The sequence below is a fragment of the Chryseobacterium scophthalmum genome, assembly GCF_900143185.1.
GTDB lineage: Bacteria > Bacteroidota > Bacteroidia > Flavobacteriales > Weeksellaceae > Chryseobacterium > Chryseobacterium scophthalmum.
The window spans coordinates 633,588-691,258 of record NZ_FSRQ01000001.1 but is presented as its reverse complement, the minus strand read 5'-3'; the positions used below and the strand labels follow the sequence as shown (position 1 = coordinate 691,258).

The following is a 57,671-nucleotide window of genomic DNA, read 5'->3' as shown; positions in this document are numbered from 1 at the left end:
TGCTGAAGCCAATGAACTGTCCGCACCACTGTGAGATTTACAAAACTTCACAATGGAGCTACAGAGATTTACCAAAAAGATATGCAGAATTCGGAACAGTTTACAGATACGAGCAAAGTGGTGAGCTTCACGGCTTAACGAGAGTTCGTGGGTTTACTCAGGATGATGCGCACCTTTTCTGTACTCCGGATCAGTTGATGGACGAGTTTAAGAAAACGATTGATTTGGTTCTTTATGTTTTCGGTTCTTTAGGTTTTGCAGACTTTACTGCTCAGATTTCTTTGAGAGATCCAGAGAATAAAGAAAAGTATATCGGAACTGATGAAAACTGGGAGAAAGCAGAAAATGCAATCGTAACTGCGGCCAAAGAAAAAGGCTTGAATACCGTTACAGAATACGGCGAAGCTGCATTCTACGGTCCTAAGTTAGATTTCATGGTGAAAGATGCTTTAGGAAGAAAATGGCAGTTAGGAACTATTCAGGTAGATTATAATTTACCGGAAAGATTTGACCTTACTTACATCGGAAGCGATAACGAGAAGCACAGACCAGTGATGATTCACAGAGCGCCATTTGGTTCTATGGAGCGTTTCATTGCAATCTTATTAGAAAATACTGCCGGAGATTTCCCATTATGGTTGGCTCCGGATCAGTTTACAATATTACCGATCAGTGAAAAATATGTAGATTATGCTAAAAAAGTTTCACAACTTTTAGAAAATCACGATATTAGCGGTCTGATTGACGACAGAAATGAGAAAACGGGTAAAAAGATCCGTGACGCCGAATTGAAAAAGATCCCATTCATGATTGTAGTGGGAGAAAATGAAGAAAAGGATGGCACAATTTCTGTAAGAAGACGTGGAGAAGGAGATTTAGGAGCAATGAGCCTTGAAGATTTTGTAGCTTATTTTAAAGAAGCTTCAAAAACTGCGGTTGAGTACCAAGCTTAAGATCCAAACAGTTATTCTGAACAAAATAGTTTTGTTTAGAATAATTTTAATAGAAAGTTAACCAATAAAATTTAATACAATAGCACAGCGATTTAACAACAGAGGCCCACAAAGACGTCCTGTACAAGAGGACTTACACATGATAAACGACAAGATTCGCGTAAGAGAACTTCGTTTAGTGGGCGATAACGTAGAGCCAGGAATTTTCCCTATCGATAAAGCAAGACAGATTGCTAAAGAACAGGAACTTGATTTGGTTGTAATTTCAGATAAAGCTGAGCCTTTTATTGCGAGAATATTAGACTATAAAAAGTTTTTATACGAGCAAAAGAAAAAGCAGAAAGAGCTTAAAGCAAAACAGATCAAAGTTGTCGTGAAGGAAATCCGTTTCGGACCTCAGACTGATGAACATGATTATGAGTTTAAGAAAAAACATGCTGAAAAGTTCTTGGAAGAAGGTTCTAAACTGAAAACATACGTATTTTTCAAAGGACGTTCTATTATCTTTAAAGATCAGGGTGAAATTTTACTTTTAAAACTGGCTCAGGAATTGGAGCACGTTGGTAAAGTAGATCAGTTGCCTAAACTTGAAGGTAAGAGAATGATTATGATGATGAGTCCTAAGAAACCAGCTAAATAATTCAGTAAATTCCTTTTTTGGAATGAAGATTATATAACCTCAAAGTAATTTGAGGTTTTTGTTGTTTTCAATAGTGAAAAATTAATGCATGGCGAAGACGATCAGATTGTTCCTTTTGAAACTACGGGTAAAATTGCCGCTACTCTATTGAAAAACGGAAAACTTATTTCTTATCCCGGTTTCCCACACGGAATGCCGACGACAGAAGCAGAAACGATTAATAAAGATCTACTGGAGTTTATTAAATCTTAATTTAAAACATTATATATTTGAGCCACGATTATTCAACGAATCGTGGTTTTAATTTTTTATAAATTAATTAAAATGTGGATTTTAAATAGAAACCTTCCCTATTCTCTATAAAATCTTTTTTCATCTCGAAAATTTTTCGTAATTTTGCACACCAATTATCTGCGTGAGGGATAGTAATGAAAAGCCCACAGCAAGCGACAGAATATGCGGATGAGCGAGGACTTGCAATGTATAGCCCGACCCGAATGAGTGAATGAAGCGAAGCGGAATGAACGAGTGAGGGACACGCCATAATCAATGTAACAATCTAATAATCTACCAATGTAACAATTATTGGTAAATTGATAAACTGCTACATTGGTACATTTGAAATAATATTGATAACAAAAACATAAAAAAGCAAACAATGCCAAAATTAAAAACGAAATCAGGTGCTAAGAAACGTTTTGCTCTTACCGGAACTGGTAAAATCAAAAGAAAAAACGCTTACAAAAGCCACATCTTAACTAAAAAAGAAACTAAGCAGAAGAGAAATCTTACTACTACTTCTTATGTAGCTAAAGTGGATACTAAAAGCGTTCAACGTCAATTAGCAATTAAGTAGTTTTTATAAATCATTATTCGGTTTATAAGAATTCAAACAAATTCAACATTTTAACCCTGAAACGGTGCACCAAAGAGCAACATGTGTTGCCGCCCTTTTCAAAAAAACAATTTAAATTATGCCAAGATCAGTAAATGCAGTAGCTTCTAGAGCTCGCAGAAAAAAATTAATGAAACAAGCTAAAGGTTTTTTCGGTAGAAGAAAGAACGTTTGGACTGTTGCTAAAAACGCGGTACAAAAAGCAATGCAATATGCTTACCGTGGAAGAAAAGAGAAAAAGAGAAACTTCAGATCACTTTGGATCATGCGTATCAACGCAGGAGCTAGAGAGCACGGAATGTCTTACTCTCAGTTTATGGGAGCTCTTAAAAAGAACAACATTGAGCTTAACAGAAAAGTTTTAGCTGATTTAGCAATGAATCACCCTGAAGCTTTCAAAGCAGTTGTAGATCAAGTAAAATAATGTAAAATTTTTTGTTATCAATATAAATCCTGAGTTTTTTGCTCGGGATTTTTTTATTATCTACATTTGCGTATTAATAAAAAAGTCTACCATTTAAAGTGAAAAAACTAACAGGTCTTCTGCTTCTTTCTTTAGCGTCATATAATTTGCATGCGCAGAGTTTTATACAGGCTTATCAAAACAGAGTCAATCAGGTAACACAAGCTAACATCACATCATTACTACAAGATTTCGAATCATTTGGTGTAAAAACCTCAGGCTCAACTGCAAATAACAATACTTTGAACTGGCTTAAAGCTAAATATCAAACTTACGGTTATGCACCAAGCCAAATTACAGAAGACAGTTTTACTGTAAATGGAAATACGACCAAAAATTTAATTATTACAAAAACAGGAACTGTTTATCCAAATACCTACGTCATTATTTGCGGCCACTACGACACAATAGTGGGACCAGGAGTTAGTGATAACGGAAGCGGAACATCTATTTTACTGGAAGCTGCCAGAATTTTAAAAGATATTCCGACTGAGTATTCTATAAAGTTTATTCATTTTTCGGGAGAAGAGCAAGGTCTTGTGGGGAGTTATCATTATGTAAATAATGTGGTTTTTCAAAATGGTGTACGTCAAATGGATATTAGATTAGTTTTCAATATTGATCAGGTTGGGGGCAAATTTTCTGCGCCGAGTAATTCGGTGAAATGCGAAAGCGATCAGTCGGGATTACCTGGAAATAATGCCACTTCTTTATCTTTTACACAACAATTGGCAGCGTGTACAACCCTCTATTCTCCTCTACAGACTGTAATGTCTAATGCATATTCGTCAGATTATGTACCTTTTGAAGGTAAGGGAGATATTATTACCGGCTTCTATGAGACCCCGCAGAGCCAGAATGAGCATACTGCTAATGATACTTTTGCCAATGTAGACCCAACCTATGTTTTCAAAGTAGGAAAGGCTGCAGTAGGAGCTTTACAACATTTTGCTATTGCGTCTTCTGTTTTAGCAACGCATGAAACGAGTTCAAATTTCTTAGAAGATATAAAGATCTATCCTAATCCGGCAAAAGATCTTTTGAATCTTGAACTTCCGAAAGGAATTAAAAATTTCAGCTTTGAAATAAAAGATATGAGTGGCAGACTAATTTCGGCTCACGAAAATGAAACGAACATTAATGTTTCAAAATTATCAAGCGGAGTTTATCTATGTACTGTAAAGTCTGATGGTGAAACGGTTACGAAAAAAGTGATTATTGAAAAATAATGATTGAATTTATAAGCCACGAATACACAAATATTTATATTTTCTTTGATAATATTCGTGTATTCGTGGCAAAAAAATTAGGTTACAATCCAAACATTAAATTTGTAGCTTGTAATAGTTATTTGTTTCGATCCAAAAGTATTTCTTCAACATCTTCTAACTTTACATTTTTAGTTTTCAGTAAAATTAAAAAGTGATATAATAAATCTGCAGCTTCATTTTTAAATAGTTTATCATTATCATCTTTAGCTTCTATCACCAATTCTACTGCTTCCTCTCCTACTTTTTGAGCAACTTTGTTGATTCCTCTTTGGTATAAAGAATAGGTATAAGAATCTTCAACTTTGTCATCAATTCGCTGGCTGATCTTTTCTTCCAATTCATACAAAAAACCTTTAGGATCTTTCTCTCCAAAACAGCTGAAACTTCCGGTGTGGCAAACGGTATTTGTGGGAATCACCTTAATTAAAATGGTGTCGTTATCGCAATCAATATCCATATTTTTTACGGTTAAAAAATTTCCTGATTCCTCACCTTTTGTCCAAAGTCTTTTTTTTGAACGGCTGAAAAAAGTAACAATTTTTTCTTCTGTTGTCTTATTAAAAGCTTCTTCATTCATATAACCCAACATTAAAACCTGTAAAGTTCTTTCGTCCTGAATAATGACAGGAACAAGACCATCCGTTTTATTAAAATCTATTTTCATCTTACCGTAATATTTTTAGTTTTTAATTCACTTTTTAAATTATTAATTTTAATTTCTCCAAAGTGAAAAATGCTTGCTGCTAAAGCTCCTGTTGCTTTGGTTTGATTAAAAACGTTTTCAAAATCTTCAGTTTTTCCTGCGCCACCCGAAGCAATTACGGGAATATTTACGTTTTCAGAAATTAATTTTGTGATCCTTAAATCGAAACCATTTTTAGTTCCGTCTCCATCCATTGAAGTTAAAAGAATTTCTCCAGCGCCTAATTCTTCTACTTTTTTTGCCCAATCAAATGTTTTTAGATCTGTCATTTCTCTTCCTCCTTTTACAAAAACCCAATCTGAATCATCAACCAATTTTGTGTCTATTGCAACAACGATGCACTGACAGCCAAACTCTTTAGCCAAATCAGAAATCAACTGTGGATCTTTTACCGCTGAAGAATTAATGCTGATCTTATCTGCTCCGGCTTCCAAGAGTTTTCTTACATCTTCCACAGAAGAAATTCCACCTCCGACAGTGAAAGGAATACTCAGTTCTTTAGCGATGTTTTTCACCAATTCTACAAATGTTTTTCGCTCTTCGATGGTTGCGGTAATATCAAGGAAAACCAATTCATCTGCGCCTTCATTCTCGTATTTTTTTGCGAATTCTATTGGATCTCCGGCATTTCTCAAACCTTCAAAGTTGATCCCTTTTACCGTAGTTCCGTCTTTTATATCCAGACATGGAATGATTCTTTTTTTAAGCATTTTATTTAGTGGTTACGCAGCAACGCAAATTTTTTAATTATTTTTTTGATAGGATTTTATCCTACCCTTTATTAAATCGTCCCTTTGGGACTTTACTAATTTTTTATTTTTCCTAAAATCTTTGATTTGCTAAAACTTATGTGTTCTTATGTAGTAATTAGCAGCAACTTAAAATTTCTAATGTTTTTAAACTTTTGTGCCTTTTGTGGTTAAACAAAACTCTCCAGTTGTTTCAATGAAATTCTCCCTTCATAAATCGCTTTTCCGATAATCGTTCCGTCGCATCCGATCTCTTTCATTTTGTAAACATCTTCAATACCCGAAATTCCGCCGCTTGCCACCAGTTTCACTGAAGTTTTACTTATAATTTCTTTGTAAAGATCTTCTGAAGCTCCCTCCAACATTCCGTCTTTGGAAATATCGGTGCAGATTACATTTTTAATTCCTTTTTTCTGATAGTAAAGAATAAGATCGATCACATCTTGATCGCTTTCTTCCAGCCACCCTGAAGTTTTTATTTTTCTGTTCTCACAATCGGCTCCTAAAATAATTTTCTCAGAAGCATATTTTTCAATTAAACTAAAACAGAATTCAGGATTTTGAACGGCAATACTTCCAATTGTAATTTGCTTTGCGCCTGAATTAAAAGCAATTTCTATATCTTCAATAGTTTTCAAACCACCTCCAAAGTCGATTTGTAAAGACGTTTCTCGGGCTATATTTTCAAGAACTTTTTGGTTGACAATATGTTTAGATCTTGCGCCATCCAGATCCACCAAATGAAGAAATTTTATTCCGAAACTTTCAAATTCTTTGGCAACTTCTACAGGATTTTCGTTGTATATTTTTTTTGTTCCATAATCACCTTTCGAAAGGCGGACGCATTTTCCGTCGATAATATCAATAGCAGGAATAATTCGCATATCTAAAGTTTTAAAAAGTTTTGTAATAACTGACTTCCAATTTTCCCAGATTTTTCAGGGTGAAACTGCATCGCATAAAAGTTATCTTTCTGTAAAGACGCACTGAATGGCAAAATATAATCACAAACTGAAGTGGTATTTTCTGACAATTCACAATAAAAACTGTGCACAAAATAGACATCACTTTCTTCTTTAATTCCGGAATAAATGGTTGATTTAAAATCTGAAATCGTATTCCATCCCATATGCGGAATAATATTTTCTGCAGGAAACTTTTTTACATTAATATCGAAAATTCCCATTCCAACCGTGTTTCCCTCTTCATTATTTTTACACATCAACTGCATTCCAAGACATATTCCCAAAACGGGTTGTTTCAAAGTCGGAATTAACAGATCTAATCCTTTTTCCTTTAAAATTTTCATCGTTGAAGACGCTTCTCCAACTCCAGGAAAAATTACTTTATCGGCATTTTTTATTAAATCAAAATCATCCGTAATAATCGATTCAGCTCCTAATCTGTTTAATGCATTTTGTACAGAGCTTACGTTTCCGCCATTATATTTTATAATCGCAATCATCTTATAAACTTCCTTTTGTTGATGGCACATTAAAATTTTGATCCGATTGATTGACTGCCATTTTTATTGCTTTTGCAAATGCTTTAAAAATAGATTCAATCTTGTGATGCTCATTTTCTCCTTCCACTTTAATATTGAGATTACATTTTGCCGAATCGGTGAAAGATTTGAAAAAATGCTCAAACATTTCAGTTGAAACATCTCCTATTTTTTCACGCTTAAAATTAGCTTCCCAAACCAACCACGAACGACCTCCAAAATCAAGAGCGACTTGTGCTAAACAATCGTCCATCGGAAGCAAAAAACCATATCTTTCAATTCCTTTTTTCTTTCCTAAAGCTTTTAAAATTGCTTCTCCCAAAACAATTCCTGTGTCTTCAATGGTGTGATGTTCATCAACTTGTAAGTCTCCATTAACTTTGATTTTTAAATCTAAATTGCCGTGCTTCGATATTTGTTCAAGCATATGATCGAAAAAATGTAACCCTGTTGAGATCTCAGAATTTCCGCTTCCATCGAGATTGATTTCTATTTGAATATCTGTTTCATTGGTTTTTCTTGAAACTTTGGCTTTTCGTGGAATCTGCTTTAAATATTGGTAAATTTCACTCCAGTTTTCTGTCGTTAGATTCGCATTTTCATTTTGAATTTTATTAATGAAGATTGATTTTGAACCTAAGTTTTTTGCTAATTGAATATCCGTCAATCGATCACCAATAACGAAAGAATTTTCAAGATCGTAATTACCGTAAATATATTTTCCCAACATTCCAATTCCTGGTTTTCGATTTGGTGAATTTTCACTTTCAAAACTTTTATCAATCAAAATATCATTAAAAATAATTCCTTCATTTTCAAAAGCTTTCAACATTTTTTCATGAGATTTTATAAAATCTTCCATTGGAAAACTTTCTGTTCCCAATCCATCCTGGTTTGTCACCATGACCAATTCAAAATCAAGTTCTTTTGCAATTCTTGATAGGTTTTGAAAAACTCCGGGATAGAATTCAAGTTTTTCCAAAGAATCAACCTGAAAATCTGTTGGAGGTTCTAAGATCAAAGTCCCGTCACGGTCTATAAATAATACTTTTTTCATGATTAAATACTTTTTAAAACCTCAATTAACTGAATGTTTTCTTTTCTTGATCCTACATTGATCCTGATACAATTTGGAATCTGAGGACTTCTTTTGCTGGTCAAAATTTCTTTTTCCAACAATTTTTCGTAAACTTTTTCTATATCTTCAAACTCAATCAAAAAGAAATTAGCATCTGTCGGATACACTTTTTTAATATAGTTAACTGATTGAAATTCATTTTTCAACCAAGAAATTTCATTTAAAATACTTTCTATGTTTTGTTTTACATTTTCTTGCTTATCGATGAGTTCAATTACTTTGTCCGAACTTAAAGAATTCACGTTGTAAGGCGCTTTTACAGTATTAATTAACTTAATAATTTCTTTGGAAGAATATGCAATACCTACTCTCGCTCCGGCCATTCCCCAAGCTTTTGAAAAAGTCTGAAGAACAATTAGATTTGGATATTTTTCTAATAATTCAATACAAGATTTTTTACCTGAAAACTCAATATAAGCTTCATCAACCACTACAATTCCATTGAAATTTTTAATGTAATACTCAATATCTTTTACAGAATTTCCGGTTGGATTATTGGGTGAACACAGGAAAAAAACTTTGGATTTAAAGTCTTTTGAAATTTTAAAAAAATCATCTTTTACAATTTCAAAATCTGTATTTAAATCTAGTTTTATTACTTTGTTTTCGTTGATAGAGGCGTAAAAACCATACATTGCAAACGATGGATTCATCATTAAAACTGAATCTTTTTTAGGCTCACAAAATACTTTTATAATCAAATCGATGAGCTCATCGCTTCCATTTCCGACTGCGACTTGATTGACTGAAATATTTTTTATTTCTGAAATTTTTTGTTTCAATTTTTTCTGAGTAGAATCAGGATAACGATTCAATTCTCCAAACGGATTTTCATTAGCATCCAATAAAACAGGGTTTTCAAATTCATTATTGTCTCTAAAACTGATGTAAGGTTGTAATTCTAAGATATTTTTTCTTACTAAACTATTGATGTTAAATTCTTTCATTTTCTTATTTTAATCGGATTGATACGGCATTTTTGTGAGCAAATAATCCTTCTGCTTCGGCCATGAGTTCTATTGTTTTTCCTAAATTTTGAAGTCCTTCTTTTGATAGATTTTGAAACGTAATTTTCTTCACAAAACTGTCTAAAGAAACTCCACTGTAATTTTTTGCAAATCCGTTGGTTGGAAGTGTGTGATTGGTTCCGCTTGCATAATCTCCCGCACTTTCACAAGAATAGTTTCCAAGAAAAACCGAACCTGCATTTTGAATTTTTGGAATATACTTTTCATAATCTTCCAAAGCTAAAATCAAATGTTCCGGAGCATATAGATTGCTGAATTCGAGGGCTTCATCTAAAGAATTCAACAAGATGAAATGACTGTTTTTCAAAGCTTCTTTTGCAAATTTATTTCTTGGAAGTTCTTTAAGCTGCTTTTCTGTTTCTTCGATGGTTTGGTTAAAAATTTTCTCATTAATTGAAAGAAAAATAACCTGACTGTCGCTTCCGTGTTCTGCCTGAGAAAGTAAATCTGCCGCGCAATATTCTGGAATTGCCTGTTCATCAGCAATGACCAAAACTTCACTTGGTCCTGCAGGCATATCTATTGCGACATTATAATTTTGGCTAAACTCTTTTGCTGCAACAACATACTGATTTCCAGGTCCGAAAATTTTGTAAACATTCGGAATACTTTCTGTTCCTAAAGTCATGGCTGCAATGGCTTGAGCTCCGCCGGTTTTAAAGATTTTTGTAACACCGCAAAGTTTTGCCGTATATAAAATGGCAGCATTAATATTCCCATTTTTATCAGGTGGAGTGCATAAAATAATTTCCTTACAACCAGCCAACTGAGCAGGAATTGCCAACATTAAAACCGTAGAAAATAACGGAGCAGTTCCTCCTGGAATATAGATTCCAACTTTTTCGATGGCCCTGTTTTCTCTCCAGCAAACAACTCCTTTTGTGGTTTCAATCTTTTGAATTTCAGTAATTTGTGAAGCATGAAATTTCGTAATATTTTCTTTTGCCTGTTGAATCGCGATTTTCAATTCTTCGTTTATTAAATTTTCTGAATTTTCTATTTCTTCTTCTGAAACTTGAATGTTTTCAACTTCAGCCTGATCAAATTTTTTATTGAAATTTATTAAAGTCTGATCACCTTTTTTTTCGACTTTATCAAAAATATCGGTTATCAATTCTGTCAGTTGTTCTCTTTTTAAAACTGGTCTTTTTACTAACTCCGACCAAATTTCTTTTTGAGGATATTTATTAATTTTCATCTTACATCACCATTTTATCGATTGGAATAATTAAAATATCTTGTGCCCCTTTTTCTTTTAGTTCATCAATGACTTCCCAAAAACGTTCTTCATCAATTACAGAATGAATACTGCTCCAACCCTTTTCAGCTAAAGGAATTACGGTTGGACTTTTTAAAACCGGAAGAACATTTGAGACTTCTGAGATCTTTTCATTCGGAACATTCATCAAAATGTATTTTGAGTTTTTTGCCCTTAAAACAGATTGAATTCTAAATAGAAATTTTTCTAGGATTTTTTGCTTGCCATTATTTAACTGGAACGTTTTTGCAAGAACAGCCTCGGATTTAAAAATGGTAATAGTTTCTCTCAAACCATTTTTAAAAAGAGTACTTCCGGAGCTTACAATATCACAGATTCCATCGGCAAGACCAATATTTGGAGCGATTTCTACCGAGCCGGAAATAACGTGTATGTCTGCTGAAATATTATTTTTCTGAAGAAAATTCTTCAATGTATTCGGGTAAGAAGTAGCAACTTTTTTACCCTGAAAGTAATTAATATCATCTGTTTCAACTTCTTTAGGAACTGCTATTGAAACTCTGCATTTTGAAAACCCTAAACTTTGGATAATTTCAATATTTTTTTGCTTTTCTGCTAAAAGATTTTCGCCGACGATGGCAATATCAACCACTCCGTCTTCCAAATATTGAGGAATATCAGAGTTTCGTAAATACATGATTTCCATCGGGAAATTGTCTACAGAAACTTTGAGCTGGTCTTTTCCGTTGTTGACGAAAATTCCGCAGTCTTTGAGGAGTTGGAGCGATTCTTCGTAAAGGCGACCGCTTTTTTGTATGGCAATTTTTAATTTACTCATTTTATTATTTTATATCTGAGTAAACGAAAATGATTAATTGAAATAAATTGCCCGGGAAGAATTTAGAAACAAAAAAACCGTCTGTTTACTCAGACGGTTTTTAATTATTTTGATTTTTAACATAGTCATAGATCAACAATTCCGTCTAGCAGAGATGATGATAATAATGATGTACTGTTAAAAAATTCGGTTTCATTGTTGAAATTTTGTGGTACAAATGTAGGACTAATTTTTAATCCTGCAAGAATTTTACGAAATAATTTTTTGATAGAGATTCATCAGTTGATGAGCAATAGGTTCGTCATTGAACTTCTGAACGAACTCAAAACCTTTATCAGAACGGCGTTTTCTTTCAGATTCGCTATCCCATAAAAATTTTATTTTTGATTGAATATCCAGATAATTTTCGGGATCGATATAAACAGAATCTGAACCTCCTGCTTCAGGAAGACAACTTGTGTTGCTTGTAATCGTAACTGTTTTTGAAAAAAGAGCTTCAATCACAGGAATTCCAAACCCTTCAAAAAAACTTGGATAAACAAAAATATCTGCTGATTTGTAAATGACAGCCAATTCATCCATTGAAACATTTTCTAAAAAATGAATCTGATTCTCCATTTTATTTTTCTCAATAAAATGCTTTATTTTTTGAAAATACTTTGTTTTTTTTCCAACAACTACCAAAGGAATTGTTGTGTCTTTTATTGCTTTAACAATATTGAAAAGATTTTTACGCTCTTCGATCGTTCCAACATTTAAAATAAACCGTTCTGGAAAACTGAATTTTTCTTTAGTTTTCTGAATAAATTCTTCAGATTGTTGCTCTTTAAAAGATTTGTGACAACCTTGATAAATGACTTCAATTTTGTTTTCCGGAACTTTCAGATATTGAATAATATCTCTTTTGGTCTGTTCTGAAATAGCAATGATCTTATCGGCTGCATTTGCTGCTTTTTTGAATTTCCAAAGATGAATTTTTCTGTCAAAAAAAGAATAATATTGAGGATATCTTACGAATATCAAATCGTGAATAGTGACGATTTTTTTGATGGGTTTCTTATCCCATTTCAAAGGTAATTCACCCGATAATCCATGGAAAATATCCGCATTTTCTTTTTGCGCATCTTTTCCCATTTTAAACTGTCGAGACATTGTTCCTTTAGAGGTTTCTACAAAGGTAACATCAGAGTTTTCTAAAATATCGGAACCTCTTTCCGATTTATTTTTATTGAGTAGTAAGTATTGATTTTCAGGATAATATTTAGACAAAATTCTGACTAAATCTCTCGAGTAATTCCCTAATCCTGAAGTATTATGAAAAAAACGTTTGGCATCAAATGCTATCTTCATTCTCAGGTTTTATAATGTTTTGGGTAAGCTGTTTTCTCTTCCAGTGTTCAGATTTATCACTGTAAAGGAAGAATTTACCCAGCTTATATTTAAACTGCATATTATTGTCATAATGCGGTCCCATAAATCGATGTGGAATAGTTGGATCTTCTTTTAAACAGGCTTTAACTGCGTCTGTATAAACGGTTGGTCCGGTTGTTTTATGTACATTATGAGGATAAGGATTGTTTTTGATATTATCTAAAATCATCTCCAGAGTTCTCTGTAAAAATGGGTGTCCTGCAGCATATGCAAGACCCCATTGTACATAATATGTGTGTGGAATTTCATCCGTTACCAAAGCTACATCGTCTTCACGAATAAACTTTTTAATCGGCTTGTTGATTCCGCTGTCTACATCTAGATAAACGCCACCTTTTTTATAAAGAATGGCATATCTGAAAAAATCTGCTTTGGCAGCTCCTATCGTCAGTCTGTTGTAAGCTTTCAAATATTCAGGTGGAAACTCATCTTTAAAAAAAGTCTGAATTCTGTTATCATCATAAAAATGATACTCGTATTCAGGATTTTTTTTGAGCATTCTTTTGATATGAAACTTCGTAAGCCAAGGAAGCTTATCGGTTTTAAACGTCTGAAAAATTTGTTTAGGAATTGCCATTTTGCAAAGATTTAAACAGCTACGTTATTTTCTCTTAAAGCATCATTAAGAGATGTTTTTTTGTCTGTAGATTCTTTTCTCTGACCGATAATCAAAGCACAAGGAACCTGATATTCTCCTGCAGGATACTGCTTCGTATAACTTCCAGGTATTACAACTGAACGAGCAGGAACTCTACCTTTTATTTCGATTGGAGTATCTCCTGTAACATCGATAATTTTTGTAGAAGCCGTCAATACAACATTTGCACCCAAAACAGCTTCTTTTTCAACGTGAACTCCTTCTACAACGATACATCTAGAACCGATAAAACAGTCATCTTCAATAATTACCGGAGCAGCCTGAAGCGGTTCTAAAACACCACCGATACCAACACCACCGCTTAAGTGAACGTTTTTACCAATCTGTGCACAGCTTCCCACTGTTGCCCAAGTATCAACCATTGTACCTGAATCTACGTAAGCACCAATATTTACATAAGAAGGCATCAAAATAACACCTGGAGCAATATAAGCTCCTTCTCTTGCAATTGCATGAGGTACAACTCTTACACCTTTTTCAGCATAGTTTCTCTTCAAAGGCATTTTATCATGAAATTCAAACGGACCTACTTCAATAGTTTCCATTTTTTGGATCGGGAAATACATTACGACAGCTTTCTTTACCCATTCATTTACCTGCCATCCGTTTTCTGTAGGCTCAGCTGTACGAAGTTCTCCTTTGTCAACCAAAGAAATAACCTCTCTAATCGCCTTTTGGCTGTCTTCATTCTGCAATAAATCTCTGTTGTCCCAAATATTTTCAATAGTTTGTTGTAATGACATAATAATGTATAAAATTTGTTTAAAAAAATCACTGCCAAATATACAAAAAAGTTGGGCAAAAGTGATGATTTAGAATAGATCTAAGTGATTAAAATTTTATTAAATCTTTCTATAAAAATCTTCTTACTTTGGCTTTGTACCGGAGATAAGTTTTATCGTGTTGGTTTAATAAAAATTCTTCTTCCAATCTGATTTGGGTTTGAATAAGAATATGACTAATCAGGAAAAAAATTAGCGAAACTAAAGTAGGTAATGTAAAAAAAAGACCTATTAAACTTACTAAAATTCCAAGAAAAATAGGGTTTCTCGAATAATTGAAAAGTCCGGTTGTGATTAATTCTGTTTTCTGATCTTCATCAATTCCTATTCGCCAAGAATTTTTCATTTGAAACTGAGCGATAAGAATCCATATTAAACTTAAAATTAACAAGGCAATTCCTATATATTTAAAAATACTTTCTTTGGGTAAATTGATTTTAAAACTGCTGGAAATATCTTCAGGAAAAATGAAAAGTAAAACGGTGTAAATAAAAATAAGGAACAAGGTATATTTAAAATATCTTCCAATCAATCCGTAAGCGGAATCATCTTTTGGTAAAACATTCGGATTTTTCCCAATTCTTTTTGAAACGATAAAACTTGTTCCAAAAAAGGCTGTCATAAAGAAAATGATAAAAAATAGAGGAATGAAAACTCTGATAAAATCTGTCATAATTATTAATTTTTGACAAATGTAGAGCTCTGTAAAATGCAATTCTATTGCAAAGTTTTAATTTAATTATAAAACTCTTTGAGCGTGAAGATAGGCTTTGTTCCAGTATTTTTCATTTAAAGAAGAGATAATCACTCCTTTAGAAGTTGATGCATGAATAAATTTTATTTCGCCATCATTTTCAATAGTGTGAACTATTCCTACGTGCGAAACGCGACTTCCGCCAGAAGTGGCAAAAAACAACAAATCTCCTGGTTTTACTGTTTTAATATCAATCGATTTTCCTGCATCTGCCTGATCTGAAGATCTTCTTGGTAAACTGAAATTGTTATCCTGAAAAACTTTTACGGTAAATCCGGAACAGTCAAAACCTGAAGAAGTATTTCCGCCAAATTTATATGGAGTTCCTAAATAAGTTTCAGCATCTTTTAAAAGACTTTTTATAGAACCTGAAACCTTCCCATCAAAAGAAGAATCTAATTTTCTCAGATTTTCAGATTTTGCAATATTTTTTGAAGGGCTTTTCTTAGAAGAAGAAACGTTTTTAGAGCTTCCGCAAGAGACAATAACTGTAGAAGCTATCGCTAAAACAGCAAGATTTTTATATAATTTAATTTCCGAAAAACGCATTTCCATATTCATTTGAAAATCAATTTATTAATACGAGACAAATATAAATTATTTTTCTTAATTATACAATAACTATTTTATAACTATACTAGAACTATATTTCAATTATATTATAATTTTCGGAAAAATGTTAAAATTTATGGCTATATTTGAAGCTATTTTAAAATTATGGCGACTTACGAAAGTTTCATTAAGCTCAACGGAGCGGTTGGTGATTTGGTTTTTTATAATCTGAATGGTAAAAATGTGGTGCGTAAAAAAAGCGGATTCAATAAAACTGCCTATAAGAAAAGTCCGACTTATGAAAAAGTAAGACAAAACAGTTTTGAATTTGGTCACTGCTCAAAAATTGGAAAAATAATCCGTTTGTGCATTTCAAAATATATTGAATTAGCGAATGAAGCCCTACTCTATCAACGGTTTGCAAAAGTAATGACCAATATTAAAGATTTGGATGTAGAACATGAAAAAGGAAAAAGATCTGTAAAAACGGGTTTAAAAACTACTGAAGGACGAAATATTCTCCAGCAATTTCAGTTTGGAAATATTCCTAATTTTAATCAGAATACTTATATTTCACTGGGATTGTGGGATAGAAGTTTACATTTAGATAAGAAAATTGTTGCTGATGAAGTAGCAATCATCAGTATAAAAATAGATTTTGAAAACTATCTTACTGAATCTCTCGAAGAAGAAATAAAACTACGTAATCAAACTGAATTGATTTTTAAAAATCATTTCTCAGAAGAAGATGATGTGATTCATTTTGTAGCCATAAAGAAAGCTTCTCAAATTGTACAAATGGGATTTGTTTAAATAAAAAAATCGGCTACAAACTCTGTTTGCAGCCGATTTTAATTTATAATAGTTTTATCTATTTATTTTTTTGTCCAGACCAAGATCCGCTTCTTGAAGGAGTTGGCGATTCATTTACCCAATTTCCGCTACCTTTTTCTTCAACGTTTAATGTTCCGTTAAACTGTCCGTCTGCAGGTACAACCAATTCAGCAGTTAATTGACCAGATCTGTCTAGAAATCCTGAAATATTATAGTTTTCATTGCTCGTTTCATTATACATTGTTCCGGTAACTTTTCCGTCGGTGGCAACTACGAATTTCCAAAGACCTTTTTCGGTTCCTTCGTAAGTTCCAGACCAAGTTCCTACATAATCAACAAGGGTTTCGTCATCTGCAGTACATCCAATTAATGAAAAAATAGTCAATAAAAGTAAAAATAGTTTCTTCATAGGTTACAATAGTTTATGAAATAAGTTTATTTATTCAATTTATTCTTAAAAATAGTCTGAAAAATTCAGGATAGTTTTTAAAATTGACGCTATCTCTATATTTTTAGAATTGGGCAAATATATCAATTTAATTTTATAGTTTAATATTTTACAGAAGATAATTTTTAACGGTTTGAAGGAAATTTATCGTAAAATATTATTTTTCATAACTATTATTTTTTTTAACGTGATAAAAACTCTATCTAAAGGGAATTTAATTAAAAAAAGCTTAAGATTTTCTGAATGTGACTGGAATCATAAATAACTGGTTATCAAAATATTTAGATTTGAGCAATCTAATAACCACAAAGATTTGGATTTGAATAAATGAAAAACCTTCCGAATTGGAAGGTTTTTTCATAATAGATGTGGAGAATATCGGACTCGAACCGATCACCTCAACACTGCCAGTGTTGCGCTCTAGCCAGATGAGCTAATCCCCATTTTTTCGGAAGCCGTACAAAAGTAACTATTTAAAGTACACACGCAAACTTTTATTAAAATTTATTTCGTTTTGCAAACTATTTTTGAGTGAAACTATAAATTAAAAAACAGCCAATCAATTAATTACCATTATTTATTGGCTGTTTTTTAATTGTAAAACTCTTTGTAGAAAAGACTGTTTGGCAATTTTCTCTTCTGCTTCATTAATTGCTTTCAGTAAATGATTTTCATTATCTGCTATCTCTTCCAATACTTTGGAGATGATTTCCCATGCTGGTTTCATTTTTTCTATTAATTCTATACCTTTTGGTGCCAATTCAATTAAGCGTTTACGTTCATCTGTTTTATCTTTTTTAGAAATAATCATTTGTTGTCTTTCAAGTTCTTTTAAAAGGCTGATTGTGGAAGGATGCGTGTATCCTATTTCATTGGCAATTTCTACAACACTGAGTGTATTTTTGTGATGTAATGTAAAGATTACCGGAAACCATTTGGGTTCGAAATCTATTCCAAATTCTTTATAAACTAAGGCTCCCTCTTTACGCAATTGCTCGCTGAGACGTTGTAATCTTGTAGATAAAGCTAAAGTTCCGGATTCATTAATGACATTCATAAACTATGATTTTAGATTAAGAAAACAAAATACATTATCGGCATTCATTAAAGGAAATTTTGAAGGAAGCAATCCTTTTTCAATGATTTCGAAGTGATTTCGTTCGTAAAAACGCAATGCAGCCTTCAGGATTGATACCGTTCCTAAATATACTTCTTCTATTCCGTTTTTCTGGCAATAAGCAATCAGGGTTTCTAATAGTTTCTGAGCGATACCATATTCTTTTCCTCTGAATTCTTTTTTCACAAACATCTTTCGGATTGCCGCCGCTTTTTCATCAAATTTAACCAAAGCAATGGTTCCTACAAGCTCACCGCTTATGAAAGCCCCCCAAAAACTCCCGCCATTGGCAAAATAAAAATCCTCGATTTGCATAAGATCCGGCTGATCTTCTATTGTAATGGGAACATTAAATTCTTTCTGCTGAATATTCAGAACCAAGTCTATTATTTCTTTTGAATAAGTATCGTTTACAAGTTTAATTTCTAACATACAATTTAATTTACGTACAAAACTACGTAGTTAACTACATATATGCAATAGGAAATTAAAATATAATTTTAAAATATAGAAAATCAATTGTTTGCAATTTAAAATAAATAAAAAAACGTGCACTGTTTCCAGCACACGTCTTAACAAGATTTGAATATATAATAACTAACTTTTCGTTATTTCCATCCGCCGCCTAAAGCTTGGTATAAATCTACTGCAGCTTTCATTTTACTGTATTCTGCATTTGAAATATTAAGCTCGGCATTCAATGAGTTTACACTTGCATTTAAAACTTCAAGGTAATTTGCCATACCGTAGTTGACCAATTCCTGAGAATAATCAACCGATTTTTTATAAGAATCAAGCTCTTTTTTCTTTAAATCTATAAAAGAATCCTGAACCGAAAATACTCTTATCGCATCTGAAACTTCTTTTCCTGCAGTCAGAATAGACTTTCTGAAATTAAGATAAGCTGTTTCTTTGTTGGCTAAACTTACATCGTAATTGGTTTTGATCTGTCTTTTGTTTAAAATTGGTTGTGCCAAACCAGCTACAACATTTGCAAAAAGAGAGTTTACGCTAAATAAATGATCGATATCTACCGACTGTACTCCACCGCTTCCTGTTAGTTTTAAGGTTGGGTAAAACTGAGCTTTGGCAACATTGGTCAACTCGAAAGCATTCATCAAATTAAATTCTGCCTGCATCACATCGGGACGATTTGACAGCAAACTTGCAGGATATCCTAAAGCCAAACTCTCCGGTAATGACTGCGATTTTAATGATGATCTTGCAATGGTTTGTGATGATTCACCCATCAGTAGGCTCATCGTGTTTTCTAAAAGTTGAATTTGAGTATCAATGTCGATCAGTAAAGATTTCGCATTATAAACCAACGCCTGACTTTGCTGAACCGCAACTTCCGTTAATGTTCCTGCTTCTTTTAACGCTTTTGTAGTTTCTAAATTATTTTCTCTTACTTTAATTGTTTCCTCAATGATTCTTTTCTGATCATCATAAGTCAACAACTGGAAATAAGCAGAAGCAATGGATGCAACCAAGTCACTCTTCACAGCTTTATGAGCAGCTAAAGTTCCCAAATAAGTTGCTAACTGAGCTTTTTGCTGAGATTTCATTTTCCCCCACAAATCTGCTTCCCAACCGATTGTTGCTGTAATATCAAACTGATTGACATAACGTCTCTCTCCGATGATCTGACCAAACTGTGTGTTGATCGACTGTGTCTGAAAAGTGTAGTTCGGGCCTATTGATAACGTAGGTTCGTAAGCTGCTTTTGCCTGTTTTAAATAAGCTTCTGCAGAAGTAATATTCTGTACTGCAATTCTTACATCAAGATTGTTTTCCAAAGCTTTTGTGATGTGCCCCTGAAGAATAGGATCTGTAAAAATCTCTTTCCAGGAAACATTCGCAATACTTGTACTGTCTTGAGGCAGCATATCGGTACGGAATAGTTTTTCGTCAACTGCAGCTGCAGGTCTTTCGTACTCTTTTCTTACCATACAAGATGATAAAACAGCGAACGTGACAACTGAAAAAGCAGTTCCTTTTATTATTATTGATAAATTTTTCATTATTTAAACCTTAAAGATTTCTTATTCAGCTAAGTTCATTTCTTCGTGCTTGATTGGTTTTATTTTTTCCTGTAAAGTCTGGAAAATCACATATAAAACCGGAATCACAAATACTCCCATAATGGTACCTATCAATAATCCAATCGATGCACCTGTTGCAATTGATCGGTTACCAACCGCACCAATTCCGCTTGCTAAAACCAATGGTAATAAACCGAAGATAAACGCTAATGATGTCATCAAAATTGGTCTCAATCTCGCTTTAGCTGCATTAACTGCTGATTCTACAATAGTTTCGCCATGATGTCTTCTCTGAACAGCAAATTCGATAATCAAAATCGCATTTTTCGCCAACAAACCGACCAACATAATCAATGCAATCTGGAAGTAAATATTGTTTTCTAAGCCCATTATTTTCTGTCCGAAATAAGCTCCCATTACCCCAAGAGGAAGTGAAATTACCACAACTAAAGGAAGAATGTAACTTTCGTATTGAGCAGAAAGAATGAAATAAACAAATACCAAACTCAAAGCAAAAATCAATAAAGTCTGAGATCCTGAATTTAATTCTTCTCTTGTAAGACCTGTAAACTCAACATCGTAATTTTGATCAAGTGTTTCTTTAGCTACCGCCTGAACCGCAGTAATTGCATCACCCGAACTGTAACCAGCCTTGTTTGCTCCTGTAATCTTTACTGAAGTAAATAGGTTATAACGACCAACAGATTGAGGTCCGTAAGATTTTGTCAATGTTACAAATTGTGAAATAGGCGACATTTCTCCAGAACTTGTCTTAATATAATATTGATTAAGATTTTCAGCATTTACTCTGTTTTCAGGAAGCGCCTGAATCATTACTCTGAATTGTTTTCCGTATTTGGTAAAGTCAGCACTGTAAATTCCACCGACATATCCCTGCATTGTAGACAAAATATCATTTACAGAAACTCCTTTTTGTTTAGCTAACGGAACGTTGATTTCCATTAAATACTGTGGATATTTTGTATTAAATGAAGTCTGAGCAAATTCAATTTCCGGTCTTTGCATCAGGTTTCCGATAAATTCGTTGGTTTTAGCATCAAGCTGAGCAAAATCACCTCCCGATTTATCTAAAAGTACCATCTCAAAACCTGCACTACTACCAAAACCCGGTACACTTGGAGGCTGGAAGAAAACAACTTTAGCATCAGGGACTTTTCCTGCAAGACCAAATAATCTCTTCGTAATCTCTTCAGATGATAATCCATCCCCTTTTCTTTCATCAAAAGGTTTAAGCTTTACAAAGGCAAGACCGTTATTACTTCCGTTTCCGGATAATAATCCTCTACCTGTAGAAATGGTTACGTTCTGAATTCCAGGAATCTGCAATGCATTTTTCTGTAAAGTTTTCAGAACATTATAGGTTCTTTCCATAGATGCTCCCGGAGGAAGCTGTACGTCTGTAAAGATAATCCCTCTATCTTCTGTTGGTACGAAACCTTTCTTCATGCTTCCATTTGCCCAATAGATAATTCCTCCGGTAACGACAAGAATTACTAAGGTCACCCATTTATGTTTAATTAAAAAATTAAATCCTCTACCATAACGCTCAGTTGCTGTTTTGAAACCAATATTAAATTTATAGAAGAATTTCTGAATGAAATTTTTATTTTTATAATCTTCGTGATGATCTTCGTGAGGTTTTAAGAATAATGAACATAAAACCGGACTTAATGTTAATGCGTTTACCGCCGAAATGATGATCGCAATAATTAAGGTAATCCCAAACTGCTGATAAAATACTCCTGTAGGGCCGGTAATAAATGTAACAGGAATAAATACCGCCGCCATTACCAATGTAATTGAAATAATCGCACCTGTAATTTCGTCCATTGCTTCTACTGTTGCCTTTTTAGCATTAGAAATTCCATGCTCCATTTTAGCGTGGACTGCTTCGACGACGACAATCGCATCATCTACCACAATACCAATTGCTAAAACTAAAGCGAAAAGCGTTAATAGGTTTAAAGAATATCCAAAAAGATTCAGGAAGAAGAAGGTTCCCACAATCGATACCGGAACCGCAATTGCCGGAATCAATGTTGATCTGAAATCTTGTAAGAAAATATAAACTACAATAAATACCAAGATAAATGCTTCGATCAAAGTATGAATTACTTTTTCGATAGATGCATCCAAAAATTCGTTAGTATCAAAGTTAAAAGTATATTTTACTCCTTCAGGATAAGAACTTTCATTTTCTTTAAGCTGTTTTTTGATGTTTTCGATAATCTCCTGAGCATTAGATCCCGGAGTTTGAAATACTCCCATACTGATCGACGGATAATCTCCGTTTTCACCAACTCCGCTGTAAGATAATCCGCCTAATTCTACTTTAGCAACATCTTTCAACATTAAATTCTGTCCGTCTGGAAGAGATTTGATGATAATGTCATCGTATTGTTCCTTTTCACTGAACTTTCCTACATATTTAATGATATATTCAAAAGAACTTCCGCTGTTTTGACCTAAAGATCCTGCTGCAGCTTCTCTACTCTGATCGTTAATTGCATTGGTAACTTCGGTTGGTGTAATTCCGTAAGCTGCTAATTTTGCCGGATCAAGCCATACTCTCATCGAGTAATTTTTCCCACCAAAAACGTTGGCTTCACCTACTCCATTAATCCTTTGTAGATTAGGAATTACGTTGATATTCAAAAAGTTTTGAAGATATACATCATCAATATTTTTATTTTCTGAATAAAAAGAAAGATACATCAACGCACTCGTTTGTTGCTTCTGAGTTACAACACCCGCACGCGTAACTTCACTTGGAAGTAACGGGCTTGCTCTTGAAACACGGTTCTGAACGTTTACCGCAGCAATATCTGCATCTATTCCCTGTTTAAAAAATACCTGAATCTGAGCTGAACCATCATTTCCTGCTGTTGAAGTAATATAATCCATCCCTTCAACTCCATTAATCTGTTCTTCCAAAGGAACAACCACACTCTTCATTACGGTTTCAGCATTGGCTCCCGTATAATTGGCTCTCACACTCACCGTTGCCGGAGCAATATCGGGATATTGTGTAACCGGAAGTGCTGTAAGTCCCAAAACACCGAGAATAACGATGATAATGGAGATTACAGTTGATAAAACCGGTCTGTTAATAAAGTTCTTTATCATTAGAATTTCGGTTTTACTGATTGAACGAGACTATCCATGCTGATTTTTTTAGGTTTTACCGCTGTACCTGGCTTCACATTTCCTGTTCCTGCTGCAATAATTACTTCACCTTTTTTAACCCCAGATTTTATTAAAGCTAAATTGTCGATTCTTTCAATGACTTCAACAACAGTATTTCGTGCCGTATCTTTTTCAACTTTATATACGTAAACAATTCCTTGCTGTTCGTAAGTTGCGCTTTCCGGTACGACTAAAACATTGTCATAATGTTTAGGGAATCTGATGGTTCCGCTGTTACCGTTACTCAAAAGTTTTTGAGCATTCTTAAAAGAAACTCTGAACTGGATAGTTCCTGTTGTAGGATCTAAAGAACCTGTAATAGCCTCAATTCTTCCTTTTTCGGGATAAATACTTCCGTTTGCCAATTGAAGATCAACCATCGGAAGGTTTTTTATTTTCTCTGGAACATTTGCTCCCACAGATTTTTCTAAGAAATCGAAATATGCTTTTTCATTCATTGAAAAATAAGCGAATATCTCTGAAGTATCTGAAATTGTAGTTAAAGCAACCTGATCTGTAGGTCCTACCAAACTTCCGACTTTTAAAGGAAGTTTACCAATTACGCCTGAAATAGGAGCACGAATCACTGAATAATCAATGTTTGCTTCTACTCCTTTGTAATTAGCAACGGCTTGTCTTTTAGCAGCAATTGCCTGTTGTAAACCAGCTTGAGCCTGAGCTAAATTTGCCTGAGCAGTTTGTAACTGAACATTACTAATGATGTTTTTCTGAACAAGAGGTTTCAGTTTATTTACTTCTACATTAGCCGCATTTACCTGAGCTTGAGCAGCAGCAATATTAGATTCGGCTGCGCCAATTCCTGCTTTTGAAGCAGCGGCATTTTCCGTTAAAATGTTAGTTTCAAGACGGAATAATGGCTGTCCTTTAGTTACATACTGACCTTCATCTACCAAAACCTGGGTAATATAACCCTGAATTTTTGCTCTGACATCATTATTAACTCTACCTTCAATACTTGCAGGGAAAGTGTCGTACCCTACTATATTTTTATTCTCTACCGAAACCACAGGAAAAGGTTTTGGGCCATCCTGTTTCGGAGCTTCTTTTTTGCAGGCAGTCAACGAAAATGCTGCTACAGAAAATAGTATAAGCTTGTTTGTCATTTTATAGTTTATTAAGAGATTCCTGAATATTTGTTATGTTTTTATTTAAAAGAGCTTTGTAGACTTCAATTCTTTCGTCGTCTTCTTTATGCTCTGTTTTTCTGAAGTTTTTTAGATCGTCTAACAGTTTCAATTCATCCTGCATTTTTTGAACAATTTTTTCAAACCTTATTTTTTTATAATCATCGTTGGCAAAAAAATAACGCTTTCTTTCATCCATTTTATTAACGTCAATGATTAATTCTGAGCTAATAAGTAAATTAAGATTGGTAGAAACCGAGCTTTTGCTTGCTGAAAAGACTTCAACAAACTCATCAAAGGTAATTCCCACCTTATCAAAATCGAAAATGAGGTAGGAATAAATTTTTGAAGCCAGAGGCGGCAGATTGAGAACAGTGCCGTAAAACTTCACAGCATCCTGAAATATTTTCTCATCTACTTCTAGACTTTTTTTCATTATTGAAAATTTTCTCAAATGTAGAGATTAGTTCGGAACTAAACGAACAAAGGTGATAGAGTTTATAAATAAACAGTTTCTTAAAGAATCAATGAATATAGATTTAACCTTTTGTGCTTTTTTAAATCACAACTTTTTCAACGGCTTTTACTCATCTCTTTTCAGGAAAAAATTTAAATATGTATCAATTTCAAAATATTCGTTTTGGCGTTTAACTTTGAGTTTTAATTTTTGGTTAGGTTTAAGTTTATAAGCAAAATTTTCTATATTTAATTTTTTAACGGATTTGTTATTGATTTCTATAATTTCGTCATTATGTCTTAATCCTTTTTTATAAGCATCACTTTCTTCATATATACTGCCAACAGACCAGTTTTTATCTACATCTTCTGTTTCAATCAAAATAAAAGATTTGTATAAATCATCTGAAGGTTTGTTGAAATTTTCATTTGGTTTTACACAAATTTTATACTGAGTAGGATGATAGATGATATCAAAATTATCTAACTATCGTTGCCAATAATACCAATGTAATTCTTGTTTTTCGAAAGCGCTCCAATGCTATCATTACTTACATCTATTTGGTGGTCAGTTAGTTTGAATTTATCAAATTTTACTTCGGAAGCAAACAGAGAATACCCCATATGTAATCCACTTAGTCCACCATTATTTATATAATTTACTTTTTTACTATTTAGAATATTTTTATTGTTGGAAAACTCACTTGTTAAAATTGTTTTGTATGAACCAGTATCAATGATGAAATCTCCCTTTATAGTTGTTCCGTTGTTTAGAATGAATTCCATTGGAAGATACATATAATTACCATCAAATTTAATTGCAACTTCCTGATAACTATTATTTATTTTAGGATTGAAAATAATTTTCTGATTAATATAATTAATTTCAAATGGTATGTTATTTAAATTCACAAAGCCGACAATTCCATCTATATTCTTGCCAAAAGGTTTTTTCAAATTATGAATCATATTATACTTCGAAAAAAATGTATTGTCAATAACAGAAAATTCAACTCTATCAAGAATTCTGGTCATCTTCACTGGATTATTCCCAACGCCTGCATTTTCAGATTCAGAGAAATGATTAAAAGACATTTTCTGATTTTTATAAAAAGTACTGTCTATAAGCAACCAAGGTGACCCTGTATCAAAATAGAAATTCCCTTCATCATATTGATTAATTTTCAGATTAATACTAATATGTCTTCCTGTATTTTTGAATTTAACATATTGTTCTTTTTGCTGATAAATATTCTTTGAACATGATAGCAACAGCAAAGAAAAAATCATTAAAATAGATAATTTACTCATTTGTGTGTATATGAAAATGATTTACCAACAAAAATAAAAGAATTTCAAAGCTTTTTGACGAAAAACATCAAATAATAAGTACTTTTTCATAAGCTTTTCTTACACCACCTGCAAGAACAACTTCGCCACAATAGGAATAACCTTTAGACTCTAAAATTTTAAGCATGGCAAGGTTGTCATAGTTTGTATCAACTTTGATACTTAAAACATTCTGAGATTTTGTGAAATCTTCAATATAATCGAAAAGTTTTTTGGCAAGTCCTTGACCGGCAAAATTTTCTGAAATGGCTACCCTATGAACAACAACAAATTCTCCTGTTGTTAACCAGGCTCCTTCAATTGAACTGTAGGCTGGTTCGTCATTGAAAATCAGTGCAACGTAAACCGCAACATCATTATTGACTGTCAAAACATGACCAAATCCTTTTTCAATATCACTTTCTACGGTTTGTAAATTGGGATATCCGTTTTGCCATTGATCACTACCATCTTTTCTTCTGCGTTCGATGGATTGCTGAATAATTTCCCAAATAATATCTATATCGGTTGCATTTGCTTTTCTAAAATGGATTTCGTTTTTATTATTCATAAGAGGTTTATATTACAAACTTGAAAATTGGGAAATAACACAATCAGTGCCAAATGTTTTCCATTAAAATTTTATTAAGAATATTATATTTAAAAGTTTGGTGCTAAAAAAACCGAAAATTAATGAGAATTAATTTTCGGTTCCGAAGTAGTAAAATTTAAAATTATGAAATTTTTATTGATTTTGATTTTGTTGAAGATAGGCATCGATAATCTCGAATGCTTTCTTCTCGTCATGTAAATCTACCATTACTTTTAAACTTGTCGCTGTAGGCGTTGTTGTAAAAGTCAGATAATTATTTTCAACATCATTAGTTATCTGTGCATCATCTAACTTTGACTTTATTAACTGAATTTCGGTAGATTTATCGCTTTCAAAAACTGATACTCTCGTGTTACGTTCCATATAATATACATTTTGAGTATCTAAATATAGGACGTTTTTTTCAGAATTCCAAATTTTGAAGTTTTAAATTTTATTAATGTTGTTTTCAATTTTATCTAAAGCAATCTGAATTTCCTCTGTTGTAACATTCAAATGTGGTCTGAATCTTATTGACTGATCTCCACAAGCAAGAATGATTAAACCATCATTATACAGCTCATTTCTGATGTGATCTCTTTGTTCGCCCGAAGGTAAATCTATTGCGCACATCAAACCTTTTCCTCTTGCATTAGATAATTTTTCAGGATATTTCTGAGCTAAATTTTGCAGACCTTCCAAAAGATATTCACCTACAATATTGGCGTTCTCTAAAAGGTTTTCTTTTTCGATAACTTCCATCACCAATTGGAAACGCAACATATCAATAAAGTTACCGCCAAAAGTTGAATTGATTCTTGAGCTTTCTCTGAAAACGTTATTGGGTATCTCGTCAAACTTTTCTTTATTTGCTAAAACTCCACAAACCTGAGTTTTTTTACCGAAAGAGATAATATCCGGTCTTATGCTTAAGTGTTCAAAAGCCCACATTTTACCGGTAATTCCGATTCCCGTTTGTACTTCATCGAAAATTAATAAAACCTCATGCTCGTCGCAGATATTTCTTAAACCAACAAAGAATTCGTCTCTGAAATGATTATCACCACCTTCAGCTTGTATTGGCTCAATAATAATACAAGCAACTTTATCAGGATTTGCAAGAATTGCTTCTGTAATTTGAATTAACGCTAAATTTTCGTTCTTAATCGTTTCTTCTAAATTCTCTTCTGTGATTGGGAAATGTAATTTAGGATTAAGAATTCTTGGCCATTCAAACATCGGGAAATACTGATATTTTCTTGGGTCTGAAGTATTGGTTAAACTTAAAGTATAACCGCTTCTTCCGTGAAATGCCTGTCTGAAATGGATGCAGATTCCAGCTTCAATATCTAATCCTTTTTCGAAATTTTTTCTTGTTTTCCAGTCGAAACATGCTTTCATCGCATTTTCAACACCTAAAGCTCCGCCTTCAATAAAAAAAGCATACTGCAATTCTTTAGGTAAAACAACTCTTTCGAAAACTTCAAGAAAATGAGCATATTCTTTAGAATAAACATCTGCCAAAGTAGGTTTGTTGACTGCCATTTTTCCCAGCCAATCAGACTTTTCAACCAAATAAGGATGATTGTATCCAATAGAAGCTGAGCCAAACATTGAAAACATATCCAGGAAGTTTTTCCCTGAAACTGAATCGTGAATCCAAGATCCGTGAGAGTTTTCGATATCCATTACAAAATCAAAACCGTCTGCCAAAACGTGTTTACCTACTGTTTCTTTTACTTTATTTGACTGAATTTCTAATATATTGTTCATATTAATTTTAAAATTTTTTAAGTGAAATGGATTAAGAGATTCTGTGCATTTATCTCAGAATCTCTCAATTCTAAATTATTTTAAAGATCAAATTTAATTCCTTGAGCCAATGGAAGACTTGCAGTATAGTTAATAGTATTGGTTTGTCTTCTCATGTAGTATTTCCAAACATCAGAACCAGATTCTCTACCACCTCCTGTTTCTTTTTCACCACCGAAAGCTCCACCAATTTCGGCACCGGAAGTTCCGATATTTACATTGGCAATTCCACAATCTGAACCTGCATGAGAAAGGAATAATTCTGCCTCTCTCAAATTCTGAGTCATAATTGCTGAAGATAAACCTTGCGGAACATCATTCTGAATCGCAATTGCTTCTTCTAAAGTTTTGTATTTGATTAAATATAAAATCGGTGCAAAAGTTTCGTGCTGTACGATTTCGTAAGAATTTTTAACTTCAGCGATACAAGGTTTTACATAACAACCAGATTCGTAATCTTTACCTGTTAAAACACCCCCTTCAACAACGAATTTTCCGCCTTCTTTTTTACATTTTTCGATTGCCAGTTCGTACTGATTTACAGCTTGAACATCGATAAGCGGTCCAACATGCATATTTTCATCCAACGGATTTCCGATTTTTAACTGTCCGTAAGCTTTTGCCAAACGGTTTTTCACTTCATCATAAACAGATTCATGAATAATCAGTCTTCTTGTAGATGTACATCTTTGTCCTGCAGTTCCTACAGCTCCGAAAACAGCTCCGATAATTGACATATCAAGATCTGCATCTTTAGAAATAATGATGGCATTATTTCCTCCTAATTCTAAGATTGATTTACCAAATCTTTCAGCAACTTTAGAAGAAACCATTCTTCCTACTCTTGTAGAACCAGTGAATGAAACCAAAGCAACGCGCTTATCGTCAACCAATTTTTGCCCGATTGTGTGATCTGCAACCAATACACTTGAAATTCCTTCAGAAAGATTGTTTTCTGCTAAAACTTCATTCATAATATTCTGACATGCAATCGCACAAAGCGGAGTTTTTTCTGATGGTTTCCAGATGGTAACGTTTCCACAAATCCAAGCTAAAGCTGTGTTCCAAGCCCAAACTGCTACCGGAAAGTTGAATGCTGTGATGATGCTTACAATTCCAAGCGGATGATATTGCTCGTACATTCTGTGACCTGGTCTTTCAGAATGCATTGTATAACCGTGAAGCTGTCTTGATAAACCTACTGCAAAATCGCAGATGTCTATCATTTCCTGTACTTCACCAAGACCTTCCTGTAAAGATTTTCCCATTTCGTAAGAAACAAGCTTTCCAAGATCGTCTTTGTATTCTCTTAATTTTTGCCCAAGCTGACGTACAATTTCTCCTCTTTTTGGAGCAGGTACCGTTCTGAATTCCAGAAATGCTTTTTGAGCAGATTCGATTACTTTGTCGTAATCTTTCTCGTTTGATAGTTTTACTTTGGCGATTAATCTTCCGTCTGCCGGAGAATAACTTTCTATAGATTTTCCTGATGCAAAAAATTTCCCTCCCGTAGAAGTTCCTTTATTTTCATCTTTGATTCCTAAATTTTTTAATGATTTTTCAATTCCGAAATCTTTGATTTTCTTTGACATAAAAATTTAACTTTTCGTTTTGCCTAAGATAGAAAATATTACTTAAATGGGAAATTTAATTTTTTTTAACTGGTTTTATTTGGACTAATTATAAACATGCTTATCTTTGTAAATAACATTTATAATTGCAGAAATGGAAACGAAAGAAGCTATAAACGAAGAAAATGTAGAAAAAAAATCAAGGTGGAAGAAAATGCTTAAGAAATTCGGTATTGGCGGAATCATCTTTTTTACGGTAAAAGGAATTATCACTTCTACGCTGATTTATTTCTTAGGTAAAAACTTCTGGAGCATAATCAGTGGTTATTTTACAGGAATTTTTCAATAAAAAAAGCAAAGAAAATATTCTCTGCTTTTGATCTTGTTTTGCAATTTATTTTATTCTTTTTTCTTTCTCCCGGCATTGATTAAATTCTGATTAAGAAGATACTCAATCTGCCCGTTGACGCTTCTAAACTCGTCATTTGCCCATTTTTCAAGAAGTTTATAGGTAGACTCATCTATCCTTATCACGAAAGATTTTTTGCTTTTGTTTTCGGGAGAGTTCTGAGCTTTTTCTGATTTCATTTTATTGTTTTTCTAGTCAGAAATTTCTTTTTAACGCAAAGGTCGCAAAGACATTTTCTTAAATTATTGAGGATGTTTTTCGTTAGCAAAGGCGTTTCACTTAACAAAAGTTTTCGGTGATTTGTCATTCTGAATGAAGCGTAGCGGAGTGAAAAATCTATTTTAACTTAATATTTTGAGATTCTTCCTTCGTCAGAATGACATACTGCTTCCATTTTTAATTATACAATGTTCCTGCATTTAAAATTGGCTGTGCTGCTTTTTCACCACAGAGAACAACCATTAAATTACTTACCATTGCTGCTTTTCTTTCGTCATCCAATTCAACAATATTTTCTTCCGAAAGTTTCTTTAAAGCTAAATCTACCATTCCTACTGCGCCTTCTACAATTTTAGTTCTTGCTGCTACAATTGCTGTTGCCTGTTGTCTTTGAAGCATTGCTCCTGCAATTTCAGATGCGTAAGCTAAATGCGAAATTCTTGCTTCCTGAATGATAATTCCTGCTTTTGAGAGTCTGTCTGTTAATTCCTGCTCAAGAATTGAATTGATTTTCTCACCGCCTTCTCTTAAAGTAATTGGAGCGTGATCGTCTTCCAAGTTATCGTAAGGGAAGCTCATTGCCAAATGACGAACTGCTGCTTCACTCTGCATTTTTACAAAATCTGAATATCTTTCGACATCAAATGCAGCTTTGTAGGTGTCTCCTACTTTCCAAACCATAACAACCGCGATTTCGATAGGATTACCCATTTTATCGTTTACCTTCAAAGTCTGTCCCTGCAAGTTTTCCGAACGTAGAGACATTTTTTGAGATGAATAAAGAGGATTAATAAAAAACATTCCGTTGTCTTTTACAGAACCTACATATTTCCCAAAGAAATTTAAAACTCTTGAATGGTTAGGTTGAATAATCATTAAACCTTTCAATAAAAAGCAGGTAATAAAAAATGAAATAATTGAAATAATGATATAAGTGATATCCGGATTTTCTCCATCATTAATACCATAAATGAAAAGATAAGCTGAACCTCCCAATAAAAGAAGAGAGATTACGAGTGCCAAATAACCTGACATTGGTTTTAAAGTTTTTTCCATAAATGTAATTTTTAAAGTGATATTATTTTGATATCATAAAGATATGTATTTTTTAGTTATTAGTTATTAGTTATTAGTTATTAGTTATTAGTTATTAGTTATTTTGTTTCTTAATCTTCTTTTCTTATGGGTGTATTTTTTTAGTTAAAAATTTTTACTGTTTTAAACAAAAAAAATCCCGAAAATAACTTTCGGGATTTCTATAAATATCTTAATGATTTATTTTTTCTTTAAAGCAACAAACTTAAAGTAAGATACTAATGCTAAAGTAAACATGGCCGCTAAACCGATATATACCCAAGCCGGAATTGGAACAGGGTCTCCTGCTGCATAAGAGTGAAGTCCACTTAAGTAATAATTTACTCCGAAATACGTCATTACCATAGAACAGAAAGCAAACATTGTCGCTACGCTGAATGCCCATCTGCTTCTCAATCCCGGAACCAATCTCATGTGTAAAACAAATGCATATACCATAATTGAGATAAATGCCCACGTTTCTTTTGGATCCCAGCTCCAGTATCTTCCCCAAGATTCATTCGCCCAGATTCCACCTAAGAAGTTTCCTACGGTTAATGCAAAAAGTCCGATTGTTAAAGACATTTCAGATACAATTGCCAATTCTTTTAATGTCGAATCATTATGCAATTTGAACTGTTTTTTATCTGTAATGATATAAAATATCAGTGTAATTACAGCAATAATCATCGACAATGCAAAGAAACCGTAACTCGATACAATAATAGCAACGTGTACAACCAGCCAATAAGATTTAAGAACCGGTGCCAAAGGTGTAATCTGCGGGTTAAGTGCTACTGCTCCGTGAGCAAAGCCCATCATGATTACCGCAACCATAAACCCTGCTGCCGGAATTAATGCATTAGAATGGTTTTTATTTGATAATTTATTTTCAGAATCTTGTTGTTTCAATTTTGGATTTCCGAATCCGAAATAGAACATCATCCCTGCTGAAACTCCTATCCATGAAATGAAAATAATTGCTTCGTAACCGTTACTCCAAGGAGCGTGACCAGAAATATACCATCTTGCAATCAGTCCTAAAAAGTGTACAACGTAACCTACAAGACCAAGATAAATAATTCCTTTAATGATATTATTAAGAATTTTGGTAGGTTTAAATAATTCTACAAAACCTAAAATAAATACCAAACCACCAACGATAGTGTAGAAAATTAATAAGAAAAAGTTAATGTTTGCTTTATTGATAAAAACCTCTAAATCAACTTTCTCTTTTGAAGGAACAACTGCTTTCCCCCATTTCTGCTGATAGTCTGAAAGTTTTTTTAATTCAGCATCTGCTTTGCTCCAATCTCCTGTTTTTTGAGCCTGAAGTGCTTCTGCAAAATAAGGTCCCATTACTTTTTGAGATTCCATATCTGGTTCCATTTTCTGGTCAAGCCAAGAATGCCAAGTATGGTTTGGGTCATTTTTTACCGGAACGATTCTCATAAATTGTCCACTGAAAAACTCATTAAAAATCTGAACCTTTTCGTTTAATTTAATAACTTCCTTGTCATACTCAGACTGTAATGCCGGTTTTTTACGGAATGCTGTGTTATATTCTTCATCCAAAATATAAGTTAGGTTTCCGTTAGCATCAGATGGGAAAAGATTCATCAAAGTTGTATAACCATCTTCGTTTGCCTTCACACGTTTTAAAAGTGCTTTCCCTCCTTTCGAATCCACTTTTATAAGAGGAACCATTGTCCAGCTTGGTGTATCTGTATTAATTGACAAAAACCATTGTTCAGCTGTTAAGTATTTTCCGTCAGTTCCTTTAAACTTATCTTTTTGATAAAGCTTTCTTAAAATATCTAAAGCCTGTGTATTAACCGGAACAATTCTTCCTTCGTAATTCTGCACCAAAAGATAACCAAACTGATCTGCATGTTCTTTACTGATTTTATTTCTCGAAATAATCTCGTCCGGCGAAATTATCCTCATTTTCGTCAAAGGAGCAGCTAAAGAATTAGAATTCTGCTGATTTCCCTGTGATTGAGTTGCTTGAGGAGCCACTTCATGAGTATGACCATCTCCTTCTACATGTACATGTTCTCCGCTTCCATCGTTTGTTCCATGCATTTCAATTTTCTGAGCGCTTAACGTTAAGCTCAAGAATAATAAAACAACTGTTGCAGCTCTTTTCTTATTAATGTCTTTCAGCATTTTATTAAGTTTCCAGAAATGTGTTCCTTTCCAGAAAAACATTACAAACATACCTCCGAATAAGAATGCATAACCGATGTAAGAAATCAAAGTTCCCCAATAATCGTGGTTTACAGAAAGTAAAGTTCCCATTCTATCCGGCGTATAACTTGCCTGGAAAAAACGGTAACCTTTATAATTAAGAACGTTATTCATATAGATTTTATAAGGAGTCTGTTTTCCTTCGTCGATGATTTTTACGTGACTTTCGTATGCACTTGGAGATGAACTTCCAGGGTAAGTTTCCATTACAAAATCATCTAATTTTATAGCAAAAGGAGTGGTATAAATTTTAGGACCAAACCCAACCATAATATTCAACCCATCCATTGTTACCTGTTTGTAGGCATTCGGATTTCCTCTTTCCACAGAAAGCTCTACGATTTGTTTCGTTTTCGGGCCTTCTATTTCTATCGTCATTGCGTCAGGAACATTCTGATCTTTCTTTTTGTCGCCTTCAAAAGCCATTAATTTCCCTTTTTTAAGACCTTCAGGAACAACTAACTTTAATTCGTTAATGCTATAAAGACTTCTTAAAACCAAAGGCTGATATTGATCTTTAGCCGTATTTCCGGTTGCCTGAGTTGCCATCGTCATGTACGTTGCATCAACAGGAGTTTTGATCAAAATCTGTCCGTTTTCTTGCTTAAATTCTACAGCTCCGTCAATAGCTCTGTTGAAAGTAACCAAAGTTCCGTTGATTGATTTTGTTTCTCCGGATTTGATGTAAATATTTTGTCTTCCCATTTCTGCAGTAGATACCAAATGAAGATATTCTGCACCATTCGCATCAGCAACTAAGCTGTCTTTTTTTCTCTGAACATAATCCAAAGTCTTTACTTTAACCTGTTTTCCGTGGAAATCATAAGTTGCTTTAAAGTCTTTGTGTAATGGTGACATTAAATAAGGAACATCTTGATAATTCAACACATCACCTTTATCTTCAATCTGAATTTTAAAGAATTGTTTGTCGGTAACGATTTCATTTGAAGTTTCACCTTCTCTGATCGTCATTTGCCCCTCAAAACTGATGTATCTTGTAATCGCACCCCCAATAAAAATAAAAACAAAGGCAAGGTGAAAAACCAAAAGTGGCCATTTTTCTCTTTTCCAAAGGCGGTAACGGTTAATGTTCCCACAAAAGTTGATAATGAGGAGAAGCATAATGAGCTCAAACCATTTTGCTTCATAAATTAAGGCTTTTGCAGCAGGCGTTCCGTAATCGTTTTCTAGGAACGTCGCATAAGCCATGGAAAATGCGTAAACCAGCAATAGAACTGCCATTGTTCTGGTTGAAATAAGAATATCTTGGATCTTCTTCATGATTTTTTTTACTTGACATGCAAAAATAAGGATGATAAACCGAAAGAGGGCTAAAAAAAGCTGTTTTTTATCACATTAAAAGGGATTTAGCTTATTTTGAAACGTTCTTAATAAGCTGATTTTTATTAAATAAAACATAAAAACAGACACAGATTTCAAACATAAAATATCACATCAAAAAACAAACGTGTTTTCTCCTAAAAAATATTTAAAATCTAAAAAAAACATTAAATTTGCCCAGACTGACATTATGGAAAAGAAATCACAAAAAAAACAACCAGAAATGCCTGAAACAGGCAGAATCTTATCAAAACAACGTATTTTTTTCGGACTTACATCAATTGTTTTCGCCGGAGTACTTACGCTGTCTTTTATCTCTTATTTAATGAATTGGAAGGCGGATCAAAGCCAGGCCGGAACAATTTTAGATAAATCGATAAAATCATCAAACATATTCGGAAAGCTGGGAGACTGGCTTGGTAATCTTTTTATTTTTGAAAGCATTGGTATTGCTTCATTTATTGTTGCATTTCTATTTGTAGTTTTCGGAACAATGATTTTGAAGAAAAAAATCTTTAAACCTTGGATGACTTTTGGTCACTCACTTTTCTTTATTTGCTGGTTACCCATTTTATTGGGAGCTATTACAAGAGGTAACGGTAACGGTGGTGTTTTAAGCGGAGTTTATGGATATCAAATCATGGATTCTCTTTCTGCAATTATTGGAAATGTTGGTCTTTGGGTAGTTTTAGTTGTAAGCATTGCCCTATATTTTATTCTTGAATTTAATCTTAGACCAAGTTCAATAAAAGCTAAACTTGATATAATTAATGAAAATACCATCGGAAAAGTAAAATCGATGATGCCAAATTCTGATCAAAATTTTGATGCCGATCAGGAACTGGAAGAAGAGGAAGTAAACGAAGAAGTACAAAATATTACGGTTACAGATTTATCTGATAATAGAAAAACTCCTGAAGTTGCAAAACAAAATCCGGTTATTCAGGAAATTCAACCCATTCCAGAAGTTGAAACTATTGTAACTCCTAACCAAACTTCTTTTGAAGATAACAAAGAAACTGCACCTACGTTAAATTTAAATATAACAACACCTGCAATTCCTACTATAAAACCAGAAGATGCTTTTGATGCTCCGGTTTCAAATTCTTCACCTTCCACTTCTTTTTCTTCGTCTTCTGAGGCAGATGAAATTAAATTTAAGGTAGAAGTTGCTCCGGTAATTGATATTATAGATGATGCAGAAAAACAATCTCAGGATTTGGTTGACAAACATGGTTTGTATGATCACAGATTAGATTTGGCTAAATTTCAAATGCCTCCAATCGATTTATTGAAAGATTACGGAAATGAAGAAATTTCTATAAATAAAGAAGAGTTAGAAGAAAATAAAAATAAAATTGTTGGACTTCTTAAAAACTTTAATGTCGGAATTGCTGAAATTAAAGCGACAATTGGACCAACCGTTACTTTGTATGAAATTGTACCGGAAGCAGGAATCAGAGTTGCTTCTATTAAAAAATTACAGGATGATATTGCGTTGAATCTTTCCGCTTTAGGAATCAGAATTATCGCACCAATGCCTGGAAAAGGAACAATTGGAATTGAAGTGCCGAGAAAAAATCCTACGATGGTTTCTATGAGATCGGTGATTGCTTCTCAGAAATTCCAGAATACAGATATGGATTTGCCGGTAGTTTTCGGGAAAACAATTTCTAATGAAGTTTTCATGGCAGATTTATCTAAAATGCCTCACCTTTTGATGGCGGGAGCAACAGGACAAGGAAAATCTGTAGGTATTAATGCAATTCTTACTTCTCTACTTTACAAAAAACACCCAAGTGAATTGAAGTTTGTAATGGTAGATCCTAAAAAAGTGGAACTTTCTTTATATTCAAAAATTGAAAGACATTATCTGGCAAAACTTCCGGATTCTGATGATGCGATTATCACAGACACCAATAAAGTAATTAATACTTTGAATTCTCTTTGTGTAGAGATGGATCAGCGTTATGATTTGCTTAAAAATGCTTTCTGTAAAAATTTAAAGGAATACAATAAAAAATTCACCGAAAGAAAATTAAATCCTGAAAACGGACATCGATATTTACCTTACATCGTTTTGGTAGTTGATGAGTTTGCAGATTTGATTATGACGGCTGGAAAAGAAGTGGAACTTCCGATTGCAAGATTGGCGCAGTTAGCAAGAGCAGTGGGAATTCACTTAATTGTTGCTACACAAAGACCTTCTGTGAATGTAATTACTGGTATGATTAAAGCAAACTTCCCGGCAAGAGCGGCATTCAGAGTAATTTCGAGTGTAGATTCTAGAACAATTTTAGATTCTACAGGTGCAGATCAGCTGATCGGTAAAGGAGATATGCTTTATTTCAACGGAAATGAAATCTTAAGACTTCAGTGTGCTTTTGTTGACACGCCGGAAGTTGAAAAACTGGCAGAATTTATTGGCGAACAGAAAGGATATGCTTCAGCTTTCTTACTTCCTGAATTTGTTTCTGAAGAAGCAACAAGTACAGTCGGTGCATTTGATCCTAATGAAAAAGATGCTTTGTTTGAAGAAGCTGCAAGAATTATTGTTTCAACTCAGCAAGGTTCTACTTCAATGTTGCAAAGACAGCTTAAATTAGGATATAACAGAGCCGGAAGAATTATGGATCAATTGGAAGCAAGCGGTATTGTTGGAGGATTTAACGGAGCTAAAGCAAGAGAAGTTCTCATCAGTGATCTATATTCTTTGGAACAGTTTTTGGAAGATCTGCGAAATTAAAATTAAAAAAATCTACGATTTTAACTTTCAGAGGATATGAAAGTCTAAAGAATAGGAAAAATTAGAAAAATTTAGAATGAAAAAAATAATATCAAAAATAGTTTTAGGAACATTAGTAGTAGGAAGTATTGGTTTTGTGCAGGCACAGAAAATTGATGCGAAAGCAAAAAAAATATTAGACGATATTACAGCGAACTACAATTCTAAGAAAAACTCATATTTCAAATTTGCTTTTGGAAGCGGAATGAACGGAGCTGTTTCTAAAACAGAGCCGGGAATTTATTATTCTGCAGGTGATAAGTACAAGTTGAAAATCATGGAAACCGAGCAGATTTTCGATGGAAACAAAATCTATAACATCAATACCGAAGACATGGAAGTTACCGTTGCAAAACCCAACGCAAGCAGCACCATGTTCTCCCCTATCAATTATCTTACATCGTATAGAAAAGATTATAATGTTGCATACGGTGGAAAAAAAACAGTTGATGGTGTAAATGCAGATTTAATTAAATTAACTCCGGTAAAAGCAAACGGATTAAAATATATTTATCTTTATGTAGATTCTGCGAAAAAGCAAATGCTGAAACTAGAGCAACACGGAAACAATAAAGATATCTCTGTAATTGCAATAAAAGAATACAAAGAAAACCAGCAATTAGACCCGAATATGTTTGTTTTTGACAAGGCAAAATTCAAAAATTATCTTGTTACAGAATTATAATTCTAAATAAATATTAAAATTTAAAGTCACAAAGAAAACTTTGTGGCTTTTTCATTAATTTTGGCGAATGTTTAAAATCTTAGACCGATATATCATCAAGACCTTTTTTGGTCCCTTTTTATTTATATTCAGTGTACTGTTTTTTATATTTATTGTAAACATTATCTGGATTCAGCTTGGTCAGTTTATGGGTAAAGGTTTAACGACTTTACAGATCATGAAGCTCCTTTTCTATCTTGGAGTAAGTGTTGTAAGTATGGTTTTACCACTGACGGTTTTATTGGCAAGTATCATGTCTTTCGGTGAACTGGGAGAACGTTACGAACTTGCGGCAATGAAAGCTGCTGGAATTTCTTTAACGCGAGTGATGATGCCGCTTTTGGGCGTAACTGCTGTTTTGGCAGTCATGCTCTACTTTTTTTCCAATAATATTATCCCCGATTTCCAAAGGAAAGCGAAGAATATGCTTTTTAATATTGCTCAAACCAAACCTGCATTGAATTTTACTCCGGGACAGTTTATTGATCAGATTCCTGGTATGATGGTGAAATTTGATAAAATTGTTGGTAAGGATGAAAGAGATTTAGAAGGTATTTTTATTCATAAAAAAGCAGGCAACTACGAAAACCAACAAACGATTGTTGCTGAAAAGGGAAAATTTGCGAATGCAAAAAATCGTAAATTCATGAAGCTTATTTTATATAACGGAAGTGTAATTGAAGACAGCTATGCCGGAAAACCCGATAATGTAAGATTAAAACAGCCCGATCAGGTAACAAAATTTGATAGCTTAACCATTCACTTCGACATCAGTGAATTGATTGATAAAGCCATCGAAAAAGAACAGATTACAGACGATTACCGTTTTCAGACGTATACTGAACTTTTGGCTACGATTGATAAAACAAAAAAAGACAACACCAGAACTGCAGATAATATCAGTAACGATATTATTTCTCAAACCAATGCTGTGATTACTTATATGGACAAAAATAAAACCAAAGCTCCTGTAAAATCACAATACAAACTAGATTCTATAAAAGGAGAAAAGAAACTGCAGCTTCTTACGAATGCATATTCAAGACTTGATAATCTGAAAACCAATCTGGATTCTAAAGACAAAGAACTAGATCCGAGTGTTAAATATTTCAGCAAAGTAGTTATTTACCAGCAGAGAATTCTTACTTACTCTTTCACATGTATCATTTTCTTTATGATTGGTGCGAGTTTGGGATCTATTATCCGAAAAGGAGGAATGGGAGTTCCGGTTATCATAGCGATTATAATATTCATCATTTTCTATGTAATCAATGTAGGTTTTGAAAACGTTGCCTGGTCTGGAAAAATGAGTCCGTATCTTGCAGCTTGGCTTCCGAATATGATATTATTTCCTTTTGGAATTTTAATGACTTATAAAGCTTTAACAGATTCTCAGTTATTCGATTCGGAAAAATACAAAGCCTTCTTTAAACCTCTTACGAAACTCTTCGTAAAGCAGAAAGAACATAAACGTTATCAATAATAATTTAATCCGAAAGAAATTTCGGATTTTTTTTTGCTATTTTTTCTTACCTGATTATTGTCATTTTTATGGTAAAAATAATTCTTGAAGTTGTGAGGTGATTCATTAATAAATATATTTGCATTATTTTTTATTCAATAACTAGTGATTTTTAATTTTAAAAATAAATTTAAATGCTTAAAAATATTTTAAAAATTTCCTTAATTGGACTTTTCTTTATTTCGTGCTCAGAAACTGATGAACAAATTGTAGATTTAATTCCTGCAGAAACTCCAGTCGTTAATGATCCGGATTTAACAAGTATGGAAATCAAATTATCTGTTAATAAAACATCAGGTAATATCTTTGATAGTTTTGTATTTAAATTAGAACAAAAGAACCAGTCAAGTTATTTTGGTGATCTTGATCAGCATCTGGATTCTTTAGTTTTTAAAATTTCTGATATAAAAGAAACAAAAAGACTTTTTGAAAAAATGGATAATGGAAATGTGGGAACAACTCAATTCAATCACAACTTCTATCTTCCTGGAAATTACAATGCAAGTATTTTAGGCTATAAAAGCGGGAAAATAATTTATAAAGACGACATTAACCTAAAAGTTTCAGACACCAAAGATTTTCTTGTAACGAATTGGGATAATTTTTCAGTTAATACTCCTACAGGATATTACAATGCACTTGGGAAAAATTCATTGGTTTTCTATAATGATTTTGAAAACGGAAATCCATATATTTTCGTTTCAAATTCATGGGACAATATGAATAGTTACACTGCAGATCAAATAAAAACTATGGACAAAGATTTCCTGTATAATTATTTTGTAAAAATGTATTCTATACCACAATATTCTGAAGCTAATACTCCGAATTTAAAAGATATTTATGTGCAGAATTTTAAAAAATCTTTAAAAAATGATATCCCTGTAAATATATGGATTACTCCTAAAAGTAAAATTGCTTTAGTGAAAGAGTATTCTGCCTATAACCCCTCCCAGTTTTATGGATATCGGATTATTGCAGAACCTAACAAATGATGAAAAATGTAGCTGAAATTCAATTGCATTTTTATTTAAATTAAGTTTAGAATTGCATATTTTTTGCTCCTTCCAAAAAACCAAATATTAATTAATGAAAAAACTTATTCTGCTACCAAGTCTTATCTTTCTATTTTCCTGCGAAAACAAAAAGAAAGAACCGGTTGATGCAAATTCTCTATCAGACAGTTTACAAAATGTTTCAGTAAAAGACAGCTTACCAAAAAATAATTCTCCGCAAAGCATTGAAGAAATAAAAACTGAATATGCTTTACTTAATAATCAGTTAATCGCCAAAAAGCTCGATTCTACAAGTTTTGATTATGAATGTAATGAAGTTTCCGGAAACGTGGTTTATTACAGTTTAAACGGAGAACTCAAAAGTATTAAACACTTTCATGGAGACAGCCATTTTTCATCAGTAGAAAATTATTATTTGAAAAACGGAAAACCATTTTTTATTTTTCAGGAAGAAACCGGTTGGAGTTTTGATGGAGGAACACCAGAAAAGCCCGAAACCAAAGATGATATACAAGAAAAAAGATTTTATTACATCAATGATCAATTAATTTCCTGCAGAGATAAAAAATATACACTGCGAACCAAAAACCAATTAAAACCTGAAAATGTTTCAGATGGAGAAAGTAAAAACTGTAATGATACAGAATTAAGAAAAACTTTCGAAACTGTTATAAAAAACAGAGATAAAAAAGGAAAAACAGATTGTATTTTATAAAAACAAAAGAGAGGATTCATTACCGAATCCTCTCTTTTTATATTTTCAAAACCTGAAAATTATACTTTCATAATTTCAGCTTCTTTTGTTTTCAAATGGTCGTCACAAAGCTTTACATGCTTGTCTGTAAGTTCCTGGATTGTAGCTTCCACATTTTTTACTAAATCTTCAGAAACTCCTTCCAGTTTCTTCAGTTCTTTGATACCGTTTTGTCTTGCGTTTCTTACAACGATTTTAGTATCTTCAGTTTCACCTTTAGCTTGTTTAGCCAATTCTTTTCTTCTGTCCTCAGTTAAAGGTGGTACGTTAAGGATGATGTTTTCTCCGTTATTAGAAGGTGCAAATCCTAAGTTAGAATTAATAATAGCTTTTTCAATAGCACCAATTGCGGTTCTGTCCCACGGTTGAATAGAGATGGTCATTGCATCCGGCACAGAAACGTTAGCAACCTGATTAATAGGAGTTGGCGCACCGTAATATTCTACCATCACATCCTGAACCATGCTTGTAGACGCACGTCCCGCTCTGATTCTTTGAAATGCATGATCCAGGTGCTTAAGAGCCGCTTCCATATCATGTTTTACAGATTCTATGATAAGATCTAATTCTTCCATTATATATATAAAATTTGAATAGTTACACATTGTATGAGCAATCAATAATAAGTAATTAGTAATAAGGGTTTTGTACTTTAAACTTTTACCTTTTTACTTTGCTCTTTTTTTTAAAGATTTACTAAAGTTCCTACATTTTCTCCGTCTACAATTTTCAATAAATTACCGTCTTTGTTCATATCAAAAACAATAATTGGCAATTTATTTTCGTGGCTTAATGTAAAGGCAGTCATATCCATTACTTTAAGGTCTTTTTCAAAAACTTCTTCGAAAGTTAAAGAATTATATTTTACTGCATTTTCGTTTTTCTCAGGATCGCTGTCGTAGATACCATCCACTCTTGTTCCTTTAAGAATAACATCAGCTCCTATTTCGATAGCTCTTAATGTTGCTGCAGTATCTGTTGTAAAATAAGGGTTTCCTGTTCCGGCTCCGAAGATCACTACTCTACCTTTTTCAAGGTGTCTTACTGCTCTTCTTTTAATGAAAGGTTCTGCCACTTTATCCATTTCGATAGCAGATTGTAGTCTGGTTTTAATTCCTGCATCTTCCAAAGCGCCTTGTAAAGCCATTCCGTTGATAACGGTTGCAAGCATTCCCATATAATCGCCCTGTACTCTATCCATTCCTTTTGCAGCTCCTGCTACGCCACGGAAAATGTTTCCTCCTCCAATTACAATCGCAATTTCGCAGCCTCTGTCAACCACTTTCTTGATTTCCTGAGCATATTCCATCAGTCTTTCGGTATCAATACCGTATTGTCTGTTCCCCATTAATGCCTCACCACTCAGTTTGAGAAGGATTCTTTTATATTTCATTGTATATTTTAATAATAGTTTTTTGAGAATTAATTTCTTTGAAAATTAACTTTGCAAATATAATCATTAAAAATATTGAAAAAAAGAAAAATATTATACAGAAATAATGAAAGAAATATTTTGATAAGTAGCAAAAAGGATTATTTTTGCATTAATTAAATACTGATTTGAAGAAAGTTCTAATTTTTTCACTATTTCTTTCGGGAATTGTTTCATTTGCACAAACTGGAACAAACGTTTACTCTTTCTTAAATATTCCCGTCTCTGCAAGACAGGCTGCTTTAGGTGGCGATGCTATTACGGTTAGAGATTATGATGTTTCTTTTGCCATTGCAAATCCGGCTTTGTTGAATAAAGATTCAGATAAACAGCTTTCAATAAATGCTTCTACTTATTTGGCAGACTCAAAGTTTGGAACGATTGCCTTTGCTAAAGATTTAGATAACGGGCATATGGTTACCGTAAATGCAAGATATTTGGGCTACGGAAATATTCCCAGAACCGACGAAAGCGGTTTTGAAATGGGAGAATTTTCAGCTTCAGATGTTGCTGTAGGAGCAGGATATGCTTATCAGTTTGAAGAAGACTGGACGATCGGAGGTGGATTAAATTTCATTACTTCAAAAATCGACACCTATACTTCTTCTGCTTTATCGGGAACTTTAGGAATGACTTATCACAACAAACAGAGCAAAGAAGTAGCTTCTGTAGTGCTGAGAAATTTCGGTTATCAGTTTAAATCATTCAATGGCGAGAGAGAAAATCTTCCGTTTAGAATCGATTTAGGATATACCAAAATATTAAAAGCAATTCCTCTTGCGATTACCATTACGGCGCACGATCTACAGAAATTTGATATTTCTTCTGATTATGATGTTAATGGACAGGAAATTGGTTTCGGAAGAAAGCTTGCCGATCATTTTTCTCTTGGTGCCGAACTTTTCCCTGAAAAAGGTTTCAACATCAGATTAGGATATAATGTGAGAAGAGGAAATGAGCTTGCTGTAGCTGATCAAAGAAACTTTACAGGATTATCTGCCGGTTTTGGTTTAAAAATTTCCAAATTCCGTTTAGATTATGCTCATGTGAGATATCATAATTCTTCTAATGTCAATCAAATCGGGATTTCTGTAGACTTAAGCGGTCATCGAGGAGAGTAAGTTTATTGTAAAACTTTAAATATTCAACTTTATCATTGATTCATACTTGATTTTTTCAGAAAATTTCTTGAAATTTGTCTTATGAAAAAACCAGTGATTGCTATTGATGGCTTTTCTTCTACCGGAAAAAGTTCTATCTCAAAAATTATTGCCGAAAAATTGGGCATCGTCCATTTAGACACCGGTGCTTTATATCGGGGCATTACCTGGTTTGCTCTGCAAAATTGTATGGATGAAGACGGTACCATTAATTTACCGTTACTTTTCAAATCTTTTCATTTAATTGATCTTGAGTTTAAAAAAGAAGAAGATGAATTGATTCTTTTGCTTAATCATATTAATATTTCCAAAGAAATCCGCAGCAATGAAGTGTCTGAAAATGTGAGCTTAATTGCAAAACAAAAAGAAGTAAGAGATTTTTTGCTTGATGCACAAAGATTAATTGCAAAAAATGGCGGTGTAATTATGGACGGACGAGATATCGGAACCGTAGTTTTACCCGATGCCGATTTTAAATTTTTTCTTACCGCAAGTATTGACGAACGTACAAAACGCAGATTCAGTGAACTTTTATCTTTAGGAATCGAAGCTGATGAGGCTCATGTGAAAGAAAATCTTATCGAAAGAGACCGTATTGACAGTGAAAGAGAGATCTCACCATTGCGACAGGCAGAAGATGCCATCCTAATTGATAATACAAACCTGACAAAAAGTCAAACAATCGAAAGCATATTGCAATATCTTACAAAAATTAACAATTTTTATTAGTCACAAATCTTGATTGGTATATTAATTGTAACCTTTTAAAACGAAAACTAGTATTTATTAACTATTAAAAAAACAAAAAATGTCTAGAAAAGGAAATAATACAGCAGGTATTTTGGCAGGTCTTTTAGCAGGTGCTGCAGCAGGTGTAATTTTAGGAATGCTTTACGCTCCTGAAGAAGGAAAAGAAACAAGAAAAAAAATCAAAAACAAAGCAAATGATCTAAAAGATCAGGCTAAAGATAAATACGGTGAAGTATCTGAAAAAGTAAAAGATCAGTACGACAGTATCTCTTCTACTTTCAAAGAAACTGCCAATAATGTAGCTCATACTGTAAAAGACGGATATGACAAGTACAAAGATCAAATTGTTTCTAAAACTACCGATATGGTAAAAGATGTAGAATCTGAATTGAACAATCTTAAATAATTGTATTTAATTTTTCATTAAATATAAAAAAGGAACTTTAGTTAAAAGAGTTCCTTTTTTTGTAACTTTTAAAAAAAATATAAGGATGATTGAAACTATTAAAGAATACGCATCTAAGAGAATAGATTTGCTAAAAATTGAAGCCACAGAAAAATCTTCAATTTCTGCAGGTGTTATTGCCTATCTAGTGATATTGTTGGTGGCTTTTGGCTTTTTTATCATTCTTTTCAATTTTGGGTTGGCGTTTCTTATTGGTAAAGCTTTAGATAATTATTCATACGGATTCTTGATTGTTGCAGCATTTTATTTTGTAGTAATGCTTTTAGTTGTTACCTTTAAGAAAAGAATCGTGCATATGGTAGCAAATAAAGTAATAGAATTCTTAAATCACTAAACTATGGGCAGAAATTACGAGAGTCTGGAAGAACTTAAAAGAAAGAAGAAACTTTTGAAAAGTGAAATAACTGATCTGGAAGCACTTTTAACTTTTAAAAATACAAAAGAAAGCTTGAGTGCATTTACTAATGGTCTTAGTGATCAGTATCTAAAGGAGAAGATTGATGAAGATGGTGAAGAAAAGACAGTAATTAGAAAAGATGTTATTGCAAAGCAGATTACATCTGAAGTAAAAGATCTTTTTCTAAGTAAAAATACAGCAGTGGGAATTGCAGGAAGCGCATTTAAAGGCGATGCAATGGACACTGTTATCAAACTTGCCGTTACTGCTTTTGTAGCAAATTATGCAAAGAAAAACATGAAAAGTTCAAACTGGAAAAAGAAAATTTTGGGAGCAGCATTAATTTATGTGGCACCAATGGCTTTAAAATTTATCCGCACAAAGTTGGAAACTTATCAAAAAACAAAAAGTGTATCCAGTATGGAGCAACTTATATAATCTTAGAAGTTAGAATCTAGAGGTTAGAAGTTAGTTTAAAATAAAGTTTGTTTTACTAATTTCTAACCTCTAACTTCTAATTTCTTGTCTATTTTGAAAACATTTGGCCTAAAATAATTCCTGCAGCCATAGAAACATTCAGGCTTTCTGTAGACTGCGATTTTCCAAATCTTGGAATACTTATTTTCTTGTGAAGAAGTTTTTCTGTTTCATCACGCATTCCGTTTCCTTCGTTTCCTAAAATAAGATTGATTTTCTTTGGTTTTTCGAAATGATAAATATTCTCCCCTTCCATATCGGTTCCCACATTGATGTTTTCAGTTTTTGAAAGATAATCAACCAAATTGCAATAGACGATATTTACTCTTGTAAAAGAACCCATGGTTGCCTGAATAACCTTTGGATTGTAAAAATCCACCGTGTCTTCACTACAAATAATCTGTTCAATTCCAAACCAGTCTGCCAAACGGATAATCGTCCCCAAATTTCCGGGATCCTGAATTCCGTCTAAAACCAATTGGAAATCTTTGTCAATAAACTCAGATCTTTCTAGCAATTCACAAACCGCTACAGAATCTTTAGGATTTTGTAAAAAACTTATTTTTTTAAGTTCATTTTCAGTGATCTGTGTAAACTGAACATCTTTGGACAGAAAATTGTTAGGTTCTGTAGAAAATATTTCTTTAATTTTAAAGTTAGAATTAGGAAGTTCAAGAATAGTTTTATTCCCTTCAACCAAAAACAAGTTGTATTTTTGCCTGAACTTCTTTTTATCTAAAGACTGTAAAATTTTAATTGTATGAGCTGTAAGCATTTTAAGAATTCTCCTCAAAAATATTATAAAATAATATCATTTGCAACATTTGTCGGTTTACTTTATGCATGCAGTACCACAAAAAAAGTTCCGGATGGTGAATATCTGCTTACTCAAAACAATTTTGAATTTGAAGATAAAAAACAGTTTTTCGATGATGAGCTGGAAGATTATGTACAGCAGAAGCCCAACAAAAAGCAGCTGCTTTTCATGCCGCTAAGTCTTCTTTTATACAATGCAGCCAATCCTAAATACTATACGATTCTTAATGAATATATGACGTATCCGAGTGAGATGAGAAATCAGAAACTTCGTGATTCTCTTTTTACAAAATACAATATGCAGAGCAGTGTTGGTAATAGTCTTTTCATGGACAGACTATATCATAATTGGGGAACTCCTCCTGTGATTTTAGATCAGACCAGAACTGAAAAAAGCGCGCAGTCTATTGAAAAAAGAATGACGTACAGAGGTTTTTGGGATGCAGAAGTAAAATATGCTCACAAGCTTGATTCTACAGCTAAAAAAGCGTCTGTAAAGTATTCTATTACACACAACAGTCCTACAAATATTAAAGAATATTATTACCACATTCCAGATTTAGGGATTAAAGGACTTTACCAGCAAAAAATGCACGAAAGTTTGGTAAGAAGCGGGCAATTGCTCGATCAGACTGTTTTAGAAAAAGAAATTACCAGAATCAACGACTGGATGCGTGAAAACGGATATTACAGATTCAATGCAGGAAATGATGAGGTAGGTTTTGTTGCAGATTCTCTTTTGAGCAGAAAAGAAGTTCCGTTGGTTTTAGAAATTCGTAAAGATTCCATCAATCGTCCTTACAAAAGAGCTACTTTTGGAAATATTGACGTCGCAATTGTTGATCGTCATTCAGATTTTCCAAGAAGAACAGTGAAAGACAGTCTTAGAAGAATTAGATTTCATAAAATGAATGAAAATTATAAGACTTCTGCTTTATGGAGAACCATTATTGTTGATAGTAAAACTATTTATGATCAGAAAAAATTAGACCTTACCAAAAGAAACCTTTTGGCTATGAATAATTTTAGCATCCTTAAAGCCAGAGATTCTTTGAGACAAGGTGGTGCAACTGCTCCAAACGACAGTATTGTAGATGTTTTATATATCTTGAAACCTTTAGATAAATATGAGCTAAAGATAGGAACAGATATCAATTATTCTCAGTTACTAAATTTAGGGGTTTCCCCTTCTGTAGATCTTACAACCCGAAACGTGTTTCGTGGTGCAGAAAACTTGACGACGAGCGTTGCAGGAACTTTCGGATCAATCAGAAATCCTAAAAATTTAGATACAAGAATTTTAGCGTATGAATATTCTGCACAAGGCTCTCTAAGCTTTCCGAGATTATTGCTTCCGTTTAATTATTATAAACTGATTCCTAAAAGATATACTCCTACATCATCAATTGTTTTGGGAGCTTCGGTACAGAACAATATCGGTTTGGGAAGAACCAACTTTAATACAGGTTTAAATTATTTTGCCAATGTTAATGATCAGGTTTCTCACAGATTAACTTTGTTTAACACCCTTTTCAGTTTAACTAAAAATAAAGACAGTTATTATGATTTCTTCGTGAATGATGATGTTGTAAGACAGACTGTTTTTAATGATTATTTTATTTCTAATCCACAAATTAAACAGGATTTTGAGTCCGGAATTTTATCAAGAGACCAGGTTTCAGAAAAGATTATTGGTGATTTAGGATACGCAGCATCTATTGCGACAGATCCTAAAAAAGCTGATGATTTACTTTCTTTTCTGGGAACAATTGTGAATAAAGACAGACAGACTCAGGACGTTCTTATCTCATCAATGATTTATAATTTTATTTATAATGAAATTGGTAAAAAAGATTATCCTAATGCTTTTTATTTTAACGGAAAAGTAGAATTGGCAGGAAATATACCAAGTGTTTTTAATCAGAAAAGACAAGATGACGGTGGAATTTTAAGAAGTCCTGAAAGAACAATTTTTGGAATTCCATATGCACAGTTTGTGAAATTTGATTTTGATGTAAGAAAATATTTTAAATTTAATGGTAATCAGACTTTAGCATTACGACAGTTTATCGGGATAGGTATTCCTTACGGAAACTCTTCAGCAATGCCATTTGTAAGATCATATTTTAATGGAGGTTCTAATGATATCCGAGCTTGGGTTGCATTTGGCGGTTTAGGACCGGGTGGTTCTCAGATTGACGAAAAAGTACGTACTTATTTGATGGGGAATATTAAACTGACAACCAACATAGAATACAGAATTCCATTTACCGAAATGTACGAAGGTGCTATTTTTACCGATATCGGAAACGTTTGGAATACTGAAAATAATGGTTTTGATGATCAGTTTAAATTTAATAAATTCATCAGAGAAATGGGTATTGGTAGCGGATTTGGACTTAGAGTAAACGTTGCTTACATTACCTTAAGAGTAGATTTAGCTTACAAAATTTACGATCCGAACAAACCTGATGGTGACAGATGGAGATTCCATGATATTAAACCATTAAAACCAACTTTAAATATCGCTTTCGGATATCCTTTCTAATCCGAAGAAATTCCAAAAATAAAATAAACTACAGCGGCCACTCTTGCGAGGATTTCGCGGGATTGGTTTCTGTAGTAACTTTCTGGTTTTGTAACATCTTGCGCATCAAAACCTAAAGCATTCATGTTATTGTTTCGTGCAAAAAATAATGCTCTCAAATTATGAAAACCCTGAGAAACGATAATCACATTTTTCTTATTGTAAACATCTTTACACCTTAAGATACTTTTGTACGTATTAAAACCTTCAGGATCTTCTATAATGATTTCTTCGGGCACACCTTCCTGATAAATCAGATAGTTTTTCATCGCGGCAGGTTCATTATATCCTTTGCTTTTTTCGCCGCTTACAATAATTTTCTTAATTTTTCCGTGATGATAGAGCAATGCAGTTGCATCCATCCTTTTGGTAAAATAAGGATTAGAAAGTCCGGAACGCATTCTTGGGGAGGTTCCTAAAACCAAAGCAACTTCTCTTGGCGGAATTTTTGAAATCTTGGTATAAGTTCTACCATTGGTCAATCCGAAAACCCAGGCATTAGACAAACATATCAGAAGAAAAACAATTTCTACTGATACAAAAAATAATTTAAATATGTTTCGGATGATTCTCAATTAAAATCAAAGTTAAGCTTTATTTTCTTAGTTTTTGCAATTGACATACATGCTAATATTTTGCCTTGAGCTTCCTCTTTTTCGGTAAGATATTCGTTTTCCAAAAGTTCTACTTCGCCTTCTTCTACAGTACATTCGCAGCTTCCACAAATTCCTGATTTGCATGAATAAGGAACCGGGAATTTCTGAATCAAAAGCTGTTGAAGAATTTTTTCCCGATTATTTGAAAGTACCGTTTGATATTTTTTTCCCAAAAGCTGAAAATCTACCTCTACATTTTCTATCAATGGAAATTCTTTTTCTACAGGATAAATATCATCATTAAATTCTTCAAACAATTCAAAATGAATGTTCTTTTTTGGAATTCCGTGGTGATAACAAGCATTGGCTAAAGTTTTTATCATCTCCCCTTTTCCACAAATTAAAACTTCGTCAACGGCATCCCAAATTGTGGATTCTTCATCGGTATCATCCAAATGTAGGATTTGATTGATAATTAAATTCAATTTTTTTGCATCTAATCTTCCGTAGAAAAACTGATCTGCGGTTTTCTCCTGCGAATAAAAATAAAAAATCTGCAATCTGTTGTGATGTTGCCTTGCAAGATTATCTAAAAGATCACGGTAAACAAGTTCTTCAGAGCGTTTATTTCCAAGAAAAAGAAACAGTCTCGTTCTCGGTTCATTATGAAGAATATTTTTAAAATGGCTTAAAATGGGGGTAATTCCAATTCCTGCAGCAAAGCCTACAATCGTTCTGAATTCGCTGGGTTTAGAAACTAAAGTAAATCTGCCATTGGGTTCGCTCACAAGCAATTCATCACCAACTTCATAATTGTTATAAAGCTGTGCGGTTGCACCGTTTTCAGAATTGATTTTAATTCCTAAAGCTATTTTTTTCTCATACGGAGCCGAAGTCATTGAATAATCATTAATAACTTCTTTTCCTTCAGCATTGAATTTTACACTTACAAATTGCCCTGCTTCAAACGTGAAATTTTCTTCTAAATCCTCCGGGATCTCAAGCTCCAGCGAAAAAGTATTTTTGGTCAGGTCTTCCTTTTTAGCTATTTTTAGGCAGTGAAACTGCGTCAGTTTTCCTTTATAGATTTGTTGTTCCATACTTCATTTCAAAAATAAATAAAAAATAATTATGAAACCGACCTTCACCCAACTTTCTTGCAACAAAACCAATGAAAAATACCTTTCGTATATTTCATTTTAACAAAGAATATTATTTATGAAAAAAATAATTTTGACTGCAATTTTAGCAACTGTTCTTATCGGTTGTAAAAAAGAAGCAAAAAAAACAGAAGAAAATATCAGCGCAACAGACTCTGCAAATATTCAGAGCACACCGGAAAGTGAAACTTCTAAAATCTCACTTAAAGAAGTTGATCAAAAAGGCTTAACTGAGATTCTGTCTAAAAATAACGATACTTTATATGTAACCAATTTTTTTGCAACCTGGTGTGGACCATGCATGATGGAAATGCCTCATTTTAAAAAGAAAATTGAAGAGTTAAAAGGGCAACCCGTAAAGTTTACTTTTATAAATATTTTTAATAAACCAGATTGGCAAACCGAAGTTTCTGCTTTTGCACAAACAAGCGGTTTGGCAGATAAAATTCTTCTTCTTGATGATAGCAAGTTAAACCAAGATTTTTTTAAAAATTTTCAACAATGGAGTGGAAATAATATTCCATTTACGTTCTTCAGAAAAGGTGATAAAACCGAAGAAGCTGTAGGTTCAATGAGTGAAGAAATGCTTAATTCAAAGATTGATTCTTTTCTAAAATAAGATTATTCTAGTTTCAAATGTCTAAAAAATTTAAAATCCTGTGTCTATTTTTAGTAATCGCAGTTATTTTGACAGCGATTATCAATTTGAATACAGGATTTTTGACTTTACATCTTCAGGATTTTTTCCTGGATTCTACCAATAGTCAGATTGCTGAAATTCGTGTGAATCGTTTATTAGTAATGCTTTTAGCCGGGATTTCAATTCCTACATCGGGTTTTCTGATGCAGGAATATTTTCAAAATCCTCTTGCCGGACCGGATATTTTAGGAATTACCTCTGTTGCAAGTTTATCAGTTGCATTCTATATTTTCTTTTCACACAATATTTTACTGCCCGAATTTCTTCAAAATAGTTTTCTTAGTTTGTCTGCAATTATCGGAAGCTTGCTGTTGATGCTTGTTTTGCTGTCGATGTCAAATAAATTTCAGGATAAATCATATCTGATTATTTTCGGATTTCTGGTATCGGCTTTTGCGGGAGCTATTGTTTCGTTACTTCAGTTTTATGCGGAAAATCAAAGCTTAAAAAATTATATTTTATGGTCTTTCGGAGCCAATAATATGGTATCGAGAAATCAGATTATCGTTCTTGCTGTTTTAGTTTTTATTGGATTATTGATTTGCTTTAAAACCATAAAACCCTTAATCGGAAATTCTCTTGGAAGTTCATACGCACAGAGTTTAGGAGTTAATTTAAATCACCTGAAATTGATGATCATTGTTGCTTCTTCTCTACTTTCCGCATCGGTTACAGCATTTTTAGGGCCTATTTTATTCATCGGAATTATTGTTCCTCATTTCTGCAGGCTAATTTATAACCCTGCAAAACTTTGGCAGCAATGGATTTTGAATATGTTTTTAGGAATGTTGATGATGTTATTCTTTTCAGTGGTTGCCGAAAAATCGCAGATTCCTTTGAATGTAATCAGTTCAGTTTTTGGTATTCCTGTAATTTTAATGATGCTTTTGAAACAGAATAAAGTGTAAATGTGAATAGTGAATGAGTCAATGGTTAATTTTAAATATTCTCGCAGATTTTGTAGATAAAGCAGATGATTGAGAATATTTGTCATTCCGTAGGAAACCTAACCAAGTGGTACGACAAAGTCAATCTAAACTAACTTTGTAGAGATGCTTTCAGCATGACAAATAGAATGTAAAAAATCTGCGTAATCTGTAAAATCTGCGAGAGAAAATAAAACGATTGAAACATAAACTCTAATAAGTAAAATATTTGGAAAATTAAAACCAACAAAAATGCACCTACAAATAAAACAAGCCAATATCGGCTACGACAAAACCTTAATTTCAAATGCCAATGCATCTTTGAATTTAGGAGACGTTTGCTTGTTGATTGGAAATAACGGTGTTGGAAAAACTACTTTAATTAAATCTATTCTTCATCAAAATCCTTTGTTGAGTGGAGAAATTTTAATTAACAACAAAAATGTAAAACATTTATCGGTAAAAGAAATTGCCGAAAATATTGCCATTGTTTTTTCTAAAGCGATCATTCCGCAAAATTTCACGGTTGAAGATTTGATTTCTTTAGGAAAATACATTTATTATCCTTTTTATTTTGAGCTTAAAAAAGAAGATCGGGATGAAGTTTCAGATATTATTACAGAATTAGATTTAGAGCAATATAAAAATACCCCCTTAAAAAATCTATCTGACGGAAATCTCCAAAAAGCCTTTATTGGACGTGCATTAACGCAGAACTCGCCTATTATTATCTTAGATGAACCAACAACTCATTTGGATGAAAAGAATAAAATTATTATTCTAAAAACACTTCGGAAACTTGCCAAAGAACAAAATAAACTGATTTTATTTTCTTCCCACGATTGGCGATTGGCAAAAGAATTTGCCGATAAAATCTGGTATGTTAAAAACCAGGAATTATTTTCGGGAATTGTTGAGGATATTTTACTAAAGCATGATGAGTTGACCAATGCATCATTATTCCAGGTAAATAAAAATTTTGTGGCTCCTTCCATTATTTCGCCCGAAATTCAAAAAGAGATGCTCTACTCTTTATTGCAAAAAAACTTTCAAAAAGACCTTTCATTATTCCATTTTCAATATCATAATACATTTTGGGAGATTTCTTATAAAAACGAAATCTACAAATGCGAATCCTTCGAAGAAATCGTTAATTTGGTTGCAAAGCTTCATTAATACAATCTTTTATTTGTTTATTCTACATACTATGCATGCATAGTATTATGCTTGTCATATAATTTAAACTATTGACATTCAATTAATTAATAAATTTTAATATTAATTAATACTATGCATGCATAATATTTACTACATTTGATAAAACCGATTAGCAAAAATAATATGATGGATAATAATAAAGAAAAAACAGAAAACGTAGACCTCATTCTAAAACAGACTTGGTTGGCTGTTTCAAAAATGTATACTGAGCTTGCACAAGAACACGATTCTACTGCTGTTCAGGCTTTAACATTACTGAAAATTGATCCCAAAGAAGGGACAAGAAGTACCAATTTAGGTCCAAAAATGGCAATCGAGCCAACTTCTCTCACAAGAATTATTAAACTCCTTGAAGACAACGGATATATCTACAAAGAAAAGACGACTACCGATAAAAGAGAAGTCATCATTAAGCTTACGGATAAAGGATTAAGCTCAAGAAACATGTCGAAAGAAGTGGTGGTAAATTTCAACAAAAAAGTGATGGAGAAAATTTCTCCTGATAAATTGGAAACCTTCAAAGAAGTAATGAGTGAAATCATGAAAATTGCTGCCGACTTGAATAACAGAAAATAAAAAATTCGCCTTTTTTGGAACGTCTTAAATAAAAATCCTAACCAAAAGAGGTGAAATTAAGCGATAATAACTAAAATAAATATTAATGAAAAGAAGAATCAAACACGTTACGGTATTAGGTTCCGGAATTATGGGAAGCGGTATTGCTGCACACTTTGCCAATATTGGCGTGCAGGTTTCACTGCTCGATATTGTTCCTTTTGAATTAAATGAAGCCGAACAGAAAAAAGGTTTGACAAAAGACGACAAAGCTGTGCGAAACAGAATTGCTTCCGAAAACTTTGAAAAACTTAAAAAAGCAAGTCCTGCACTACTCTATTCTCCGAAATTTGCAGAGCGAATTAAAGTAGGGAATTTTGATGATGATTTAGCGAAAATAAAAGATACAGACTGGATCATTGAAGTTGTCGTTGAAAAACTTGACATCAAAAAATCGGTTTACGAAAAAATTGAACAGTTTAGAAAACTAGGAACTTTAGTTTCTTCAAATACTTCCGGAATCCCGATCAATATGTTGGTGGAAGGAAGAAGCGATGATTTTAAACATTATTTTGCAGGAACACATTTTTTTAATCCGGTAAGATATCTTCCTCTTTTAGAAATTATTCCTACAAAAGATACATCTCCTGAAATTATTGATTTCTATATGAATTATGGAGCGAAATTCTTAGGCAAAACAACTGTTTTAGCAAAAGATACTCCTGCATTTATCGCCAATAGAATTGGGGTTTTCTCGATGATGGATCTGCTTCATAATGTTCAGAAATTAGGTTTAAATGTTTCTGATGTCGATAAATTGACAGGTCCGGTTATTGGTCGACCAAAATCTGCGACGTTCAGAACAGCCGATGTTGTAGGTTTAGATACTTTGGTAATGGTTGCAAATGGTGTTCGTCAAAGCGGTGCTGAAGCGAATGATTTCAACAATGTTTTTGCCCTTCCTGATTATATTCAGAAAATGGTAGACAACAAATGGTTGGGTTCAAAAACCGAACAAGGTTTCTATAAAAAAGTGAAAGGCGCAGACGGAAAATCTGAAATTCACGGATTAAACCTTGATACTTTAGAATACGAACTTCAAGGAAAATCTTCTTTCCCTACTTTAGAATTAACTAAAAATATCGACAAGCCAATTGACAGATTTAAAGTCTTAATTGGTGGTAAAGATAAAGCTGGAGAGCTTTACAGAAAATCTTTGGGAGCATTATTCGCTTATGTTTCGCACAAAGTTCCTGAAATTTCGGACGAAGTTTACAAAATCGACGATGCAATGAGAGCTGGTTTCGGTTGGGAAAATGGTCCATTTGAAATTTGGGATGCCGTTGGTGTTCAAAAAGGTATCGAATTGGCTAAAGAAGCTGGTTACGAGGTTTCAGACTGGGTTAAAAATGTGGAATCTTTCTATAAAGTCAATGAAGATGGACAAAGCATTTATGTTGATAAAAATTCGGGAGAATACAACAAAATTCCAGGTCAAGATGCTTTTATTATTTTAGATAATATCAGAAAAAATAAGACACTTTGGAGCAATTCAGGTTCTTCAATTGAAGATTTAGGCGACGGAATTATCAATTTTGAAATCCGTTCTAAAATGAATTCTCTTGGAGGCGAAGTTTTAGACGGATTAAACAGAGCAATTGATTTAGCTGAAAAAGAATACGACGGATTAGTAATCGGGAATCAAGGCACAAATTTCTCTGTTGGAGCGAATTTAGCGATGATTTTAATGATGGCGATCGAGCAGGATTGGGATGATTTGAATATGGCAATTGCTTATTTCCAAAAATCGATGATGAGAGTTCGTTACTCTTCTATTCCTGTTGTTGTTGCTCCTCACGGAATGACTTTAGGTGGTGGTTGCGAAATGACAATGCATGCAGACCGAGTGGTTGCAGCTGCAGAAACTTACATCGGATTGGTAGAAACCGGAGTTGGTGTAATTCCAGGCGGTGGCGGAACGAAAGAATTTGCTTTGAGAACTTCAAGAGAATTCCACAGTGACGATGTGAAAAACAACCGTCTTCGTGAAGCTTTCATGAATATTGCCATGGGAAAAGTGGCAACTTCTGCTTACGAAGCTTACGACATGGGAATTCTTGAAAAAGGAAAAGATATCGTAGTCGTTGACAAAAAACGTCAGATCGCAGAAGCTAAAAAAGTTGCAAAATTATTAGCTGAACAA

At 33.2% G+C, this 57,671-nt stretch carries 58 protein-coding genes and 1 tRNA gene (2 of these 59 cut by a window edge); 24 read left to right on the top strand and 35 right to left on the bottom strand.

The window, feature by feature from the left end:
* From thrS to BUR17_RS03100, 6 genes are all read left to right on the top strand, one after another.
* Nucleotides 1-953: the end of a threonine--tRNA ligase gene (gene thrS, locus BUR17_RS03125; RefSeq protein ID WP_074228710.1), read on the top strand. Its footprint begins 985 nt before the window's first position; the window shows 953 of its 1,938 coding nt (coding positions 986-1,938); its start codon lies off the left edge, out of view; its stop codon occupies nt 951-953.
* Between the two features lie 139 nt (nt 954-1,092).
* Nucleotides 1,093-1,593, top strand: coding sequence for a translation initiation factor IF-3 (infC, locus tag BUR17_RS03120; RefSeq protein WP_066678569.1), 501 nt, complete (start codon nt 1,093-1,095; stop codon nt 1,591-1,593).
* A gap of 84 nt (nt 1,594-1,677) precedes the next feature.
* Nucleotides 1,678-1,845: an alpha/beta hydrolase family protein gene (locus BUR17_RS03115; RefSeq protein WP_228418594.1), complete on the top strand. Its 168-nt coding sequence runs from the start codon at nt 1,678-1,680 to the stop codon at nt 1,843-1,845.
* A 406-nt stretch (nt 1,846-2,251) separates the two neighbouring features.
* On the top strand, nt 2,252-2,449 hold the full coding sequence (gene rpmI, locus BUR17_RS03110) for a 50S ribosomal protein L35 (protein ID WP_066678566.1): 198 nt from the start codon (nt 2,252-2,254) through the stop codon (nt 2,447-2,449).
* A gap of 118 nt (nt 2,450-2,567) precedes the next feature.
* Nucleotides 2,568-2,912: a 50S ribosomal protein L20 gene (gene rplT, locus BUR17_RS03105; RefSeq protein WP_066678564.1), complete on the top strand. Its 345-nt coding sequence runs from the start codon at nt 2,568-2,570 to the stop codon at nt 2,910-2,912.
* Nucleotides 2,913-3,010: 98 nt separating this feature from the next.
* Nucleotides 3,011-4,180, top strand: coding sequence for a M28 family peptidase (locus BUR17_RS03100; RefSeq protein WP_074228706.1), 1,170 nt, complete (start codon nt 3,011-3,013; stop codon nt 4,178-4,180).
* Between the two features lie 118 nt (nt 4,181-4,298).
* Here BUR17_RS03100 and hisIE read toward each other — a convergent pair whose 3' ends face one another.
* The 13 genes from hisIE to BUR17_RS03035 all read right to left on the bottom strand — a co-directional run bounded on the left by hisIE (nt 4,299) and on the right by BUR17_RS03035 (nt 15,575).
* Nucleotides 4,299-4,886: a bifunctional phosphoribosyl-AMP cyclohydrolase/phosphoribosyl-ATP diphosphatase HisIE gene (gene hisIE / locus BUR17_RS03095; protein WP_074228704.1), complete on the bottom strand. Its 588-nt coding sequence runs from the start codon at nt 4,884-4,886 to the stop codon at nt 4,299-4,301.
* Complete coding sequence (gene hisF, locus BUR17_RS03090; protein ID WP_074228703.1) at nt 4,883-5,635, bottom strand: imidazole glycerol phosphate synthase subunit HisF; 753 nt, start codon at nt 5,633-5,635, stop codon at nt 4,883-4,885. The genes hisIE and hisF overlap by 4 nt, the downstream gene beginning before the upstream one ends.
* Before the next feature lie 209 nt (nt 5,636-5,844).
* The gene (hisA, locus tag BUR17_RS03085; RefSeq protein WP_074228701.1) at nt 5,845-6,558 is read right to left on the bottom strand and encodes a 1-(5-phosphoribosyl)-5-[(5-phosphoribosylamino)methylideneamino]imidazole-4-carboxamide isomerase; all 714 of its coding nucleotides are present in this window, start codon (nt 6,556-6,558) and stop codon (nt 5,845-5,847) included.
* A gap of 2 nt (nt 6,559-6,560) precedes the next feature.
* Complete coding sequence (hisH, locus tag BUR17_RS03080; RefSeq protein WP_074228699.1) at nt 6,561-7,139, bottom strand: imidazole glycerol phosphate synthase subunit HisH; 579 nt, start codon at nt 7,137-7,139, stop codon at nt 6,561-6,563.
* Nucleotide 7,140: 1 nt separating this feature from the next.
* Entirely contained in the window at nt 7,141-8,235 is a 1,095-nt protein-coding gene (hisB, locus tag BUR17_RS03075) for a bifunctional histidinol-phosphatase/imidazoleglycerol-phosphate dehydratase HisB (protein WP_185116679.1), read from the bottom strand.
* 2 nt (nt 8,236-8,237) lie between these two features.
* The gene (gene hisC / locus BUR17_RS03070; RefSeq protein WP_074228696.1) at nt 8,238-9,263 is read right to left on the bottom strand and encodes a histidinol-phosphate transaminase; all 1,026 of its coding nucleotides are present in this window, start codon (nt 9,261-9,263) and stop codon (nt 8,238-8,240) included.
* A 4-nt stretch (nt 9,264-9,267) separates the two neighbouring features.
* Nucleotides 9,268-10,542 (bottom strand): histidinol dehydrogenase, encoded by a 1,275-nt coding sequence (hisD, locus tag BUR17_RS03065; RefSeq protein WP_074228694.1) that lies wholly within the window; start codon nt 10,540-10,542, stop codon nt 9,268-9,270.
* A gap of 1 nt (nt 10,543) precedes the next feature.
* Complete coding sequence (gene hisG, locus BUR17_RS03060; protein WP_074228692.1) at nt 10,544-11,401, bottom strand: ATP phosphoribosyltransferase; 858 nt, start codon at nt 11,399-11,401, stop codon at nt 10,544-10,546.
* 249 nt (nt 11,402-11,650) lie between these two features.
* Nucleotides 11,651-12,751, bottom strand: coding sequence for a glycosyltransferase family 4 protein (locus BUR17_RS03055; RefSeq protein ID WP_074228690.1), 1,101 nt, complete (start codon nt 12,749-12,751; stop codon nt 11,651-11,653).
* Complete coding sequence (locus tag BUR17_RS03050; protein WP_074228688.1) at nt 12,735-13,409, bottom strand: glycosyltransferase family 32 protein; 675 nt, start codon at nt 13,407-13,409, stop codon at nt 12,735-12,737. Before BUR17_RS03050 ends, BUR17_RS03055 begins: the two co-directional genes overlap by 17 nt.
* Nucleotides 13,410-13,420: 11 nt before the next feature.
* Nucleotides 13,421-14,233, bottom strand: a complete 813-nt coding sequence (locus tag BUR17_RS03045) for a 2,3,4,5-tetrahydropyridine-2,6-dicarboxylate N-succinyltransferase (protein WP_074228686.1) — start codon at nt 14,231-14,233, stop codon at nt 13,421-13,423.
* 109 nt (nt 14,234-14,342) lie between these two features.
* Complete coding sequence (locus tag BUR17_RS03040; protein ID WP_074228684.1) at nt 14,343-14,945, bottom strand: methyltransferase family protein; 603 nt, start codon at nt 14,943-14,945, stop codon at nt 14,343-14,345.
* A 66-nt stretch (nt 14,946-15,011) separates the two neighbouring features.
* The gene (locus tag BUR17_RS03035; RefSeq protein WP_378085571.1) at nt 15,012-15,575 is read right to left on the bottom strand and encodes a C40 family peptidase; all 564 of its coding nucleotides are present in this window, start codon (nt 15,573-15,575) and stop codon (nt 15,012-15,014) included.
* Nucleotides 15,576-15,743: 168 nt separating this feature from the next.
* Between BUR17_RS03035 and BUR17_RS03030 the strand changes: the two genes are divergently transcribed.
* Nucleotides 15,744-16,391 (top strand): hypothetical protein, encoded by a 648-nt coding sequence (locus BUR17_RS03030; protein WP_074228681.1) that lies wholly within the window; start codon nt 15,744-15,746, stop codon nt 16,389-16,391.
* 58 nt (nt 16,392-16,449) lie between these two features.
* On the opposite strand, the gene BUR17_RS03025 is transcribed toward BUR17_RS03030, so the two are convergent.
* From BUR17_RS03025 to amaB, 14 genes are all read right to left on the bottom strand, one after another.
* Nucleotides 16,450-16,821, bottom strand: coding sequence for a hypothetical protein (locus BUR17_RS03025; protein ID WP_074228679.1), 372 nt, complete (start codon nt 16,819-16,821; stop codon nt 16,450-16,452).
* 408 nt (nt 16,822-17,229) lie between these two features.
* Nucleotides 17,230-17,302, bottom strand: a tRNA-Ala gene (locus BUR17_RS03020).
* 135 nt (nt 17,303-17,437) lie between these two features.
* On the bottom strand, nt 17,438-17,917 hold the full coding sequence (locus BUR17_RS03015) for a MarR family winged helix-turn-helix transcriptional regulator (protein ID WP_074228678.1): 480 nt from the start codon (nt 17,915-17,917) through the stop codon (nt 17,438-17,440).
* A 3-nt stretch (nt 17,918-17,920) separates the two neighbouring features.
* Nucleotides 17,921-18,409 carry a GNAT family N-acetyltransferase gene (locus BUR17_RS03010; protein WP_074228676.1) on the bottom strand — a complete coding sequence of 163 codons (489 nt, stop codon included), beginning with the start codon at nt 18,407-18,409 and terminating at the stop codon, nt 17,921-17,923.
* A gap of 176 nt (nt 18,410-18,585) precedes the next feature.
* On the bottom strand, nt 18,586-20,001 hold the full coding sequence (locus BUR17_RS03005; protein ID WP_074228674.1) for an efflux transporter outer membrane subunit: 1,416 nt from the start codon (nt 19,999-20,001) through the stop codon (nt 18,586-18,588).
* A gap of 21 nt (nt 20,002-20,022) precedes the next feature.
* Entirely contained in the window at nt 20,023-23,169 is a 3,147-nt protein-coding gene (locus tag BUR17_RS03000) for an efflux RND transporter permease subunit (RefSeq protein WP_074228672.1), read from the bottom strand.
* Nucleotides 23,169-24,353 carry an efflux RND transporter periplasmic adaptor subunit gene (locus tag BUR17_RS02995; protein ID WP_074228670.1) on the bottom strand — a complete coding sequence of 395 codons (1,185 nt, stop codon included), beginning with the start codon at nt 24,351-24,353 and terminating at the stop codon, nt 23,169-23,171. The genes BUR17_RS03000 and BUR17_RS02995 overlap by 1 nt, the downstream gene beginning before the upstream one ends.
* A 1-nt stretch (nt 24,354) precedes the next feature.
* On the bottom strand, nt 24,355-24,810 hold the full coding sequence (locus tag BUR17_RS02990) for a GbsR/MarR family transcriptional regulator (RefSeq protein WP_074228668.1): 456 nt from the start codon (nt 24,808-24,810) through the stop codon (nt 24,355-24,357).
* A gap of 147 nt (nt 24,811-24,957) precedes the next feature.
* Entirely contained in the window at nt 24,958-25,212 is a 255-nt protein-coding gene (locus BUR17_RS02985) for a PDZ domain-containing protein (protein ID WP_074228666.1), read from the bottom strand.
* A 101-nt stretch (nt 25,213-25,313) separates the two neighbouring features.
* Nucleotides 25,314-26,141, bottom strand: coding sequence for a hypothetical protein (locus tag BUR17_RS02980; protein ID WP_143747512.1), 828 nt, complete (start codon nt 26,139-26,141; stop codon nt 25,314-25,316).
* A gap of 67 nt (nt 26,142-26,208) precedes the next feature.
* Nucleotides 26,209-26,730 (bottom strand): GNAT family N-acetyltransferase, encoded by a 522-nt coding sequence (locus BUR17_RS02975; RefSeq protein ID WP_074228662.1) that lies wholly within the window; start codon nt 26,728-26,730, stop codon nt 26,209-26,211.
* A gap of 174 nt (nt 26,731-26,904) precedes the next feature.
* Entirely contained in the window at nt 26,905-27,135 is a 231-nt protein-coding gene (locus BUR17_RS02970; RefSeq protein WP_074228661.1) for a hypothetical protein, read from the bottom strand.
* A gap of 63 nt (nt 27,136-27,198) precedes the next feature.
* Nucleotides 27,199-28,524 (bottom strand): L-lysine 6-transaminase, encoded by a 1,326-nt coding sequence (lat, locus tag BUR17_RS02965; RefSeq protein WP_074228659.1) that lies wholly within the window; start codon nt 28,522-28,524, stop codon nt 27,199-27,201.
* Nucleotides 28,525-28,604: 80 nt separating this feature from the next.
* Nucleotides 28,605-30,155, bottom strand: coding sequence for an L-piperidine-6-carboxylate dehydrogenase (amaB, locus tag BUR17_RS02960; protein WP_074228657.1), 1,551 nt, complete (start codon nt 30,153-30,155; stop codon nt 28,605-28,607).
* Between the two features lie 133 nt (nt 30,156-30,288).
* On the opposite strand from amaB, the gene BUR17_RS02955 reads away from it, so the two are divergent.
* Entirely contained in the window at nt 30,289-30,483 is a 195-nt protein-coding gene (locus BUR17_RS02955; protein ID WP_074228655.1) for a hypothetical protein, read from the top strand.
* A gap of 50 nt (nt 30,484-30,533) precedes the next feature.
* Here the strand turns inward: BUR17_RS02955 and BUR17_RS02950 are convergent, their stop codons facing one another.
* From BUR17_RS02950 to ccsA, 3 genes are all read right to left on the bottom strand, one after another.
* Nucleotides 30,534-30,722, bottom strand: a complete 189-nt coding sequence (locus tag BUR17_RS02950; RefSeq protein WP_074228653.1) for an Arc family DNA binding domain-containing protein — start codon at nt 30,720-30,722, stop codon at nt 30,534-30,536.
* A 217-nt stretch (nt 30,723-30,939) separates the two neighbouring features.
* The gene (locus BUR17_RS02945) at nt 30,940-31,818 is read right to left on the bottom strand and encodes an SPFH domain-containing protein (protein ID WP_074228651.1); all 879 of its coding nucleotides are present in this window, start codon (nt 31,816-31,818) and stop codon (nt 30,940-30,942) included.
* Nucleotides 31,819-32,037: 219 nt separating this feature from the next.
* The gene (gene ccsA, locus BUR17_RS02940) at nt 32,038-35,367 is read right to left on the bottom strand and encodes a cytochrome c biogenesis protein CcsA (RefSeq protein ID WP_074228649.1); all 3,330 of its coding nucleotides are present in this window, start codon (nt 35,365-35,367) and stop codon (nt 32,038-32,040) included.
* A gap of 250 nt (nt 35,368-35,617) precedes the next feature.
* Between ccsA and BUR17_RS02935 the strand changes: the two genes are divergently transcribed.
* The 5 genes from BUR17_RS02935 to BUR17_RS02915 all read left to right on the top strand — a co-directional run bounded on the left by BUR17_RS02935 (nt 35,618) and on the right by BUR17_RS02915 (nt 42,189).
* On the top strand, nt 35,618-38,173 hold the full coding sequence (locus BUR17_RS02935; protein WP_074228647.1) for an FtsK/SpoIIIE family DNA translocase: 2,556 nt from the start codon (nt 35,618-35,620) through the stop codon (nt 38,171-38,173).
* 76 nt (nt 38,174-38,249) lie between these two features.
* Complete coding sequence (locus tag BUR17_RS02930) at nt 38,250-38,897, top strand: LolA family protein (RefSeq protein WP_074228644.1); 648 nt, start codon at nt 38,250-38,252, stop codon at nt 38,895-38,897.
* A 67-nt stretch (nt 38,898-38,964) separates the two neighbouring features.
* Nucleotides 38,965-40,419 carry an LptF/LptG family permease gene (locus tag BUR17_RS02925; RefSeq protein WP_074228642.1) on the top strand — a complete coding sequence of 485 codons (1,455 nt, stop codon included), beginning with the start codon at nt 38,965-38,967 and terminating at the stop codon, nt 40,417-40,419.
* Nucleotides 40,420-40,592: 173 nt separating this feature from the next.
* Nucleotides 40,593-41,453: a hypothetical protein gene (locus BUR17_RS02920; protein WP_074228640.1), complete on the top strand. Its 861-nt coding sequence runs from the start codon at nt 40,593-40,595 to the stop codon at nt 41,451-41,453.
* Between the two features lie 94 nt (nt 41,454-41,547).
* Entirely contained in the window at nt 41,548-42,189 is a 642-nt protein-coding gene (locus BUR17_RS02915; RefSeq protein ID WP_074228637.1) for a hypothetical protein, read from the top strand.
* Nucleotides 42,190-42,248: 59 nt separating this feature from the next.
* On the opposite strand, the gene frr is transcribed toward BUR17_RS02915, so the two are convergent.
* Together frr and pyrH are read right to left on the bottom strand one after the other, a co-directional pair.
* On the bottom strand, nt 42,249-42,803 hold the full coding sequence (frr, locus tag BUR17_RS02910) for a ribosome recycling factor (RefSeq protein ID WP_074228635.1): 555 nt from the start codon (nt 42,801-42,803) through the stop codon (nt 42,249-42,251).
* Between the two features lie 110 nt (nt 42,804-42,913).
* On the bottom strand, nt 42,914-43,621 hold the full coding sequence (gene pyrH / locus BUR17_RS02905; RefSeq protein ID WP_074228632.1) for a UMP kinase: 708 nt from the start codon (nt 43,619-43,621) through the stop codon (nt 42,914-42,916).
* Between the two features lie 167 nt (nt 43,622-43,788).
* Here pyrH and porQ point away from each other — a divergent pair, with 167 nt between their 5' ends.
* The 5 genes from porQ to BUR17_RS02880 all read left to right on the top strand — a co-directional run bounded on the left by porQ (nt 43,789) and on the right by BUR17_RS02880 (nt 46,871).
* Nucleotides 43,789-44,781 carry a type IX secretion system protein PorQ gene (porQ, locus tag BUR17_RS02900; RefSeq protein ID WP_074228630.1) on the top strand — a complete coding sequence of 331 codons (993 nt, stop codon included), beginning with the start codon at nt 43,789-43,791 and terminating at the stop codon, nt 44,779-44,781.
* An 81-nt stretch (nt 44,782-44,862) separates the two neighbouring features.
* Nucleotides 44,863-45,549, top strand: a complete 687-nt coding sequence (cmk, locus tag BUR17_RS02895) for a (d)CMP kinase (RefSeq protein ID WP_074228628.1) — start codon at nt 44,863-44,865, stop codon at nt 45,547-45,549.
* A 79-nt stretch (nt 45,550-45,628) separates the two neighbouring features.
* Complete coding sequence (locus BUR17_RS02890; protein ID WP_074228626.1) at nt 45,629-45,976, top strand: YtxH domain-containing protein; 348 nt, start codon at nt 45,629-45,631, stop codon at nt 45,974-45,976.
* Between the two features lie 85 nt (nt 45,977-46,061).
* Nucleotides 46,062-46,370 (top strand): phage holin family protein, encoded by a 309-nt coding sequence (locus tag BUR17_RS02885; protein WP_074228624.1) that lies wholly within the window; start codon nt 46,062-46,064, stop codon nt 46,368-46,370.
* A 3-nt stretch (nt 46,371-46,373) separates the two neighbouring features.
* Nucleotides 46,374-46,871, top strand: coding sequence for a phosphoribosyl-ATP pyrophosphatase (locus BUR17_RS02880; RefSeq protein ID WP_074228623.1), 498 nt, complete (start codon nt 46,374-46,376; stop codon nt 46,869-46,871).
* Between the two features lie 88 nt (nt 46,872-46,959).
* On the opposite strand, the gene BUR17_RS02875 is transcribed toward BUR17_RS02880, so the two are convergent.
* The gene (locus tag BUR17_RS02875; RefSeq protein WP_074228621.1) at nt 46,960-47,685 is read right to left on the bottom strand and encodes a TrmH family RNA methyltransferase; all 726 of its coding nucleotides are present in this window, start codon (nt 47,683-47,685) and stop codon (nt 46,960-46,962) included.
* On the opposite strand from BUR17_RS02875, the gene tamL reads away from it, so the two are divergent.
* Complete coding sequence (tamL, locus tag BUR17_RS02870) at nt 47,671-50,274, top strand: translocation and assembly module lipoprotein TamL (protein ID WP_074228619.1); 2,604 nt, start codon at nt 47,671-47,673, stop codon at nt 50,272-50,274. The genes BUR17_RS02875 and tamL overlap by 15 nt on opposite strands.
* Here the strand turns inward: tamL and BUR17_RS02865 are convergent.
* Together BUR17_RS02865 and BUR17_RS02860 are read right to left on the bottom strand one after the other, a co-directional pair.
* Nucleotides 50,271-50,888 carry a SanA/YdcF family protein gene (locus BUR17_RS02865; RefSeq protein ID WP_084550366.1) on the bottom strand — a complete coding sequence of 206 codons (618 nt, stop codon included), beginning with the start codon at nt 50,886-50,888 and terminating at the stop codon, nt 50,271-50,273. The genes tamL and BUR17_RS02865 overlap by 4 nt on opposite strands.
* Entirely contained in the window at nt 50,885-52,009 is a 1,125-nt protein-coding gene (locus tag BUR17_RS02860) for a flavin reductase family protein (protein WP_074228617.1), read from the bottom strand. Before BUR17_RS02860 ends, BUR17_RS02865 begins: the two co-directional genes overlap by 4 nt.
* A 118-nt stretch (nt 52,010-52,127) precedes the next feature.
* On the opposite strand from BUR17_RS02860, the gene BUR17_RS02855 reads away from it, so the two are divergent.
* From BUR17_RS02855 to BUR17_RS02835, 5 genes are all read left to right on the top strand, one after another.
* Complete coding sequence (locus BUR17_RS02855) at nt 52,128-52,688, top strand: TlpA family protein disulfide reductase (protein WP_074228615.1); 561 nt, start codon at nt 52,128-52,130, stop codon at nt 52,686-52,688.
* A 17-nt stretch (nt 52,689-52,705) separates the two neighbouring features.
* Nucleotides 52,706-53,677, top strand: a complete 972-nt coding sequence (locus BUR17_RS02850) for a FecCD family ABC transporter permease (RefSeq protein ID WP_074228613.1) — start codon at nt 52,706-52,708, stop codon at nt 53,675-53,677.
* Nucleotides 53,678-53,947: 270 nt separating this feature from the next.
* Complete coding sequence (locus BUR17_RS02845; protein ID WP_074228611.1) at nt 53,948-54,871, top strand: ABC transporter ATP-binding protein; 924 nt, start codon at nt 53,948-53,950, stop codon at nt 54,869-54,871.
* Between the two features lie 168 nt (nt 54,872-55,039).
* Nucleotides 55,040-55,489 (top strand): MarR family winged helix-turn-helix transcriptional regulator, encoded by a 450-nt coding sequence (locus tag BUR17_RS02840; protein ID WP_074230200.1) that lies wholly within the window; start codon nt 55,040-55,042, stop codon nt 55,487-55,489.
* 85 nt (nt 55,490-55,574) lie between these two features.
* Nucleotides 55,575-57,671: the 5' portion of a 3-hydroxyacyl-CoA dehydrogenase/enoyl-CoA hydratase family protein gene (locus tag BUR17_RS02835; RefSeq protein WP_074228609.1), read on the top strand. The gene runs 297 nt beyond the window's last position; 2,097 of the gene's 2,394 nt are visible here — the first part of the coding sequence; it begins with the start codon at nt 55,575-55,577; its stop codon lies off the right edge, out of view.

Excerpts from the sequence above, each read along its gene's own strand:
- infC (WP_066678569.1), top strand. The coding sequence starts at position 1,093 with ATGATAAACGACAAGATTCGCGTAAGAGAACTTCGTTTAGTGGGCGAT.
- BUR17_RS03115 (WP_228418594.1), top strand. The coding sequence starts at position 1,678 with ATGCATGGCGAAGACGATCAGATTGTTCCTTTTGAAACTACGGGTAAA.
- rpmI (WP_066678566.1), top strand. The coding sequence starts at position 2,252 with ATGCCAAAATTAAAAACGAAATCAGGTGCTAAGAAACGTTTTGCTCTT.
- rplT (WP_066678564.1), top strand. The coding sequence starts at position 2,568 with ATGCCAAGATCAGTAAATGCAGTAGCTTCTAGAGCTCGCAGAAAAAAA.
- hisIE (WP_074228704.1), bottom strand. The coding sequence starts at position 4,886 with ATGAAAATAGATTTTAATAAAACGGATGGTCTTGTTCCTGTCATTATT.
- hisF (WP_074228703.1), bottom strand. The coding sequence starts at position 5,635 with ATGCTTAAAAAAAGAATCATTCCATGTCTGGATATAAAAGACGGAACT.
- hisA (WP_074228701.1), bottom strand. The coding sequence starts at position 6,558 with ATGCGAATTATTCCTGCTATTGATATTATCGACGGAAAATGCGTCCGC.
- hisH (WP_074228699.1), bottom strand. The coding sequence starts at position 7,139 with ATGATTGCGATTATAAAATATAATGGCGGAAACGTAAGCTCTGTACAA.
- hisB (WP_185116679.1), bottom strand. The coding sequence starts at position 8,235 with ATGAAAAAAGTATTATTTATAGACCGTGACGGGACTTTGATCTTAGAA.
- hisC (WP_074228696.1), bottom strand. The coding sequence starts at position 9,263 with ATGAAAGAATTTAACATCAATAGTTTAGTAAGAAAAAATATCTTAGAA.
- hisD (WP_074228694.1), bottom strand. The coding sequence starts at position 10,542 with ATGAAAATTAATAAATATCCTCAAAAAGAAATTTGGTCGGAGTTAGTA.
- hisG (WP_074228692.1), bottom strand. The coding sequence starts at position 11,401 with ATGAGTAAATTAAAAATTGCCATACAAAAAAGCGGTCGCCTTTACGAA.
- BUR17_RS03055 (WP_074228690.1), bottom strand. The coding sequence starts at position 12,751 with ATGAAGATAGCATTTGATGCCAAACGTTTTTTTCATAATACTTCAGGA.
- BUR17_RS03050 (WP_074228688.1), bottom strand. The coding sequence starts at position 13,409 with ATGGCAATTCCTAAACAAATTTTTCAGACGTTTAAAACCGATAAGCTT.
- BUR17_RS03045 (WP_074228686.1), bottom strand. The coding sequence starts at position 14,233 with ATGTCATTACAACAAACTATTGAAAATATTTGGGACAACAGAGATTTA.
- BUR17_RS03040 (WP_074228684.1), bottom strand. The coding sequence starts at position 14,945 with ATGACAGATTTTATCAGAGTTTTCATTCCTCTATTTTTTATCATTTTC.
- BUR17_RS03035 (WP_378085571.1), bottom strand. The coding sequence starts at position 15,575 with ATGCGTTTTTCGGAAATTAAATTATATAAAAATCTTGCTGTTTTAGCG.
- BUR17_RS03030 (WP_074228681.1), top strand. The coding sequence starts at position 15,744 with ATGGCGACTTACGAAAGTTTCATTAAGCTCAACGGAGCGGTTGGTGAT.
- BUR17_RS03025 (WP_074228679.1), bottom strand. The coding sequence starts at position 16,821 with ATGAAGAAACTATTTTTACTTTTATTGACTATTTTTTCATTAATTGGA.
- BUR17_RS03015 (WP_074228678.1), bottom strand. The coding sequence starts at position 17,917 with ATGAATGTCATTAATGAATCCGGAACTTTAGCTTTATCTACAAGATTA.
- BUR17_RS03010 (WP_074228676.1), bottom strand. The coding sequence starts at position 18,409 with ATGTTAGAAATTAAACTTGTAAACGATACTTATTCAAAAGAAATAATA.
- BUR17_RS03005 (WP_074228674.1), bottom strand. The coding sequence starts at position 20,001 with ATGAAAAATTTATCAATAATAATAAAAGGAACTGCTTTTTCAGTTGTC.
- BUR17_RS03000 (WP_074228672.1), bottom strand. The coding sequence starts at position 23,169 with ATGATAAAGAACTTTATTAACAGACCGGTTTTATCAACTGTAATCTCC.
- BUR17_RS02995 (WP_074228670.1), bottom strand. The coding sequence starts at position 24,353 with ATGACAAACAAGCTTATACTATTTTCTGTAGCAGCATTTTCGTTGACT.
- BUR17_RS02990 (WP_074228668.1), bottom strand. The coding sequence starts at position 24,810 with ATGAAAAAAAGTCTAGAAGTAGATGAGAAAATATTTCAGGATGCTGTG.
- BUR17_RS02980 (WP_143747512.1), bottom strand. The coding sequence starts at position 26,141 with ATGAGTAAATTATCTATTTTAATGATTTTTTCTTTGCTGTTGCTATCA.
- BUR17_RS02975 (WP_074228662.1), bottom strand. The coding sequence starts at position 26,730 with ATGAATAATAAAAACGAAATCCATTTTAGAAAAGCAAATGCAACCGAT.
- BUR17_RS02970 (WP_074228661.1), bottom strand. The coding sequence starts at position 27,135 with ATGGAACGTAACACGAGAGTATCAGTTTTTGAAAGCGATAAATCTACC.
- lat (WP_074228659.1), bottom strand. The coding sequence starts at position 28,524 with ATGAACAATATATTAGAAATTCAGTCAAATAAAGTAAAAGAAACAGTA.
- amaB (WP_074228657.1), bottom strand. The coding sequence starts at position 30,155 with ATGTCAAAGAAAATCAAAGATTTCGGAATTGAAAAATCATTAAAAAAT.
- BUR17_RS02955 (WP_074228655.1), top strand. The coding sequence starts at position 30,289 with ATGGAAACGAAAGAAGCTATAAACGAAGAAAATGTAGAAAAAAAATCA.
- BUR17_RS02950 (WP_074228653.1), bottom strand. The coding sequence starts at position 30,722 with ATGAAATCAGAAAAAGCTCAGAACTCTCCCGAAAACAAAAGCAAAAAA.
- BUR17_RS02945 (WP_074228651.1), bottom strand. The coding sequence starts at position 31,818 with ATGGAAAAAACTTTAAAACCAATGTCAGGTTATTTGGCACTCGTAATC.
- ccsA (WP_074228649.1), bottom strand. The coding sequence starts at position 35,367 with ATGAAGAAGATCCAAGATATTCTTATTTCAACCAGAACAATGGCAGTT.
- BUR17_RS02935 (WP_074228647.1), top strand. The coding sequence starts at position 35,618 with ATGGAAAAGAAATCACAAAAAAAACAACCAGAAATGCCTGAAACAGGC.
- BUR17_RS02930 (WP_074228644.1), top strand. The coding sequence starts at position 38,250 with ATGAAAAAAATAATATCAAAAATAGTTTTAGGAACATTAGTAGTAGGA.
- BUR17_RS02925 (WP_074228642.1), top strand. The coding sequence starts at position 38,965 with ATGTTTAAAATCTTAGACCGATATATCATCAAGACCTTTTTTGGTCCC.
- BUR17_RS02920 (WP_074228640.1), top strand. The coding sequence starts at position 40,593 with ATGCTTAAAAATATTTTAAAAATTTCCTTAATTGGACTTTTCTTTATT.
- BUR17_RS02915 (WP_074228637.1), top strand. The coding sequence starts at position 41,548 with ATGAAAAAACTTATTCTGCTACCAAGTCTTATCTTTCTATTTTCCTGC.
- frr (WP_074228635.1), bottom strand. The coding sequence starts at position 42,803 with ATGGAAGAATTAGATCTTATCATAGAATCTGTAAAACATGATATGGAA.
- pyrH (WP_074228632.1), bottom strand. The coding sequence starts at position 43,621 with ATGAAATATAAAAGAATCCTTCTCAAACTGAGTGGTGAGGCATTAATG.
- cmk (WP_074228628.1), top strand. The coding sequence starts at position 44,863 with ATGAAAAAACCAGTGATTGCTATTGATGGCTTTTCTTCTACCGGAAAA.
- BUR17_RS02890 (WP_074228626.1), top strand. The coding sequence starts at position 45,629 with ATGTCTAGAAAAGGAAATAATACAGCAGGTATTTTGGCAGGTCTTTTA.
- BUR17_RS02885 (WP_074228624.1), top strand. The coding sequence starts at position 46,062 with ATGATTGAAACTATTAAAGAATACGCATCTAAGAGAATAGATTTGCTA.
- BUR17_RS02880 (WP_074228623.1), top strand. The coding sequence starts at position 46,374 with ATGGGCAGAAATTACGAGAGTCTGGAAGAACTTAAAAGAAAGAAGAAA.
- tamL (WP_074228619.1), top strand. The coding sequence starts at position 47,671 with ATGAGCTGTAAGCATTTTAAGAATTCTCCTCAAAAATATTATAAAATA.
- BUR17_RS02875 (WP_074228621.1), bottom strand. The coding sequence starts at position 47,685 with ATGCTTACAGCTCATACAATTAAAATTTTACAGTCTTTAGATAAAAAG.
- BUR17_RS02860 (WP_074228617.1), bottom strand. The coding sequence starts at position 52,009 with ATGGAACAACAAATCTATAAAGGAAAACTGACGCAGTTTCACTGCCTA.
- BUR17_RS02855 (WP_074228615.1), top strand. The coding sequence starts at position 52,128 with ATGAAAAAAATAATTTTGACTGCAATTTTAGCAACTGTTCTTATCGGT.
- BUR17_RS02850 (WP_074228613.1), top strand. The coding sequence starts at position 52,706 with ATGTCTAAAAAATTTAAAATCCTGTGTCTATTTTTAGTAATCGCAGTT.
- BUR17_RS02845 (WP_074228611.1), top strand. The coding sequence starts at position 53,948 with ATGCACCTACAAATAAAACAAGCCAATATCGGCTACGACAAAACCTTA.
- BUR17_RS02840 (WP_074230200.1), top strand. The coding sequence starts at position 55,040 with ATGGATAATAATAAAGAAAAAACAGAAAACGTAGACCTCATTCTAAAA.